Below are 56,174 nucleotides of genomic sequence, written 5' to 3'. Positions count from 1 at the left end.
CAGCAGGCCCCGGACTTCACGCTCCCGGACGCCTCCGGGAAGGACGTCTCGCTCCAGGACTACCGCGGCCGCCGCGTGGTCGTGTACTTCTACCCGAAGGCCGCCACCCCCGGCTGCACGACCGAGGCCTGCGACTTCCGCGACAGCCTCGACTCGCTCAACGCGGCGGGTGTCAGCGTTGTGGGCATCTCGCCCGACCCGGTGGAGGCGATCGCCTCGTTCGCCGACGACTTCAGCCTCACCTTCCCGCTCCTCGCGGACGACGGCGCCGCCGTCGCCAAGGCCTGGGGCGCGTGGGGCGAGCGGATCCGCAATGGAGAGGTGGTCGAGGGCATCCTGCGTTCGACGGCCGTCGTCGCCCCCGACGGTTCGATCGAGTCGATCGACTACAACGTGAACCCGGACGGCCATGTGGCCGCGCTGCGGGAGAATCTGGGCGTCTGAGCCCAGTCTCTGCTGAATCTGAGGCGCAGTCTCCAGAGAGGGCTCCGGACACTCGTGTCCGGGGCCCTCTCTGCTGCCTCGCGCCGCCTTCCCGCCCGGTTGTACTTTCCCAATCGGTCTCGCCGCCGCGTGTTTCGAGGGAACACGGGCTCTCGTCCCCGAGAAATGGGCTGGAGGGGGAAGCGAAGCCCGTCACACCTTGAGGTGTTGACAATCACACCCCGCTCCCTCAAACTATTTACACATGCTGAAATAACAGTTCCACGATACGGAACCCAAGAAACCGACGTTCCGTATAGCCGTCACCGTGGATGCCAGCATTGAGCAGTTGAGGACCCGACAAGCCATGTTGCTTGAACAGTTCAACGCCGCCCCCGCCCCTGAGGTTCGCGAGTTCTTGAAGCCCTGCCTCGACGTGCCCCGCTGGATCGAAGAGATCATCGCCGCGCGCCCTTTCGCAAGCCTGGACTCGCTCCTGGCAACTGCGCGAGGGGCGGCCGATCCCTTCACACCGGCCGAGCTCGAGGGCGCCCTCTCCCACCACCCGCGCATCGGCGAGAAAGCCACAGGCCGTTCGGCCGAGGCTTCGATGTCGCGCAGCGAACAGTCGGGGGTGGACCAGCAGGACCCGGACACGGTCGCCGCGCTGGCGGAGGGGAACCGGGCATACGAGGAGAAATTCGGAAGGGTCTTCCTGATCCGAGCCGCAGGCCGTTCGGCCGAAGAGATGCTCACGGCCCTCCGCCAGCGTCTGGGCCACACGCCCGAGCAGGAGGAGCCCGTCGTAGCGGAGCAGCTGCGCGAGATCGCGACGCTCCGTCTGGAGCAGAGACTGTCCCCAGAGGAGCATGAGCGCATGAGCGTCTCCCATGTCACCACCCACATTCTGGATACCGCAGCCGGCAAGCCGGCCGCAGGTGTCGCCGTCGAACTCTACGCCCGCGACGGCGAGGCATGGTCCCAGATTGGAACGGGCACCACCGATGCCGACGGGCGGGTGAAGGACCTCGGCCCGGAGCGTCTGCAGAGCGGTTCATACCGGCTGCAGTTCGCCACCGGAGCCTACTTCGCCGGCATCGGGCAGGAGACCTTCTTCCCGGAGGTTTCTCTGACCTTCACGGTCGACGAGAACGAGTCGCACTACCACGTGCCGCTCCTGCTGAGTCCTTTCGCCTTTTCTACTTACCGAGGGAGCTGACCCGTCATGACGGAGAACACCACTGAGAACAGCAAGATCGTCCTGGGCAAGAACCAGTACGGCAAGGCCGAGGTCCGGGTCGTCAAGATCACGCGGGACACCGGGCGGCATGAGATCGAGGACCTCAGCGTCACCTCCCAGCTCCGCGGAGACTTCACCGCGGCCCACCTCGACGGCGACAACGCCCACGTCGTCCCGACCGACACCCAGAAGAACACGGTGTACGGCTTCGCCCGCGAGGGCATCGGTTCGCCCGAAGAGTTCCTCATCCGGCTCGCGAACCACTTCACGTCGGAGTTCGCGTGGGTCACGGGCGGCCGCTGGGCGGCCGAACAGTACGCGTGGGAGCGCATCCTCGCCCACGGCGAGGGCCACGACCACTCGTTCGTGCGGAAGGGCCAGGAGGTCCGGAACGCCGTCGTGACGAAGGACGGCGACAACCTGTACGTCATCTCGGGCCTCAACGACCTCACGGTCCTCAAGTCGACCGAGTCCGGCTTCGTCGGCTACCCGAAGGACCGCTTCACGACCCTCCAGGAGACCACCGACAGGATCCTCGCGACCGACGTCTCCGCCCGCTGGCGCTACAACAACGATGCGATCGCCAACGGCGGCAGCCGCTCCATCGACTTCAACAAGACGTACGACGACGTGCGGGCCCTCCTGCTCGAGGGCTTCACCGAGGGCTACTCGTACGCACTCCAGCAGACGCTGTTCCAGATGGCCCAGAAGGTCCTGGACGCACACCCCGAGATCGACGAGGTCCGGTTCTCGACGCCCAACAAGCACCACTTCGTCGTCGACCTGACCCCGTTCGGCCTCGACAACCCGAATGAGGTCTTCTACGCGGCCGACCGCCCGTATGGCCTCATCGAGGCGAACTTCGAGCGTGAGACCATCTCCGACCCCGGAAACGCCTGGGACGGGATCGCGGGCTTCTGCTGACCCTGGGCCCGCGCCCTCCCGTCCACCCATCACCTAACGTCACCACCCCTCAGTTGCGCACTCGGAATCCATGCTGACAAGGAGGTCTGCTATGTCCCGAAAGACGGCGCCTGTCCCCACTGCTGTTCCCAGCACAGAGACGCCCAGCCCGGAGGACCAGAAGCTGCCGGTTTCCACGGCCTTCGCCTACGGAATCCAGCACGTGCTCACGATGTACGGCGGCATCATCGCTCCGCCGCTCATCATCGGTTCGGCGGCAGGGCTCAAGGGGCCCGATCTCGCCCTGCTGATCACGGCCTGCCTCTTCATCGGCGGCCTCGCGACCCTGCTGCAGACCCTCGGCATCAAGTGGTTCGGCTCACGCCTCCCGCTCGTGCAGGGCACCTCGTTCGCCTCGGTAGCCACTCTGCTCGCGATCGTGAGCGGGGGCGGCGGGCTGCCCGCCGTGTTCGGGGCAGTCATGGCTGCCTCGGTCATCGGCCTGCTCGTCGCACCGTTCTTCGCTCAGATCATCCACTTCTTCCCGCCAGTGGTGACGGGCGTCGTCATCACCACGATCGGCCTCTCCCTCGTCCCCGTCGCCGCGGGCTGGGCCATGGGCGGCACTCCGAACGCACCCGGCTACGGGAGCCCGGCGAACATCGGCCTCACGGTCCTGACCCTCGTCATCGTCATGCTCCTGAGCAAGCTCGGGAGCGGGGTCATCTCGAGGCTTTCGATTCTCCTGTCCATCGTCATCGGCACGGTCATCTCGGTGTTCCTCGGCATGGCGGACTTCTCGCAGGTACTCAACGGCCCGATCTTCGCGTTCCCGCAGCCCTTCCACTTCGGCCTCCCGACCTTCGAGCCGGCCGCCATCATCTCGATGGTCATCGTCGTCCTGGTGATCCTGACCGAGACGACGGCGGACATCCTCGCCGTCGCCGAGGTCACGGGCGCCAAAGTCGACTCGAAGCGCATCGCGAACGGGCTCCGTGCAGACATGCTGTCCTCGGCCGTGTCCCCGGTCTTCAACGGGTTCACCCAGAGCGCGTTCGCCCAGAACGTGGGCCTTGTGGCCGTCACGGGCATCAAGAGCCGCTTCGCGGTGGCGGCCGGCGGCGTCGTCCTCATGCTCCTCGGCCTGTTCCCGGTGCTGGGGCGCGTCGTCGCCGCCGTCCCGATGCCGGTGCTCGGCGGGGCCGGGATCGTCCTCTTCGGCACCGTCGCGGCCTCAGGCATCCGGACGCTCTCCAAGGTCGACTACAAGAACAACATGAACCTCATCATCGTGGCGACGTCGATCGCGTTCGGCCTCGTCCCGGTCGTGAGCCCGACGTTCTATGCCAAGTTCCCGACGTGGATCCAGGTCATCTTCGACTCGGGCATCAGCTCCGCGGCCCTCATGGCAGTCGTGCTGAACATCCTCTTCAACGTGATCAAGCGCGGCAACCCGAAGGACAACCCCTCGGTGTTCGCGGCAGCGCCGACCCGCATGGTCCCCATCGTGGTCCTCGACGCACTCGAAGAGGGCGACCGCTGCGAGAACGGCAAGATCCTCGACAAGGACGGAAACGAGGTTCAGGTCGAGACGTCGCACGGTATCCACTGACACTGAGTCTGCGCACTGAGCCAAATACTTAGGTGTGTCCCGCTCTCCACTGAGGGAGCGGGACACACCTATATAGTTATGATTTTCATTGCCTGAATTGCACTTCAATTTCTCCGATAATGCGACGGGAGCATTCCCGTCGTCCCGATGATGGCCTTCCGCATGGCGCGGGCATCCAGGAATCCGCTCATTCGGGCGACCGTCTCGAAAGTAGCGCTGTGCATATCGCGCAGGCCCAGCAGCCTGATCGCCTCCTGGGTCCGATAGGAACGGATCACATGGCCGAGGCCGCCGCGGGCCGAGAACGCTCGCTGGAGCGCCCTCACCGAGACGCCGACCCGGGCGGCGAGCTGTTTCGCCGACAGCTCCCGGCTTCGGAACTCGCTCGCGATGACCTTCAATGCCTCCACGGCCAACCGCTCGTCCCGGTCGCGAGAGGCGGCGGCCGTGATCGAGGCCTCGACGAGGACGGCAGTAGAAAGGGCGAGAAGGAGTTCGGCGACTCCCGCGTCCCTCCCGGGAGAGCGGAAGACCACCTCCGCGACTGCCCGAACCGCCGCCATGCTCGTCGATGCAGCACGGAGAAGGTATGGCGCATCCACGGAGAAGGCCGCGTCGGCCGGGCCCACCCCCTTCGTCAGGCTCACCACGAGCGCCCGCCCGGGCGCCTCCAGGCGGAGCTCGACCGGCGTCGCCTCGCGGAAGGCGACCATGCCCCCCGCTGGGACGCTGGACCCCTCGGCCTGGAACTGGGTGTCGAACGGAAGCACGAGGTGGACGCAGTCCTTCCTCGAGGGGAAGACTTTCGCTCCCCTGAAGCGGCATTCGGTCAGCGCCAGATAGGTCAGGACCATCTCCCCGGCGCGGACGGCCCTCAGCCGCAGGGCGAAGGATCCTGCTCCGGTAAGCGGTTCCACCAGGCCGCCGAGCTCGCCGAGGCCGGACTCCCCGAGGAAGTCATGCTGGTTCCCATCGACCCATCTCTTCATCACACGTCCCCCTGTGCGCCCTGCAATCCACAATTGCGCCAACGCCCTGCCGGCCCTCGTGAACCGTTGTGGGCGAGACTTTCCCACACGATAAACGGCACTTCTCACCACCTAGACGCATAGTGCTGGCCCCTTGGCGCGGAATTGCCGTCGGCGCCGTATTCCACGCCGTCCACCTCTACGGTTCAGAATGTCCGGCTTCCTTCGGAAGCCGCCATCCACCAATTCCTGTGAGGAAGAGCCAGCATGCCCGAGCCCACTGTCCCCACTCCCCCGAGCAGCGAGAACGCCGCACAAGACGGCGTTCCGCGCCGGGCCGTCACCCGTACGGCGGCCTGGTCCGTACCCCTCGCTCTCGCAGTGGTTTCGACACCGTTTGCGGCTGCTTCACCGACCGGCGGCGTCATCCTGTTCGACTACCCCGAATACATCGTCGGCCCCGGCATGACCTACGGCTCGATCGCGGGCAAGGTCGTGCCCAACGTGGGGACGTCGCTTCCCGCCACGGTGACGCTGACCTACCCGGCCGGGTGGGGCGGCCCCGCGACGGCGACCGTGAACCCGGTCACCGGGACCTTCACGGTCAACGGCGTCGCAGCCCCCTCTGCGGTGGGCAGTGGCCCGCTCGTGGCGAACTCGGCCCGATTCACCCCCGGTACGACCACCCTCGCCGTCGCGATGAACCCGGTGCCAGCCGCATCCGACGGGATCGTCTGGGGCGAGAACCTTGCGACGACGCTCTACCGCACCGGAGCCACGTTCCAGCCCTACGCGGTGGTCCCCGACAACCTCAACGGCACGGGGACTCTCGGAGCCAAGTCGATCATCGCGCTCGCGGGCGGCTACCGCGACCACAGCAGCTACGTCATCCTGAGCGACAACACCCTCTGGAGCCACGGCGCCGGGTCCAACGCCTGCGCCCCGGGCACGACCCCCACGACGGCGGGCATCTTCGGGTTCGCCGGCCCCTCAGCGCTCCTTCCCGGCGAAAGGTTCGTGGACACCGTCGCCTTCACGGGAGGCGGCTACGTCCTCACGACGCACGGGCGCATCTTCGCCTGGGGCTTCAACACTTCCACCGGCTCCTTGGGCAACGGCGCGTTCGGGCCGGACACCAACATGCCGAAGCTCGTCATCAACCCTGACCCCGACGTCTTCATCACGGCGATCTCCGCGGCGTACACGGGCGGCATCGCGCTCGACACGAAGGGACGGGTCTGGGCCTGGGGCATCAACGACCAGTCGGACCTGGGTGCGGGGCTCCGTGGCAACCAGTCCGTCATGAAGCCCGTCATCCTCCAGGACGGGACGCCGATCACGGGGGTGAGCCAGATCCGTGGGCGCTTCAAGGGCGGTCTCGCCCTGCGCGGCGGGACCGTCTACAGCTGGGGGTACGGCGCCGGCGGGATGAATGCGAACGGAAGCAGCACGAACCAGAACTACGCCGCGCCGGTGCTCACCGGGCCGGGCACGCCGCTCACGGGGGTGGCGCAGCTGCCGAAGTTCTACCACGAGGCGTATCACTGCGCCGCGCTCAGGAGCGACAACACGGTGTACACGTGGGGCTACGGTTCGTACTTCGTCCACTCGCCGTCAAGTGAGGCGAGCCGGCTGTACGCCGCGCCCTATGCAGGCACCCTGCCCGCCGGCACCATCACCGAGATGGCGCTCAGCTACTACGGCACGCACGTCCGTCTCGCCGACGGCTCGGTGTGGAACTGGGGCTATGGGGCCTTCGGCCAAGGAGCCAACGGCAGGACGGCGGTCTACCTCACCCGCCCCGTCCGGGCGCTCACAGCTCCGGGTGTTCCCGTTGTGGCTGCCGGCTTCTTCCCGAACAGCCACGGTGGAGTCTTCGCCCGGAGGTAGCCGATCCGAAGGCAGGCCGACCAGCTGAGCGGCAAGGTGGATGCCGGGCGGACTGTCACGGCGCCCACCCCGGGGATCGATTCTGGGGCGGGGCGACCCCGGCGACCTGGATGTCGGTACCCTAGATACATGCCCTCGCAGCGCCAGATCACCGTCCGCCGTGCCCCGAAGTTCGTCCCCTTCCTCGTGACGGGTGGGCTTCTGGGTGCCCTCGCGGCCGTCATCTTCGGTTCGGGGGGCGACCTGCCGGACGGCTACACGAACACGTCTGCGTTCGGGTATTTCCTGATCCTGTTCGTGGCCGCCGGAGTCCTGGCCGGTGGCCTGACGGTGCTCATCGTGGACCGGGTGAGCGTCAAGCGCGCTCGCCGTGCGACCGTGGAGGAACTGCCCGAATGGGACGAAGAGGACGGCGAGGAGTCCTGAAACGGGGCCTGCCCCGGGCCATGAGACAATTGGTCAGTGGTACGCGGTGACGGACTCCTCTCACTTGACCTAGACCCAGTCGACAAAGGCCCGAAGGACGCTTGTGGCGTCTTCGGTGTCTGGGCACCCGGCGAAGAGGTCGCAAAGCTCACTTACTACGGCCTCTACGCCCTGCAGCATCGCGGACAGGAATCCGCGGGGATCGCCGCGAGCGATGGGACGCGGATCAGCGTCTACAAGGACATGGGCCTCGTTTCGCAGGTCTTCGACGAGTCGACCCTCAACACTCTCACCGGGCACATCGCCGTCGGCCACTGCCGCTACTCGACGACCGGAGCGAGCCACTGGGCCAACGCCCAGCCGACCCTCGGGGCCACGGCCAACGGAACGGTTGCGCTCGCGCACAACGGCAACCTGACGAACACCGCCGAGCTGCGGGACATGATCGAAGAGCTCACGGGCGGCCAGCTCACGGGCGAGATGAAGCAGGGCAACACGTCGGACACGGCGCTCGTCACCGCTCTGCTCGCAGGCGAGAAGGGCCAGACGCTCGAGGAGACGGCGATGGCGCTCCTGCCCAAGATCCGCGGCGGGTTCTGCTTCGTGTTCATGAACGAGGGAACCCTCTACGCCGCGCGGGACACGTACGGCGTCCGCCCCCTCTGCCTCGGCCGGTTGGAGCGGGGCTGGGTCGTCGCGTCCGAGCAGTCGGCTCTGGCCACCGTCGGTGCGAGCTTCATCCGGGAGATCGAGCCCGGCGAGTTCATCGCGATCGACGAGAAGGGCGTCCGTTCCCAGCACTTCGGCAAGCCCACGCCTGCCGGGTGCGTGTTCGAGTACGTCTACCTAGCACGCCCCGACGCGAGCATCGCCGGCCGGTCTGTCTACGAATCGCGCGTGGAGATGGGCCGCCAGCTCGCGCGGGAGAACACGCACGAGGCCGACATCGTCATTCCGGTGCCCGAGTCGGGAACGCCCGCGGCGGTCGGCTACGCCGAGGAGTCGGGAATCCCCTTCGCGCACGGCTTCGTCAAGAATTCCTATGTGGGGCGCACGTTCATCCAGCCGTCCCAGACGCTGCGACAGCTCGGCATCCGGCTCAAGCTCAACGCCCTCGAGTCGGTCATCCGGGGCAAGCGCGTCGTGGTCGTCGACGACTCGATCGTGCGCGGCAACACGCAGCGGGCGATCGTCCGCATGCTGCGGGAGGCCGGCGCCAAAGAGGTCCACGTGAAGATCTCGTCCCCGCCGGTCAAATGGCCCTGCTTCTACGGCATCGACTTCGCCTCACGCGCCGAGCTCATTGCGAACGGTGCCACCGTGGAGGAGATCTCCCAGGCCATCGGGGCGGACTCCCTCGGCTACATCTCGGAGGACGGGATGATCAACGCAACCCAGCAGCCCCGCGAGCGGCTCTGCACGGCGTGCTTTACGGGGGTGTACCCGATCGAGCTCCCGAGCGCTGACAAGCTCGGCAAGAACCTCCTCGAGCGTGAAGTGACGTCCGAGGCGACAGAGGAAGGGGCCACCGACGACCCCGCCGACCGGCCGGGCGCAGCCGGCTGCGACCCCGGCCCCGACTCCGAACTCGAACCGCTCCTGACCCCCGCCGACCGCGACGAGGCCAACGTATGACGAACTCCGCCCCCCAGCCCACGGCTGCCCCCTCCGCTGCCGGAACCGGCATCACCTACGCCGCCGCCGGCGTCGACGTCGAAGCCGGGGACCGGGCTGTCGAACTGATGAAGGACGCCGTCAAGGCGACGCACAACGCCTCGGTTCTGGGCGGCGTCGGCGGCTTTGCCGGACTGTTCGACGTGAGCCGCCTCCTGGCCTACCGCCGGCCGCTGCTCGCGACCTCGACGGATGGCGTCGGCACGAAGGTTGCCATCGCGCAGGCCATGGACGTCCACGACACGATCGGCTTCGACCTCGTCGGCATGGTCGTGGACGACATCGTCGTGGTCGGCGCCGAGCCGCTCTACATGACCGACTACATTGCGTGCGGGAAGGTCGTCCCCGAGCGGATCGCGGACATCGTTCGCGGAATTGCCGCGGCCTGCGCTCAGGCGGGCACGGCACTGGTGGGCGGCGAGACGGCTGAGCACCCCGGCCTGCTCGGCCAGAACGAGTACGACGTCGCGGGCGCCGCAACGGGCGTCGTCGAAGCCGATGCCCTTCTCGGCCCTGAGCGGGTCAAGCCGGGCGACGTCGTCCTCGGCATGGCGTCCTCGGGCATCCACTCGAACGGATACTCGCTCGTGCGCCGGGTCATCAACCACGCCGGTTGGGCCCTGGACCGCCAGGTCTCCGAGCTCGGACGTACTCTCGGCGAGGAGCTTCTCGAGCCCACCCGCGTGTACGCGGGCGACTGCCTCGACCTCGTCCGGACCCTCAACGGCACCGCCGGCGGGGCCGACCTCCCGCTGCGCGGGTTCAGTCACGTCACCGGCGGAGGACTTGCCGCGAACCTCGCCCGCGTGCTGCCCAAGGGCCTGCTCGCGACCGTCGACCGGTCGACGTGGGAGCTCCCCGCCATCTTCAAGCTCGTTGCCGAACTCGGTGGGGTCCCGCAGGCCGATCTCGAGCGGACGCTCAACCTCGGGGTCGGGATGGTGGCGATCGTCGCCGCCGACGCCGCCGACACGGCGCTCGCCCGGCTCGCCGAGCGCGGAGTGGCGGCTTGGGCGATGGGCACCGTGGGGACGGACGACGCCGGGGCCTCCTCGTCTGCCGCCTCCGGCGATCCCGACTACGTGCAGGGCGCGAAGGGTGTTGACGGCGGGTCTGTCCGCCTCGTCAACACCTACGCCTGACCGTCCCGGCCTCTCCGGAGGGTAGTTGGTGTACCCGAAACGACGTCTGGCGCGCGTTGGTGTACCCGAAACGACGTCTGGCGCGCGTTGGTGTACCCGAAACGACGTCTGAGGTGAGTTGGGCTCAGAGGGCTGAGGCCAGGTCCTCGAGCGCCTCGCCGACGTCGGACCGCCAGCGCCAGTGAGCCCGGCTGTCCCCGCGGGTCGGCCCGGCGTTCACGATCCCCACGGGCTTGCCGTCGCGGACGGCGTCCAGCACGAACCGGAAGCCGCTCATGACGGCCAGCGAGGACCCGAGGACCAGGAGGCTCCGCGCCTGGGCGAGCATCGCCGTCGCCCGCTCCTTGCGCTCGATCGGGACGCTCTCGCCGAAGTAGACCACATCGGGCTTGAGCTCGACCGAGCCGCACACAAGGCATCCGACCATGCGGAACCTGTCCACCCAACCCTGCGGCAGCTCGACGTCGCCGTCGGGGTTCACCGTCCGGGGATCGAGGCGCACAGCCTCGGCGTATCCCGGGTTGGCCTGAGCCAGCCGCTCGTCGAGATTGGCGCGCCCCTCGACGTTGCCGCAGTTGAGGCACACGACCTTGTCGAGGTCGCCGTGAAGCGCCACGAGGTTGCGGGAGCCGGCGGCCGCGTGGAGACCGTCCACGTTCTGCGTGACGACTCCGAGCACGACGCCGCGCGCCTCCAGCTGCGCGAGCACCCGGTGGGCGGCGTTGGGCCTTGCCCGGTCGATGTGCCGCCAGCCCACGAAGCTCCGCGCCCAGTACCGGTGCCGCGCGGCCGGATCGTGGCGGAACTCCTGGTACGTCATGGGCCGATGCTTGCGCCAGGACCCCTGAGGCCCGCGGTAGTCAGGAATGCCGGACGCGGTGGAGACGCCAGCGCCGGTGAGAGCCATGACGGCCCCGTCCTGCAGCATGCTGAGCAGCCCAGCGCGAGCACAGGAAGGATCCTGCAGCTCGGCTGTCTCAACGACCTCTCGGGCTATCGAGCGCAGCGCTGCCGCGTGGGCGCGCATAACCGACGGGTCATTTCCGCTTCCGACGATCTCGCTCATGGGAGCGGATCAGCCGATCCGGCGGGAGTCCTCGTCGTCGTCAAACTGATCGGCGTATTTGTCCTCGTAGTCGGAGTAATCCGGCTCGAGGTCGGCGTCATGGTGCGCAGAGTGACCGCTCGACCCACTGAGCTCGCGCTCGAGGGCTGCATAGTCGGTGCTCGGACTGTAGTACTTGATGTCACGAGCCTGCTTGGTTGCCTTAGCCTTTTGACGGCCGCGCCCCATGGCGTGACCCCCTCTTTTGCCTCGTCCCGGAGGTAGTCGCGAAGGCAGGCTCGCGAGGCCCCGGAGTCATTGATCAATTTGTCGTAGGTCTAGACTACATGTAATTGCGGCCGCCTGCGCATTCGCGAGGTGTGCGGCCAAACGGCATGCGAGGGCCAGCCAGAGGCTGTGCCCCAGTCCTCGAGAGCACGGCAGAAGGGGCACTATCCGGCATGGAGAGCGCGCAGGGTCAGTACGGCAGCCCAGTGGGGGATCCGGGCAGGCCCATGACTCGCCGCCAGTACCGGATTCCCGAGCGTCCGCGGCGGGCGCCACGTGGTCCTCGGCTCCCGGCCACCGTATGGGGCAAGGTGCTCGGAGCGAGCGGCGCCGTCGTCGTCCTCCTCATCCTGTGGGCGATCATCGCTTCGCTAAGCGCGAAAACCGACACGACGGCGACGGCCCCCGCGGCGGAGGGGCTGACCCCTTCCGCGAGCTACAAGAGCGGCGACTGCTTCTCGAACTTCGACGCGAGCGCGCAGGCGAACCGGGTCGTGCCCTGCACGCAGGCCCACTCGGCCCAGCTCGTCGCGACGGCAATGTACGGGGCCGGTGGCTCCTACCCAGGCAAGGACGCGCTCGAGCAGCGTGCCTCTGACCTGTGCCGACAGACCCAGCTCACTCTCCCTCAGGACACGAGCACGCTCCGGCAGCGGAACGCCTTCCCGAGCCAGAGCAGCTGGTCTGCCGGGGACCGGCGCGTCGACTGCTTCGTGGAGAGCACCAAGGGCAACACGCTCACTGCCTCGCTCCTCCCCTAGGCCTCTTGGGAGGCGGGCGCCTTCCGGGTAACGCTCAGCCCGCTCGTGGCGCCCGTGAGGTCCTGAAGGTCCACCGAGACGTCCGCGACGTCGACCAGAACAGTGTCGCCGTCGGTGATCTCCCCCGAGAGGAGCTCCCTCGCAAGGCGGTCGCCGATCTCGCGCTGGACCAGCCGGCGCAGCGGCCGCGCGCCGTAGGCGGCGTCGTAGCCCGTCATCGCAAGCCATGCCCGGGCGCCGTCGGTGACATCGAGCGTGAGACGCCGCTCGTGCAGCCGGCGCTGGAGCGAATCGACCTGCAGCTGGACGATCCTCGCGAGCTCCTCGACCGAGAGCGGGTCGAAGATGATGACATCGTCGAGCCGGTTGAGGAACTCGGGCTTGAACGACGAGTGCACCACGCCCATGACCGCGTCGCGCTTCGTGGCCTCGCTCAGCTCGGGGTCGACGAGGAACTGGCTGCCGAGGTTCGAGGTCAGCACCAGTATCGTGTTGCGGAAGTCCACGGTCCGCCCCTGGCCGTCGGTGAGGCGGCCGTCGTCGAGCACCTGCAACAGGATGTCGAACACCTCGGGATGGGCCTTCTCCACCTCGTCGAGCAGGATCACCGAGTAGGGCCGGCGCCGCACTGCCTCGGTGAGCTGCCCGCCCTCCTCGTAGCCGACGTATCCGGGAGGCGCCCCGACGAGGCGGGCCACCGCGTGCTTCTCGGAGTACTCGCTCATGTCGATGCGCACCATGGCGCGCTCGTCGTCGAAGAGGAAGTCCGCGAGGGCCTTGGCGAGCTCGGTCTTGCCGACGCCGGTCGGCCCCAGGAACAGGAAGGAACCAGTGGGCCGGTTGGGGTCGCTGATCCCGGCGCGGGCGCGGCGGACCGCATCCGAGACCGCCTGGACGGCCTTCGTCTGGCCGATGAGGCGCTTGCCGAGCTCCTCTTCCATGTGGAGGAGCTTCTGGCTCTCGCCTCGGAGCATGCGTCCCGCGGGAATCCCGGTCCACGCCGAGATGACCTCGGCGATATCGTCGGCCGTGACCTCCTCGGCGACCATCTTCGACTTGCCGCTCAAATGCTCCTCGGCAGCCGAGGCCTCCTTGAGCTCACGCTCGAGGGTCGGGATCTCGCCGTACAGGATGCGGGACGCTTCCGCGAGGTCGCCCTCGCGCTGGGCCTTGTCGGCGAGCGAACGCAGCTCGTCGAGCTTCGCCTTGAGCTCGCCGACCCGGTTGAGCCCGGCCTTCTCAGCCTCCCAGCGGGCGTTGAGGGCGGCCAGCTCTTCCTTCTTGTTGGCCATGTCCTCACGGATAGCGGCGAGCCGCTCGATCGATCCCTCGTCGGTCTCGCCCTCGAGGGCGAGCTCCTCCATCGTGAGGCGGTCGACGGCGCGGCGCAGCTGGTCGATCTCCTCCGGCGCCGAGTCGATCTCCATGCGGAGCCGTGACGCCGCTTCGTCCACGAGGTCGATCGCCTTGTCCGGAAGCTGTCGGCCCGAGATGTACCGGTTCGAGAGCGATGCGGCGGCGACGAGCGCCGAGTCCGCAATGGCCACCTTGTGGTGGGCCTCGTAGCGCTCCTTGAGGCCACGGAGGATCGCGATCGTGTCCTCGACGCTCGGCTCGCCCACGAAGACCTGCTGGAAGCGCCGTTCGAGGGCAGCATCCTTCTCGATGTTCTCGCGGTACTCGTCGAGCGTCGTGGCACCGATGAGCCGCAGCTCGCCGCGGGCGAGCATGGGCTTGAGCATGTTGCCCGCGTCCATGGAGGAATCGCCGGTAGCGCCGGCACCGACGACCGTGTGGATCTCGTCGATGAACGTGACGATCTGCCCTTCTGAGCTGCGGATCTCCTCGAGGACGGCCTTGAGCCGCTCCTCGAATTCGCCGCGGTACTTCGCGCCCGCGACCATCGATCCGAGGTCGAGCGCGATGAGGGTCTTCCCGCGCAGGCTCTCGGGCACGTCGCCCGCCACGATCCGCTGGGCGAGGCCCTCGACGACGGCGGTCTTGCCGACGCCGGGTTCGCCGATCAGGACAGGGTTGTTCTTGGTGCGGCGGGAGAGGACCTGGATGACGCGGCGGATCTCCGAGTCGCGGCCGATGACGGGGTCGAGCTTGCCGGAACGCGCGATGGAGGTGAGGTCTGTGCCGTATTTCTCGAGGGCCTGGAACGTGTTCTCCGGGTCGGGGCTGTCGACCTTGCGGTCGCCGCGCACCCCGGGGAGTGCGGCCTTGAGCGACTCGAGGGTCGCCCCGGCGTCGCGGAGCGCCTTGCCGGCCGCCCCGCCGTCGGCCGCCAGCCCGAGCAGGAGGTGCTCCGTCGAGACGAAGCTGTCCCCCATCTGCTCGGACTCCTGCTGCGCGACGTGGATGACCTGCAGTCCCTGGCGGCTCAGCTGGGCCTGGGCGACGGTGCTCCCCGAGCTCGAGGGCATCGCCTTGATCGCCGTGCTCGCGGCGAGGCTCACGGCGTCGGGGTCCGCTCCGGTCGCCCGGAGGAGGGCGACGGCGACGCCGTCCCGCTGGTCCAGGAGCGCCTTGAGGAGGTGGGCAGGCTCGACCTGCGGATTTCCTGCCGTCGAGGCGTTCATCGCCGCAGCGGAGAGCGCCTCCTGGCTCTTGGTGGTGAATTTGACGTCCAATGCGAGCTCCTTCCCCCTGCTACCGGACTGAAAGCGCACTTCGTTACTGAAGGGCAAGTTCTTACTTAGGTCAACGCACCTAAGTTGAGTGTATTCCACTCAAGTATGGGGGGCAACTCAGGCGGCCTCCTTTTCGGGCCACAATGGAGCCCATGACGATCCTCATCGACACCCCGATGTGGCCCGCGCACGGGACTGTCTTCGCCCACCTCGTCTCGGACACATCCCTCGCCGAGCTGCACGCCTTCGCTGCGGCCGCCGAGGTCCCCGAACGGGCCTTCGACGAAGACCACTACGACGTCTCGGAGCGGCGGCACGCAGACCTGGTGCGAAGGGGGGCCGTTCCCGTCGACGGCCGCACGCTCACGCGGGCACTCATCGCATCGGGGCTCCGGATCCGGGCGCGCGAGCGGGCCAAGGCACTCACCACTCCGCTCGCGCAGCGGTGGGAGCGGCTCCTCCCCGGCCGCACGGCCCTCGGCAGCGAGCTCCTCGAGCGCTGGTCCGAGCCGCACCGGCGGTATCACACGCGGGCCCACCTCTTCGCCGTCCTCACGGCGCTCGAAACGCTGGCCGACGACGCCGCCGTACCGCGCGCCGTCGAGCTCGCCGCGTGGTTCCACGACGCAGTGCACACTGGCACAGCCGGGCGCGACGAGGAGGAATCCGCGCTGCTCGCGGAGGCGCGGCTGCGCGCCGCGGGCCTCCCGCCCGAGGACGTCGACGAGGTGGCGCGGCTCGTCCGTCTCACCGCGGACCACCGGCCCTCCGCGGACGACGACGCCGGCCAGCTCCTGTGCGACGCCGACCTTTCCGTGCTGGGCCGCGAGCCGGCAGGCTACCGCCGGTACACCGAGCAGGTGCGGGACGAGTACGCTCACGTTCCGGACGAGCTCTTCCGCGCAGGGCGGGCAGCCGTCCTCAGCCAGCTCCTCGACCTCGACCCGCTCTTCCACACGCCGCGCGGCCGCGAACTGTGGCTCGCGCGGGCCCACACGAACCTCCGGACCGAGCTGGAGCAGCTCCGGGCTGATCCGTCAGGCCTCGAGCGAGAGCCGCTCCCCACGGACTGATCCACGGGGACCGGTGAGCTACGCCCGCCGAGCCGCCCGCCCAGCGCCTTCTCCCCATGCCGCCACGGGGACCCGGATGGACGAGTCGCCGTCGGGCGCCATGTCGACGAGCGCAAAGGTGTCGAGGATCAGCCTCTCCCCGCGATGGACCCGCCGCTCGCCCTGAACGCTGATATGCGGCCGGAAGCCCGCGCCGGTGTGCTGGGGGCTGTGGATGCGTCCGCCCCCTGCCTCGACCGCTTCCGCCACCTCGGCGACGATCCGGTCGTGCAGCGCCTGCAGCCTGGGCTCCGGTTGCACAAGGGAAACCCGGACGCGGCCGCGGAAGCCGAAGTCGGCGTCGCCCGCGACGACGACCGGTATCGGGCCGTCGTCGACGGCGATCGCGCGACCCACGGCGTCGAGCGCGGGAACTCGGGGCGCGTCGAACCGCAGGAGCGTCACATGGAGTGGCCACTCGCGCTTGCTGAACGGGACGCCGACCCCCGCGGGTTCGATCCACGCGACGACGACGAAGGCGCCCAGCGGGTCGGCCTGAGCCGGCCCCCCGGGCGCCTCGTTCGCGTCCATGGACTAGTTCTGTGACGCCTCGGTCTTGACCGCCGAGATCTCGAACTCGAGCAGGATGCGGTCGGAGACGAGCACACCGCCCGAGTCGAGGGCCGCGTTCCAGTTGACCCCGAAGTCCTTGCGGTCGATCCGGCGGGAGCCCTCGAAGCCGGCGCGGAGGTTGCCCATCGGGTCGCGTTCGACCCCGATGAACTCGAGCGGGATCGCGATCTCCTTCGTGACGCCGCGGATGGTGAGATCGCCGCTCACGATGAAGCTGTTCTCCTCCACCTGGTCGATCCGCTTGCTCACGAACGTGATCTCTGGATAATGCGGGGCATCGAAGAAGTCGTTGGTGCGAAGGTGCTCGTCACGCTGGGCGTTGCGCGTATCGATGCTCGCGACCTTGATCGTCACGTTGACACTGGAGGCGGTCGGGTCCTCGGGGTCGACGTTGATGACACCTTCGACATCGTTGAAGGATCCACGGACCTTCGTGACCATCGCGTGGCGGGTTGAGAATCCAAGGCGCGTGTGGGCGGGGTCGAAGCGCCATTCCCCCGCGTACGAAGGATCGATTTCCGGCATGTGGCCTCCTTAGTTGTACCCAACTTATAGCCGCAGAGGCGCGCTGTCACAAAGTGTTCTGGAACACAGTTGTGGTAGTACCTGTGAGTTCCAGGAACTCCCTGGCGTTCAGTGGCTGTAGCTGGGCAGGAGGCTGTTCGAAGGCACGATCCGCTTGCCGAGGGGGAACAGCGAGACGGGGATGAGCTTGATGTTCGCGAGGGCGAGCGGGAGCCCGACGATCGTGGCGGCCATGGCGATCGCGGTGGCGACGTGGCCGATGGCGATCCAGATGCCCGCGACGAGGAGCCAGATGATGTTGCCGAGACCAGTCGCGACGCCCGTGTGCTCGTGGCGGTCCACCACCGTGCGGCCGAACGGCCACAGGGCGTAGGCGCCGATCCGGAACGAGGCGATGCCCCACGGGATCGTGACGATGAGGAGACAGCAGACGATGCCTGCCAGGAAGTAGCCGAGGGCGAGCACGAAGCCGCCGAAGACGAACCAGATGAGGTTGAGCAGGGTCTTCATGGGTCCAGTCTGCCCGCCCTCGCCGGGTTTGTCGTCACCCCCGGGGCGGGCTCAGCCCCGCCGAGTGTTCGAGGCAGGCGCCCCTGCGCGTCGGGGGCCGCGACGGCCCGGCGCCGAAGTCGGAGCACCCTGCCCCGCCCGGGCGGGTGCCTGAGGCGCCGCAGCACGCCCGGCCTTGCCCCTGGACGTCCCGGCGGCCGACTTCTGCGCCGAACCCTGGACGGCCGAGCCGGGGGTCCTGCCCTGCGTAGGAGCCTTTGCCTGCGCAGTCTTGCCCTGGGTCGGCGTCCTGCCCTGCGTTGTCGCGCCGCGCGCCCTCGTCCGCTCACCCGTGCCGCGGCTCTCTGCCGCAGCACCCGAGCCGGGGCGTCCGCGCCGGGAACGCTTGCGCTGCGCATTCGCGCCGGTCGACGTCCCACCGCCCTGCCGCGGCTGCTTGGCCGCGACGGCCGCCTCGCGCTCCGCCGGGTCGACGTACTCGGCGGGCTCGCCGACGAGCTCGGTCACGGCGGCCGACGACGACGTCACGGGCTGGAATTCCACCTTGACTCCCGCGTTGCGCAGGAGCTGGCGCACCTCGTGCTGCTGTTCGGGGAGGGCAACCGTCACGACGGCGCCTTCGGAGCCCGCGCGGGCGGTGCGTCCGGAGCGGTGCAGATACGACTTGTGCTCGGCCGGCGGGTCGACGTGCACCACGAGTTCGACGTCATCGACGTGCACGCCGCGGGCGGCGACGTCGGTCGCAACGAGCACGCGCACGGACCCTGACGAGAAGTCGGCGAGGTTGCGGTCGCGCGCATTCTGGGAGAGGTTGCCGTGGAGGTCGACGGCGGGGATCCCGGCCTGCGTGAGCTGCTTGGCAAGGCGCTTCGCGTGGTGCTTGGTGCGCATGAAGAGGACGCGACGGCCCTGGCCCGAGGCGAGCGCGTGGACGAGGTTCTTCTTGGCGCCCGCGTCGGCGGCGACGAAGACGTGGTGCTCCATCGTGGTCACGGCCGCACGTGCCTCGTCCACCGAGTGGGTGCGCGGGTTGTGGAGGTAGCGCTTCACGAGCGCATCGACGCCGTTGTCCAGCGTCGCAGAGAAGAGGAGCCGCTGGGCGTCCTTCGGAGTCGTGTCGAGCAGGCGCCGGACGACCGGGAGGAAGCCGAGGTCCGCCATGTGGTCGGCCTCGTCGAGCACCGTGATCCTGACGCGGCCGAGGTCGACGAGCCCCTGGCGCCCGAGGTCCTCGAGGCGGCCCGGGCACGCGATGACGATGTCCACGCCCGCGTTGAGCGCACGCTCCTGGCGCATCTGGGAGACGCCGCCGAAGATGACCGTCGTCGTCAGCCCGGCCGCGCGGGCCAGGGGCTCGACCGTCGCGTTGATCTGGGTCGCGAGTTCGCGGGTGGGGGCGAGCACGAGCCCGAGCGGGCGGCGCGGCGTGCGGGCGCTGGCGGCACCGGCCGCGTCGAGGCGGGCCACGAGCGGGATCGCGAAGGCAAGCGTCTTCCCGGAACCCGTGCGTCCGCGGCCGAGGACGTCACGGCCGGCGAGGGTGTCCGGCAGCGTGGCCGTCTGGATCGGGAACGGGGACTCGATGCCCTGGGCAGCGAGGGTGCGGTCGAGCACGGCGGGGACGCCGAGCGAGACAAAGGTGGCGGCAGGCATGGGTAAGGCAACTCCATCATCGGATCGTCCCATGGGCCACGTCGGCGTCACGGGTTCGCCGAGGAAAGGAGCCGGGCCTCTACTCCGCAGCGCAGCAGCGCGCGGGCGGGCCTGTCAACGCGTTCATCGACGCTTGTTGGGCTTGAATGAGAGCCATCGAAGCGCGCAACAACCCTCCTAGTCTATCAGGGCCGGCGTGGCAACCGGGCAGCCAGCCCTCGCCGCTAGGCTTGGGGCGATGAGCGAGCAGCACCCCGACCCCTCCGCGGAGGCGCGACCCTCCCCCGAGAACCCGATCACGCCCGGCAGCCAGGCCTCCTTCGGGACGTACCGTCGTCAGCCCGTGAGCTTCGTCCGCCGCGGGACGAGGCTGCAGGGGCGCCGGCAGCAGGCGTGGGACGAGCACGCGCCGTCGTTCGTGGTCGATGTGCCGCGGCACGTGGCGGACACCTCCGTGCACCCCGACTACGTGTTCGACGCCGAAGCCGAGTTCGGGCGGACGGCCCCCCTCGTCGTCGAGATCGGCTCGGGCCTCGGCGAGGCGATCGTCGCCGCTGCCGAGGCGAGCCCGGAACGCGACTTCCTGGCCGTCGAAGTCTACCGTCCGGGGCTCGCGAACACGCTTCTCCGGATCGGCCAGCGTGGTCTCACGAACGTCCGGGTGGCGCAGGCCAACGCGCCCGAAGTGCTCGGATGGATGCTGCCCGAGGGCTCGGTGAGCGAGCTCTGGGTCTTCTTCCCGGATCCCTGGCACAAGACGAAGCACCACAAGCGCCGCCTCGTGAAGGACACGTTCGCCGAGCTCGCCGCCCGTGTGCTCGCCCCGGGGGGCGTGTGGCGGCTCGCCACGGACTGGTCCGGCTACGCGCAGCAGATGCGCGACGTCGTCGCCTCCTCCCCCGACTTCCGCAACGCCCACGACGGCGAGCTGGCGGGCGCGGCGAGTCCGCTCACGGCGGCGTGGGCCTCCGGCGTCGACTGCGAGCCGACGGGCGAAAAGGACGACGCCGGCGGCTGGGCCCCGCGCTTCGAGGGCCGGGTGCTCACGAGCTTCGAGAACAAGGCGCTCAAGGCCGGCCGAGTGATCTTCGACCTCGAGGCGGTACGGGTCTAGCCCTGGGTGACTACGGGGTGTCCGCGTGCAGCGCGCCCACGAGGGCCGTCGCCAGCGGGCTCCACGCCCGGGTCGTCGGGCCGCTCAGCACGAGCCTCCGCCCGACGGTCGGCTCGAGGGGGAGCATGCGGAGCGTCGCCGGGAGGAGGCCTTCGCCGAGCCGGGGCATGATGGCCACCCCAACGCCCTCCTGCACCATCGTGATGAGCGTCGCGAGCTCCCGCACCCGCTGACGCGTCTCGAACGGGAGGCCCGCGATCGCGTGGATGCGGCGGACCTGGGCCTCGCAGCCGCCCATGCTCACGATCAGCCCGTCCTCGAGCAGCTCGCGGAGGGGCATGACCCTCTCCCCCGCGAGCGGGTGGTCACGGCGGACGACGGCGCAGTGCTCGTCTTCGCCGATGAGCACCGAACCAGCGGGGTCGGGATGCGGATCGACGAGGACGGCCGCGTCCACCATGCCGGTCTCGAGCCACTCGGACATCTCGTCGTCGTCGCCCTCGAAGATGCTGACTTCGACCTTCGGCAGCCGGGCGGCCCACACGCTCAGCAGCCCGGGCAGCAGCCCCTGGATCACCGTCGGGACGGCACCCACGCGCACCCTCCCCTCGGGCACGCCGGAGCGTGCGCGGACGCTGCCGTCGAGGGCCTCGAGCGCGGCGACGGCCGCCCTTGCATGCGGGAGGACCTCGGCGGCGAGCGCCGTCGGGGCGTTGCCCCGTTCACGGTCGAGGAGCGCTCCTCCGATGTCCTCCTCGAGGGCGCGGAGCGTGCGGGACACGGAGGACTGGCTGACGCCCAACGCCTGGGCTGCGCCGGTGAAGGAACCCGAGTCGACGACTGCAAGCAGAGTGCGAAGCTGCGGAACGGTCGGAGCCATGCATCAATGCTATAGCTCCTTGCTCTGAATGTATTTGATTCATGTTCCGCTCGGCGCGACATTATCGGTATGAAAACCCGCCGCCGCGTGAGCCTCGCGGCCGCCTACGTGGCCCTGGCCCTCATCTGGGGGTCGAGCTTCCTGCTCATCAAAGAGTCCCTCATCGGCCTCGCGCCGGGACAGGTCGCAGTCGGACGGATTGTCCTCGGGGCCATCACGCTGCGCACCATCATGGTCATCACGGACCGCCACTGGCCGCGCGAGCCCCGCTTCTGGGGACACATGACGGTCGTCGGGCTGCTGCTCTGCGTGGTCCCCTTCAGTCTCTTCGCGTGGGCGGGCGAGTCCCTCCCATCCGGCTTGTCCGCGATCCTCAACGCGGCGACGCCGCTCATGACCGCTGTCGCGACGGCCGCGGTCGTGCCGACCGAGCGGATGCGACCGCGGCAGGGCGCGGGCATCGCCATCGGCGGGCTCGGCGTCGTCCTCGTCGTAGGGCCCTGGAGCCTCGCCGGTGATCCAGCCCTCCTCGCCTCCGTACCCGCCGAGTTCGCGTGCCTCGGCGCAACAGCCTGCTACGGGCTCGGCTTCGCCTACCTGCGGCGCTTCGTCGTCGGCCGGTACACGTACGACAGCGTGACCGTCTCGACGGTGCAGCTCACGATGGCGGCGGCCGTCGCCGTGGCCGCCGCGCCGTTCCTCGCGGCGCCGTTCGCGTCCCAGCCCACGCCCGCTCCCCTTGCCCTCGCCGCGCTCGCGCTGCTCGGCGTCTTCGGCACGGGGATCGCGTACATCTGGAACACCGCCATCGTGACGCACTGGGGCGCCGTCACGGCCTCGACGGTCACGTACCTCACCCCGCTCGTCGGCGTCTCGCTCGGGGTCGCGGTGCTCGGCGAGGGCCTGAGCTGGAACCAGCCGCTCGGCTGCCTCGTCGTGATCGCCGGCGTGGTGCTCTCGCACCGGGCCGGACGCCAGCCGCCCGTCCGGGTAGTCGGGCGCCCCGCGGAGTCGCTCGCCCCGAACGAGTCCGCGGCGCTCTCAGCGCGCTGAACCGGGACGCCCTCATTCGGCGCCACCCTTCCGCAGCGCCTCCGCGAGCACTTGGACGAGGTGACGGCTGCCCAGGCCCGCGAGATCCCGGACCTGGGTGCGGCACGAGAACCCGTCTGCGAGGATCGTGCGGCCGGGCGAGGCCGCGGCCTTCGCGAGGATCCCGCCCCGCGCGATCGTCTCCGAGACCTCGTAATGGCCTTGCTCCATGCCGAAGTTCCCTGCGAGGCCGCAGCATCCCGCCGAGACCTCGACGTCGCAGCCCATCGCCTCGAGCAGGCGTCGGTCCGCGCCGTAGCCCATCACCGAGTAGTGATGGCAGTGGGGCTGGACGAGGAGCTCCTCGGCGGCGCGCGGCGGGGTCCAGTCGAGCGAGGTGAGGTACTCGGCGACGGTCCTGACGGCGCCCGCGAGCTCCTTGGCCCGCGGGTCGTCCGGCAGGAGTTCGAGAAGGTCTGAGCGGAGGACGGCGGTGCAGCTCGGCTCGAGGCCGACGACGGTCCGGCCGGCCCTGACGTGCGGGACGAGCACGTCGAGGGTGTTGCGGAGGCGGGACTTGGCGGCGTCGAGCTGGCCGGTCGAGATGTACGTGAGCCCGCAGCAGGCGCCGGATCCTGCGACTTCGACGTCGCAGCCCGCCGCCTCGAGCACCTCGAGGGCCGCCCGCGGGATCTCGGGATCGAGCGCGTCCGAGAACGTGTCGACCCAGAGCAGCGCCTTCGGGGCCCCCTCGACGGCCGGACGACGGCGGCGCGAGCGCCGGTCCCAGCGGAAAGGCGCCCTCGGAAGGCGCGGGAGCGACCGCCTGGGGTCCGCGCCCATGAGCCTGAGAATGGCCTTCCGCGCGGCCGGAACGCGTGCCACCCCGTTGGCGAGCGGCGCAAACGGGGCCGCGAGCCGCAGCCACTGCGGGAGGCGCCCGAGGGAGTAATGGCTCCGCGGACGGAGCCGTCCCCGATACGTCTCGTAGAGCGTCTGGGACTTGTACATCGCCATGTCGATCCCGGTGGGGCAGTCGGTCGAGCAGGCCTTGCAGCTCAGGCACAGGTCGAGCGCCGCGTGCACCTCGGGCGAACGCCAGCCGAGCTGCACGACACCGCCGTTGAGCATCTCCTGGAGTGTCCGGGCGCGGCCGCGCGTCGAGTCCTTCTCCTCCCGCGTCGCGATGTACGAGGGACACATGAAGCCGCCCCGGCCGCGAGGATCCGCGCGGCACTTGCCGACGCCGACGCAGCGGTGGACCGCCTTGGTGACGCTCCCGCCGTCGTGCGCGAAAGCGAAGCCTCCGGTGACGTGGAGCTCGGTCGCCCGCGGACGGCGCAGGTCGGCATCGAGCGGCGCGGGATGCACCACGACGCCGGGGTTCAGGAAGTCGTCGGGATCGAAAAGGGCCTTGAACTCGGCCATCGCGCCGAGGGCCTCCGCGCTGTACATGACGGGCAGCAGCTCCGAGCGGGCCCGTCCGTCGCCGTGCTCGCCGGAGAGCGAGCCCCCGTAGCGGGCGACGAGCGCCGCCGCCCGTTCGAGGAAGCGGCGCATGGCCGCGCCGTCGTGGTCGAGCGGGAAGTCGATGCGCATGTGCACGCAGCCGTCGCCCAGGTGGCCGTAGGCCATGGCGGTGAGGCCCTCGTCGTCCAGGATGGCGGCGAGATCACGGAGGTAGTCGCCGAGCTTCTCCGGCGGGACCGCGGAGTCCTCCCAACCGGGCCATGCCTGGTCGTCCTTCTCGTTCCGCCCGGCGAGCCCGGCTGCGTCCTCGCGGATGCGCCAGAGCCGGGCGCTCCGCTCCCCCGCCGGCAACACCTGCGTCTCGTCCGTGGCAGCGGCGTCGGCGAGCCTCCGCGCGGCCTGCTCCGCCTCCTCGGGCGTGTCCCCCGGGACCTCCGCGAGCAGGAGGCATCCGCCCTCAGGGAGGTCGGGCACGCTGGCCGGGCCCTTCGCCCGCCGGAGGGCGTCGAGCAGCCTCGTGTCGAGCCCCTCGAGCGCGAGGGGATGGAATGGGAGGAGGTTAGGGACGTCGTCGGCCGCGGCGGCGAGGTCGCAGTAGCCGAGGACGGCGAGCGCGGGCGCCTGAGCGCGGGGGACGAGCCGGAGGGTCGCGTCGAGGAGCACGCCGCACGTGCCTTCGACGCCCACGAGGGTGGCCGCGAGGTTGCGGCCCTTCTCCGGCAGGAGGTGCTCGAGCGAGTAGCCCGAGACCTGGCGGCTGAAGCGGCCGAACTCCTTCCGCAGGACGGGGAGGTGCCGGTCGACGAGCGCGGCGAGCCCCGGGACCGCGTCGAACCCGTCCGCGCCGGCCGACGCCGTGATGACCTCGCCCGAGCCGGTGAGCCATGTCAGGGACAGGACGTTGTCCGCCGTCCTGCCGTACGACATGGCGTGCGCCCCGCACGCGTTGTTTCCGATCATCCCGCCGAGCGTGCAGCGGCTGCCGCTCGCGGGGTCCGGGCCGAACCGCAGGCCGTGCGGTGCGCACGCAGCCTCCAGATCGGCGAGCACCACGCCAGGCTCTACCACGGCGGTCCTCGCCTCCGGGTCGACCGAGACGATGCGGTTGAGGTACCGGGAGAAGTCGATCACGAGCCCCGGCCCTACGGCGTTCCCGGCCATGGAAGTGCCCGCGCCCCGCACCGTCACAGGGACGCGCCGCTCGCGCGCAGCCGCGACCGCCACGAGCACGTCGTCCCGCGATCGCGGGAGCACGACGACGCTCGGCACCACCCGGTAGTTGGTGGCGTCAGAGGAGTAGAGGGCTCTGGCGAGGGAGGAATCGTCGACGTCGCCCTCGATCCGAGCGCGGAGTTCGTCGACGAGGGACTGCACGGCCCTCCGGCCGGGGCGCTTCTGTGCGAGATCCTGTCCGGGGCCCAGTGCAGTCGACGTCATGTTCCAGTGCTACCCCCCGTTGGCGGATCAGTCACGGGCTCGGCTGAAAATCGCGGCCCCGGCTGAATCGTGGCCGATGGCCGGTCGGTGGACGGCTCAGCCCGGTGGCGTGGCAGCGACCGAGACGCTCGCGAGGGTGTGCTGGGCATCGTCGCGGATCTGGATCGAACGGATCGAGGCCAGCTGGTACGACGTCGCTCCGGTCACGACCGCGCGTCCCGCGTAGCCTGTCGAGCTCCAGCTCGCAGCCCGCTCCTGCGCGCCGTCGTCAGCCACGACCCAGACGCTGAACACGCCGGCCGAGGGCATCTCGCGGCACACCAGGTCCAGCTCCGTGCCCCAGCCCTTGCGGACGAGCGTCAGGTCGACCTCCGCGCCGTCGGACGACGTGAGCGAATAGGAGGCGGCCGGCGAGGTGCTCGGGCTCTGGGCCGCCGTCGGGCCCGGGCGCTGTTCGCCTGCCCCCTCCACGACCGGGCCGAGCGCAACGCCGAGCGCGAGCGACGCCGCGGCGGCGCCGGCAAGCGCTCCGGTCCACCGCAGGCGGAGCGCACGACGGCGGGCGCGCACTCTCGCCAGAAGGGCCGGCGGCGCAGGGGTGTCCGCGAGCGCGGTCGGGACATCTGCGAGCACGGGGGCATCCCCGAGCATCACTGCGCGCGACGGGGGGACGGCGTCCAGCAGGGCAGGCAGCGTCTCGAGCCCTTCGACTTCGGCTCGGCAGTCGGGGCACGTGGAGAGGTGGGCCTCGACGGCGCGGGCTTCCTCTTGGTCGAGGGCACCGAGGAGGTAGGCGCCGAGCGCGAGGCGCGCCTCGTGATGATGGAGGGTCACCTTTCGACCCCCATTTCATCGAGCGCAGCGCGGAGGGCCTTGAGGGCGTAGAAGCAGCGCGACTTCACAGTCCCGGCCGGTACGCCCAGCTCGCGCGCCGCTTCCTGCACGCTGAGCCTGCGGTAGTGCACCGCGACAAGCGCGGCCCGATGCTCGCGGGTGAGCCGCATGAGTGCCTCCTCCATGACGACGCGGTCCAGGAGCTCGTCGATGCGTTCGGCGTCAACGGCAGTGTCGAAACCGTCGGCCCCCTGCGAAGGCACCGTCTTCGGCCGGCGGGATCGCTCGCGGTGCTGGTCGACGATGAGGTTGCGCACGGTCCGGTAGAGGTACGGCCGGAGCCCCGCCGTCGTCTCCGGTGCTTGCCGCCACACCCGCACGATCGCTTCCTGCACGATGTCCTCAGCCTGCTCCTCGCTGCCCACGGCCCCGCGGGCGAAGCGCCTGAGCGCCGCGCCGTGGTCGCGGTAGATCGCCGCGACCGCGTCCTCGTCCATAGGCATGGTGCTCCCGGCTCCCGGCTGACCTTTCCGCCCCTAAGACGACGCGCGCCCCGGAACGGTTCACTGTTCCCACAGCCTGCTGCCGCCAATTGTCCTCGCCCGAACCACCACGCGCTCGGCTTGAACCGAACGGGACCCGACGTCGTCTCCAGAGCGACGGCTGAGAGCCGCCTCAGAGTGAAAGGCACATCATGAACAAGCGAGCAGCCCTGTTCTTCGCGGCCGCGTCGGCGGTGTCCGCCCTCGCACTCGCCGGGTGCGGCGGGGGCGGAAGCAGCACGACGGCGTCGAGCACCGCCGCAGCGTCGTCCTCGTCGTCGTCCTCGTCGTCGTCCTCGTCCTCGTCGTCGGCTGCGTCCTCGCCCTCGGAGGAATCCGAGACGTTGAAGACGGCTGCCGTCGGCGGCCAGACGATCGTGGTCGACGGCGAGGGCAAGACCGTCTACTTCTACACGCTCGACCACTCTGGCACGACCACGAGCGCGTGCACGGGCGGCTGCGCGACCCTCTGGCCGGCCGTGATCAGCGCGAGCGCCCCGAAGCTCCAGGGAGTGACGGGCAAGATCGGCGCCATCACCACCTCCGACGGGAGGCAGCAGGTCACGATCAACGGGATGCCCATCTACTACTACGCGAAGGACACGGCTGCAGGCCAGGTCAACGGGCAGGGCGTAGCGGGCGTGTGGTACGTCGTGGGAGCCGACGGCTCATTGGTCCAGACACCGCTCACGGCCACCATGTCGAGCCCGACGAACTCCTCCGACAATTCCGGCACGTCGGGCTACTGAGACCCTCCCCGCTGCTTTGGGGGCCGGAGTAGATTGGGTTACCCCGAAGCGAGGAGGAGTCATGGCGGACTTCCGCAGCTACACGGAAGACGAAAAGCGCAGCTACGTCGCCCCGACGTGCGAGCTGTGCGGGCAACACCGGCACGTCGTCTGGAACCAGGAGGGCGAACGCTGGATCCCGCGCGATCGCGGGTGTTCCAACGAGGCGTGCCCGCAGTTCAGGGCTGCGTGACGCCGGTCAGCGCTGCTTGACGCCCTCTGCCTCGTGGGCGTCCTCCTTGTCGAGGCCCTCATCCTCGGCCTCGTCGGCGTCCGCCTCTTCAGGGTCGTCAAGGTCGGCGTCGTCGTCTTCGAAGTCGTCGTCGTAGGCGTCGTCGAACCCGTCCTCGAGCGCCTCGGCCTCGGCCCGGCGCTCCTCGAGGTTGGGGATGAGGCCCACGCGGCGGGCAATCTCGTCCTCGATGCCGTCGTCGTCGAGGGCGAGGAGGCCCTCCTGAGCGCGGAGCCACGCGCCGTTGAGCGCCACGAGATCCTCGGTCTCGAGGATCTCCTCGAATTCGTCGTCGAGCGCTTCGATGGCGGCGACCGCCTCAGAGACCTCGCCGTCGCCCACGAGGTACACCTCGGCGTCGTCATCGCTCAGGGAGTCGAAGGCCTCGGCTGCCGCGTCGAACAGCTCGAGGTGGCGGAGGGCGCCCATCTCGCGCAGGCCGTCGCGGATGAGCTCGTCGAGCCCTTCGCGGTCGCCCGCGCTCACGACGTACTGGGCGAACCCGCCCTCGAGCGCCTCGGTCAGGTAGAAGTCGACGTAGTAGCTGCGCAGCGCGTTGAGGCTGATCTCGTCCTCGCCGAGCAGCTCGGCGTACATGGCGTTGACGACGTCGATGTTGGCGTCCACGAGATCGGCGTCGGTGCCCTCAAGGGCCTCGGCGGGCAGGACGACGGGGTGCTGGTTCGCGGGCACTGGGGCCTCCTGGTTCGCGCGGTCGGACACGCTTCGACCGTACGACGGCCGCCCTCCCCGGCTCGCAAAGGCCAAGGTGAACGTTGGGAGAACTGTGGGCGCCCGGCCACCGGCGACGTGAGGGCGCCCGGCCTCAGAACTGGATGGGCCTCGGCGAGGCGCCGGCCGGCCGCGGGCGCCAGACGACGACGGCCTGCGACCGCTGCTCGGGCCGCTGCCCTCGCGTGAGGGTCACGACGTCGCCCGCCATGCCCGCGGCGAACACCCGGCGCGAGTCAGGACCCCGCCGCCGCGCGTCGGCGACTTCCTGCTCGAGTTCGGACACGCGAGCCCGGAGTGCGGCCACCTGGTTCTCGAGCTCGAGGATGCGACGGATGCCCTCGAGGGAGACACCGTCCTTCGAAAGGCGCTGGACCTCCCGGAGGAGTTCGACGTCGTGCTGCGAATAGCGCCGCTGCCGGCCCGACTGGCGCGAAGGCGAGACGAGGCCCATACGGTCGTATTGGCGGAGGGTCTGAGGGTGCATCTCGGCCAGCTCCGCCGCCACGGAGATCACGAAGATCGGAGCGTACGGATCGATGGCCATGGTCTACAGCCTTGCCTTTGCGGCCAAGCCGGTCCGCGGGTTCGACTCGGAGTTCTTGGCGGTCGCCGCCGCGAAGGCCCGCACGGCCTCCTCCGCCTCCTTGGAGAGGTTCTGCGGCACGACGACGTCGACCGTCACGAGGAGGTCCCCCGTGCCCTTGGACGTCTTGACGCCCTGGCCCTTGACCCGGAGCGTCCGCCCCGAGTTCGTGCCGGCGGGAATCTTCATCCGCACGGTGCGGCCGTCGAGCGTCGGGACCTCGATCTGGGCGCCGAGCGCGGCCTCGTCGAAGCTCACGGGCACGTGGATCCGGATGTTGTCGCCCTCGCGCGTGAAGAACTCGTGCGGGGTCACGTGGACCGTGACCATGAGGTCGCCGGGACCACCGGATCCGGGGCTTCCCTTGCCGCGAACGCGGACCTTCTGGCCGTCGCGGATCCCGGCAGGGATGCGGACCTCGATCACCTCGCCGTTCTGCTCGCGCAGGCCCACAGTCGTGCCGCGGATCGAGCCCGCGAACGAGATCGTGGTGGTCGCCTGCCGGTCGCCTCCGCGCTGGGGCGGTGCCTGGTAGCCGGCGCCTCCCGTGCTGAAGCCGCCGCCCCCTGTGCTGAAACCGCCGAACAGGTCGGCGAACTCCGGCGGGAGGTTGCCCGTGTTGAATCCCCGGGAGTGCCGGCCGGCTCCGCCGCCGAACAGGCCTCCGAAGAGGTCCTCGAAGCCAGCTGCTCCCTGCCCCGCCGCGCCTGGGCCGCCGGCCGTGAAGCGGGCACCGCCCATCGCGCGGATGGCGTCGTACTGCTGGCGCTCCTCGGGGTCGCTCAGGACCGAGTTCGCCTCGGTGATGTCCTTGAACTTCTTCTCTGCCTCGGGGTCTCCCGGGTTCTGGTCAGGATGGTACTTGCGTGCAAGCTTTCGGTAGGCCTTCTTGATGTCGGCTTCGGAGGCGTCCTTGGGCACGCCGAGAATGGAGTAGAAGTCCTTCTCCACCCAATCCTGACTAGCCACTGGGGCCTCCTTCTCGTTCCTTCATCATTCTTATCGTCTCGGGTACAGATAATCCCCAAATTCTTCGTTTCGGGTACGCGGACGGTGTAGTTCGCGTACCCGAAACGCCTCCGAAGGGGATTATCTGTACCCGAAACGGAGCTTGCAGGGCCTTACGGAACGGCGACGATGACCTGCGCCGCGCGGAGGACGCGCGACGGGGTCCGGTAGCCGGCCCGGAGGACCTGCTGCACGGTGTCGACCTCGATCCCCTCGCCCGGCTGCTGGATGAGGGCCTCGTGGATGTTCGGGTCGAACTCCACTCCCGTCGCGTCGATCCGCTCGAGGCCATGGCTCGTGAGGATCCCCTCGAGCTTGGCCGCGATGGACGCGAACGGACCTTCGGTGAGGTCGCCGTGCGCCCGCGCCGCATCGATGTCGTCCAGGACCGGCAGGATCGAGGAGAGGACGCCCATGACGGCGACCTCACCCGCAACAGCCCGGTCGCGGTCGACGCGCCTGCGGTAGTTGACGTACTCGGCCTGGAGCCGCTGCAGATCCGCACGGAGCTCGGCGGCCTCATTCTGGACCCCCTCCGCCTCAGTCAGAATCCGCTCGGCCTGGGCAAGGACGTCCTCCGAGTCGTGGGCATCGTCCACCGGTCGAATCTCCTCGTGCTCGGGCAGGTCTGCGTTGGTCGCGTCCGCCGGTCCGGCGGGACCAGCCTCGGCAGTGCCCTCGGGGGCCGTCTCGGGCTGATCCTGCGGGTGCCGGACCCCGCCCGTGACCGGGTCAACCTTGCGGTTGTCCCGGATCACAGGCTTCTGGGGTTCGCCCCGGACCTCGTGCTCTTCTTCATTGCCGTGGTGGGGGGCCATGGCTTACTTCTTCTCGTCCTCGTCGACGATCTCCGCGTCGACGATGTCCTCGTCGTGCCCCGCCGCGCCCGCGCTGGCCGAGCCCGCGCCGTCGGTGGGCTGCGCGCCGTCGGCACCGGCCGCGCCCTGCGACGCGTAGATCGCCTCGCCGAGCTTGGACTGCGACTGCTGGAGCTTCTCGAACGCGGCCTTCACCGCGTCGTCGTCGGTCCCCTCGAGGGCCTTCTTGAGGGCATCGACGTCGCCCTGGACCTGGTTGCGGACGTCCTCAGGCAGCTTGTCCTTGTTGTCGGCGATGAGCTTGTCGACCGAGTATGCGAGCTGCTCCGCGGTGTTGCGGGTGTCCGCAGCCTCGCGGCGCTTCTTGTCCTCGGCCGCGTGGGCCTCGGCGTCGGCGACCATGCGCTCGATGTCATCCTTGGACAGCGCGGTGCCGCCCGTGATGGTCATCGACTGCTCCTTGCCGGTGCCCTTGTCCTTCGCGGAGACGTGGACGATGCCGTTGGCGTCGATGTCGAAGGTGACCTCGATCTGCGGGATGCCGCGGGGGGCCGGCGCGATGCCGGTCAGCTCGAACGTGCCGAGCGGCTTGTTGTCGCGGGTGAACTCGCGCTCGCCCTGGAACACCTGGATCGACACGGACGGCTGGTTGTCGTCCGCCGTCGTGAACGTCTCCGAGCGCTTGGTCGGGATGGCCGTGTTGCGCTCGATCAGGTGCGTCATGATGCCGCCCTTGGTCTCGATGCCGAGGGAGAGCGGGGTGACGTCGATGAGCAGGACGTCCTTGCGCTCGCCCTTGAGGACGCCGGCCTGGAGGGCAGCGCCGACAGCGACGACCTCGTCAGGGTTCACGCCCTTGTTCGGCTCCTTGCCGCCCGTGAGCTCCTTCACGAGGTCCGAGACGGCAGGCATGCGGGTCGAACCGCCGACGAGCACCACGTGGTTGATGTCCGAGACCTTGATGCCAGCCTCGGCGATGACGTCGTGGAACGGCTTCTTGGTGCGCTCGAGGAGGTCCTTCGTGAGGTCCTGGAACTTGGCGCGGGAGAGCGACTCGTCGAGGTGGACGGGGCCGTCCGGGGTGACCGAGAGGTACTGGAGCGAGATGTTGGTGCTCGTCGAGGACGAGAGCTCCTTCTTGGCCTGCTCGGCTGCCTCGCGAAGACGCTGGAGCGCGATGCGGTCCTTGGAGAGGTCGATGCCCTTGAGCTTGAGCTGGCTGAGCAGGTACTCGACGACGCGCTGGTCCCAGTCGTCGCCGCCGAGGCGGTTGTCGCCGGCGGTCGCACGGACCTGGATGGTCGAGAAGCCGTCCTCGTCCTTGCCGACCTCGAGGAGGGAGACGTCGAAGGTGCCGCCGCCGAGGTCGAAGACGAGGATGAGCTCGTCTTCCTTGCCCTTGTCGAGGCCGTACGCGAGGGCCGCCGCGGTGGGCTCGTTGATGATGCGGAGCACGTTGAGGCCCGCGATCTCGCCGGCCTCCTTCGTGGCCTGGCGCTCGGCGTCGTTGAAGTAGGCCGGGACGGTGATGACCGCGTCGGTGACCTTCTCGCCCAGGTACGACTCGGCGTCGTTCTTGAGCTTCATGAGGATGCGCGCGGAGATCTCCTGCGGCGTGTACTTCTTGTCGTCGATGTTGATGGTCCAGTCGGTGCCCATGTGGCGCTTGACCGAAGAGATCGTGCGCTCGATGTTGTTCACCGCCTGGCGCTTGGCGATCTCGCCGACGAGGACCTCGCCGGTCTTGGAGAACGCGACGACGGACGGCGTGGTGCGGCCGCCTTCAGCGTTCGCGATGACCGTCGGCTCGCCGCCCTCGAGGACGGACACGACGGAGTTGGTGGTTCCCAGGTCGATACCGACTGCGCGGGACATAGTTCCTCCTGCTGATTGCTGATGCTCGAAAGAGGCCAACCTCACCGTGGCGCCGTCGCCGACGTCGCCCGGTCAAGTTGAGCGATCTGCACTCAACTCTACGCGGTCTCCGCCCGCTGTCAAATGGACTTGAGTCCGATGGACTCAGGTTCAGGCGCGGCGCCCGCTCACCTGCGTTCCCGCATGCCGCGGCAGGAGCAGGCTGTCGACGACACTCACGAGCATGAGGACGGCGACGGCGAGGAAGGCGACCCGGTAGGGCCCGGCGTGGTCGGTTCCCGCGGGAAGGAAGGCGATGCCCGCGCGGATGAGCAGGGCCGCGAGCGCCACCCCGAGCGCAGCGGCAAGCTGGACGAGGGTGTTCGCAATCGCGTTGGCGCTCGGCAGCTGCTCAGCCGAGACGTCGGCGTACTGCACGTTCATGTAGGCGGAGAAGCCGATCGAACGGAAAGCACCCGAGACGAGGAGCAGCAGCGCGATGAGCAGATCGGGGACGCTTGGGGCGAGGACGGCGCACCCGACGAAGGTAACGGCCGAGGCGGCGGCGGCAGTCACGAGCACGGGCTTGAATCCGAAGCGCCGGATGAGCGGCGTCGTCGCCGGCTTGATCCCGATGTTGCCCACGAAGACCGCGGCGACGAGCAGGCCCGCATGGACGGGGTCCCACCCGAAGCCGTCCTGGAAGAGCAGCGGGAGGAGGAACGGGATGGACTGGATGGTGAGCCGGTAGACGAAGCCGCCGGTCTGCGTAGCGCGGAAAGTGCGCACGTGCAGGACTGCGAAGTCGAAGAGCGGGCGGGGCGCACGGCGCATCCAGGCGACGGCGCCGACCAGCGCAGCGAGCCCCACCACGAGCGACGCCGCGGCCCACCCCGCGGGGCGCCCCTCGCTGAACAGCTCGAGGCCGACGACGACGGCGGCGACCCCGAGCGTCGTGAGCGCAAGGCCGGGCCAGTCGAGCCGCCGCCCCCGGTCGGCCCCTCCCGAGGGGACGAGCCGGAGCGCGGCCACGAACGCGGCCGCACCGAGAGGAAGGTTGACGAGGAAGATCCAGTGCCACGACAGGTACTGGGTGATCGCGCCGCCCACGAGCGGAGCCAGCACGGGTGCGAGCAGGCCCGGCCAGACGAGGTAGGCGGTCGCCTTGAGCAGCTGGTCCTTCGGCGTGCCCCGGAGCACGACGAGCGAACCGACCGGCACCATCATCGCGCCCCCGAAGCCCTGCAGGGCCCTGAACGCTGTGAGGGCGGCGAGGTTCGGGCTGATCGCGCACAGGAGGGAGGCAATCGTGAAGACCGCAATGGCCGTGCAGAACACACGGCGCGGGCCGAACCGCTCCGCGAGCCAGGAGCTGAAGGGAATGCCCATCGCAACGGCGATGAGGTAGGCCGTCATCGCCACGTTCACGTCAGCCGGAACGACGTGGAAGTCCGAGCCGATCGCCGGCAACGCCGTCGAGAGCGCTGTGCCGTCGAGGAACTCCATGAAGTACGTCGCCGCGACGAGCAGGGCGAGGCGAGGACTCCACGAAGAAGGCGCGGCAGCGGCAGCGGACGACGTCGATTCCGACGGCGTCGAGGGCTCGGGATGGGCGGATCGGCCCGTGGGCTGGGTCACCGATCCAGCCTACGCTCGCAGGCGGGGCGAGATTGGATCAGCAGCCGGGGGCGAGGCGGATCAGTAGTTGGGGAAGAGCGTCGCGGCCTGGGCGAACGCCGCGGCACCCGACGACGACGCGATCGCGACGAGGGCGACCACGAACAGGGCGGAGACGAGAGCCCATCCTGCCGTGAACCAGCCGAGCACGCGGAGGTCGGACTTGGTGACCGGGGAGACTCCTTCGCGGACGTCCTCGATCTGCTGCTGGAGCCGCGTGATCGGCGTCGGGCGCGCGGCCACGAGGACGTTCGACGCGTAGTCGACCGCGCCGTTGTCCAGGACCGCGACCATGCGGTGATTGCGCCGGTCGTGCGTCAGGCGGTTGATGTGCGAGCCGTGGCGGGCGAGCAGGATGTCCTCGCCGAGGCGCATCGGACGGCGGCCGAACGGGCCCTTGCGGCGGCGCGGGGTGTGGCTGTCCAGAAGGGACATGGCGTGGTGCTCCTCTCGGTCTGCAGAAAGGGCACCGTTGCCCGCCGCGTTTGCTTTTGCCTTTCAAGCGTAGGCAGGCAGTGTTCGGGTCTTTTCCCCGGAAGCGGTTTTCGTAGCCAAAATCACCCGCCTCTGTCGCGCCTGTCACCGGCGATGAGCGCATTTTGCGTAACGTTGTGCCATGGAAGGGCAGCAGACCACTCCCGAGGACGTCTACACCCACGGCCACCACGAGAGCGTGGTGCGCGCCCATGCGGCCCGCACGGCGGAGAACTCGGCCGCCTTCGTCCTCCCCCATCTCGTCCCAGGAGCCCGGGTGCTCGACGTCGGGTGCGGTCCCGGCAGCATCACGTGCGACTTCGCGGTGCTCGCCGCGCCGGGTGAGGTCGTCGGCGTCGACCGCTCCGAGGAGGTCATCGCCCAAGCGCGTGCGCTCGGCGAGGACCGCGGGATCGGCAACGTGAGGTTCGAGGCGGGCAATGTGTACGACCTCGACCTGGAGGATGAGACGTTCGACGTCGTCCACGCCCACCAGGTGCTCCAGCACCTCACGGATCCAGTCGCCGCCGTCCGCGAAATGCGTCGCGTGACCAAGCCCGGCGGCGTCGTCGCGGTCCGGGACGCAGACTTCCACGGAATGAGCTGGTACCCCGAGATCCCCGAGCTCTCCGAATGGATGGAGCTGTATCAGCGGATTGCCCGGCGCAACGGCGCCGAGCCCGACGCGGGGCGGCGGCTCGTGAGCTGGATGCAGGAAGCCGGCTTCACCGACGTCGCCCCCTCGAGCAGCAACTGGCTCTATGCGACGCCGCAGCTCCGCACGTGGCAGGCGCGCGTGTGGAGCGAGCGGGTGCTGCACTCGGCCTTCGCCGAGCAGGCCCTCGACTACGGCTTCGCCGACCGCGTGGACCTCGAGCGGATCGCCGCGGGCTGGCACCGCTGGGGTTCCTCGACGGACGGCTGGTTCCTGATCCCCAACGGGGAGGTCATCGGCCGGGCGTAGCGCCCTGAGAACAGCCCTAATCTTGAAACGTGCCTTTCTCGATCTGGGCTGCCCTCCTCGGTGCCTGCCTCCTCATCAGCTTCACGCCCGGCGCTGGCGCCATCAACACGATGAGCAACTCGCTGAATGCGGGCTTCCGCCGCGCCTTCTGGGGCATTCTCGGCCAGCAGGCCGCCCTCGTGGTGCACCTCGCGATCGTCGCGGCAGGCATCGGGGTGCTCGTCGCGAGCTCGCCCATCGCGTTCAACGTGATCCGCTACCTCGGAGCGGCCTACCTCGTCTATCTGGGCATACGGCAGATTCTCCGCCGGCCGGACGCGTCCGCCGCGGCCAGCGCGCCGCTCGTCAACGAGTCCGCACTGTCGATGGCCCAGCGCGGACTCTGGGTCAACCTGCTCAACCCCAAGGCGATTGTCTTCTTCCTCGCGTTCATCCCAGGCTTCGTGAAGCCCGAGCTCCCGCTGTGGAGCCAGTACCTCGTGATCGGAGCGACGATCGTTGGGGTCGACATCGTGGTGATGTGGTTCTTCTTCGCCCTCGCCGCCAAGAGCTTCCAGCGCTTCACCCGCAACGAGGGCGGGCAGAGGGTGCTCGACCGGATCTTCGGGTTGCTCTTCGTGGGCGTCGGCATCCTGCTCGCGGCCATCTAGCCTCCCGATTCCGGGCGGGCGCGCGGCTCACCCTATGCTTGATCCATGAACTCGACGGCGAGCCCCTACCGGATCATCACGGTCTGCACCGGGAACATCTGCCGCTCCCCCATGGCCGAGTTCATGCTCGCCGACGCGCTGCGTATGGCAGGCCTCGCGGATCGTGCTGTCGTGGACTCTGCGGGCACCACCAACTACGAGGCCGGCCGGCCGATCGATCCTCGTGCTGCACGCGTCCTCGACGCCCATGGGCTGCGTCCGGGCAAGCACGTGGCCCGGCAGTTCCAGCCCGAGTGGTACGGCGAGCGCGACCTCATCCTCGCGCTCGACATCGACCACTACGGCCACCTCCGCGAATTCGCGCCCGAGGGCATGGCCGAGAAGGTGCGCATGCTGCGCTCCTTCGACCCCGCCGTCGCCCACCTCGATCCGATGGACCAGGGCATCGAGGACCCGTGGTTCGGCGACCAGAGCGATTTCGAGTCCACTTGGCAGCTCGTCAACGCCGCCGTCCCGGGCATCGTCGAGCATGTGCGGCACGAGCTCACGCGCCGACCCCCTCTGCTCGCCGGGGCGTGACCCAGCAGCGCATTGCCCGCCCGAGCGTGATCGCCGTCGACGGCCGCTCGGGCGCGGGAAAGACGTCCCTCGCCGTCGAGCTCGCGGCGGCCCTGCGCGAGCACCGCACGGTCGCACTGGTCCACCTCGAAGACCTGTATCCGGGGTGGGATGGGCTCGCGCGCGGGATCGAGCGCTGTGCTGCCGACGTCCTCGCCCCGCTCCGGCGCGGTGAGCCCGCCCGCTGGCGCGCCTGGGACTGGCTCGCCGGGGCCGAAGGCGAAGAGCGGGTGACAGAGCCTGCCGAGATCGTGGTGCTCGAGGGCGTCGGGGCTGGTGCGAAGCAGCTCCGAGGCGTCGGGGACGCGGTCGTCTGGGTCGAGGCCCCCGCCGGCGAGCGGCGCCGTCGCGCGCTCGAGCGCGACGGCGAGACGTACGCGCCGCACTGGGAGCGCTGGGCCGCGCAGGAGGACGCGTGGCTCGCGGCCGACGACGTCGCTGCCGCCGCCGCGGTCACGGTCGCCTCCTCCGCAGGGACTCCCCGCCCCGAGCAGACGACCCGCCGCGTGCTCGACGCGCTGGCAGAGGTCCCGGCCCTCCGCGAGGCGCTCGCCCCGGAACGTGCCGAGCGTGACTCCGCGGCCGTCGTCGTCAGGCGGATCACCGCCGCTCCCGAGCCGAGCGCGCTCTTCGACGCCATGTACGGCGAGGCGGCGCACGCCGTCTGGCTGGACTCGTCCGACCGGCCCAGTTCCCCCGGTGCTTCGGCCCCCGGCGCGGGGGCCCGGAACCGCTTCAGCATCATGGCCGACGACGGCGGCCTCCTCGGGCGCCGGCTGGCCCACAGCGACGGCGTCACGAGCGTGACGTTCGGCCCCCAGACACCCACGCCCGCGACCGCACGCTTCGACCAGCCGTTCTTCCGCTGGCTGGACGGCTCGTGGGCCCACGGCGGGGAGCCTGCACCCCCGGGCCTCGAGTGCGGGTTCGCGCTCGGCTGGCTCGGCTACCTCGGCTACGAGCTCAAGCGCGAATGCGGCGGCAATGACGTGAGCGCCGCCTCCGCGGACGGCCTCGGCATGCCCGACGCCCAGCTCGTCCACGCGGCCCGCGCCGTCGTCCTGGACCACGAGCGCGAGGAGGCGTGGCTGCTCGCCCTCGCGGCGCCCGACGCCGACGCATGGCTCGACGAAGCCGCGCGCCTCGTGCGCGGCGCCGCCTCCGGGGCTCGCGAGAAGCCCCTTCGGCTCCCCGCCGCGCCCGCCTTCTCGGCACGGGACGACGGCGCCGCGTACCGGGACAGGGTCCGTGCCGCGAAGGCCGAGATCACCGAGGGGACAACCTACGAGGTCTGCCTCACGACCGCCCTCCGGGCGACCGTGGCGGCCGCGGAGCTCGACGCGTGGGCCGTGTACCAGGCCTTGCGGCGGCGGAGCCCCGCGCCGTTCGCCGCCTTCGCCCGCTTCGGTACCGCCGCCATCGCGAGCAGCTCCCCCGAGCGCTTCCTGAGCATCGCGGACGACGGCGGGCTGCGCGCCGAGCCGATCAAGGGCACCCGGCGCCGAGCGCCCGGAGTGCTTCCTGACGAGGACGCCCTCGTCCGCGCCGAACTCGCGGGCAATGCCAAGGACCGCGCCGAGAACCTCATGATCGTGGACCTGCTCCGCAACGACCTGAGCCACTTCGCCGTCCCCGGATCGGTCACGGTGGCCCGGCTCTTCGCCGTCGAAACCTACGCCACGGTCCACCAGCTCGTCAGCACGGTCGAGGCGAAGCTCCGCCCCGGCGCCTCCCGGGCCGAGGCCGTCGCGGCCGCCTTCCCGCCCGGGTCCATGACCGGGGCGCCGAAGATCAGCACCATGGACATCCTTGACCGGCTCGAAGGGGCGCCGCGCGGCGTCTACTCGGGTGCGATCGGCTACTTCTCGCGCACGGGCGCGGCGGACCTCAGCGTCGTGATCCGCACCCTCATCGTCGCGGCGAACGAGGACGGCACCGCGAGGCTCTCGCTCGGGGTGGGCGGCGCCGTCGTCGCCGACTCCGACCCAGACGCCGAGCACGACGAGATCCGCGCCAAATCGTTCGCGGTCCTCAGCACCCTCGGCGCGACGTTCCCCGAGTGATCACTGCACCGTTGCGGTGAGGCGCGCGACGTTGTCCACGTAGCGGCTGAGGAGCGAGCGCTGCCGCCACGTGTGGAGGTCGACGGGCAGGCTGATCTTGCGGTACATGTCCTCGACCCGGCGCATCTGCGCGACGATGCTCGCCCCGGGCAGCATGAGCGAGACCTCCATGTTGAGGGAGAACGAGCGCATGTCCATGTTGGACGAGCCGAGGACGGCGACGTCGTCGTCGACGGTGAAGTGCTTGGCGTGGAGGACGTACGGCTTCGGGTAGCGGTAGATCTTCACCCCGGCGGCAAGCAGCACCTCGTAGTAGGACTGCTGGGCGTGATGGACGAGGAACTGGTCGCCCTGCTCGGACACGAACAGCTCGACGTCGACCCCGCGCTGCGCCGCCGTCGTCACCGCGTAGAGGAGCGAATCGTCGGGCACGAAATACGGGCTGCAGATGGACAGCCGGTGCTGCGCCGAGTAGATGAGCGTGTTGAAGAGGCGGAGGTTGTTCTCGTTCGCGAAGGCGGGGCCGCTCGGGACGACCTGCGCCGCCATCTCCCCGACGGGCTCGGGCGGCTCCATCTGCTCGCCCAGGAGCTGGCCGGTCTCGCTCAGCCAGTCCGTCGCGAAGACGACATTGAGGGTCGTCACAGCCGGTCCGTCGAGCCGCGCCATGAGCTCGACCCACTTGCGGCCTACCCGGCGGTGCCGCGGGTTCCGGTACGAGCGCTCGATGAGGTTGAGCGATCCGGTGAAAGCGACCTCGCCGTCGATCACGAGGATCTTGCGGTGGTTGCGCAGATCCGGACGCCGCCAGTGGCCCAGGAGCGGAAGGAGCGGGAGCATCCGCTGCCACTGGATCTTGGAGGCGCCCAACCGCCGCAGCAGGCCACGGTAGCCGTGGATCCGTGCCGTTCCGATGTGGTCGAACAGCAGCCGGACCTCGACCCCTCGCTCCGCCGCCTCCTCGAGCGCAGTGAAGAGCTCGTCCGTCACCTCGTCCGAGCTCATGATGTAGAACTCTGCGTTGACGAACCGCTGGGCGCCCCGCACGGCTTCCGCCATCTCGGCGAGCGCGTCCTCGTAGCCGGGGATGAGCCGGACGGTGTTCCCGTTGACCATGGGCAGCGAACCGAGGTGCCGGTTGAGCGCGGCCGCCGAATGAAGCCACTCGGCCCCCGGGAAGCGAGTGTCGACGTCGTCGGACCTCGCAAGCGTTGCGCGCACCCGGTTGTCGACCTCCTGCTGCTGCTCACGGCGCTTCCGGGACACCCGGAAGTTGCCGAACATGAGGAACAGCAGGAGCCCGACCGTGGGGATGACGAAGATGGCGAGCAGCCACGCCATGGCGGTCGTCGGGCGCCGGTTGCCGGGGATGATGCCGAGGACGGCGACCCGGATCACGAGGTCGATGACCGCAACGAAAAACGTTGCCCAGTCCGGCAGGACGCCGATGAGAGGCAGCTGGAAGAGCATGGGCACAGCCTAAGCTGTCCCCATGACTCAGACCGTGCTCGTCTTCCTCGACCCCACCCACCCCGACGGTCGTGTCGAGGACGCCGGAAGGCCCACGCTCTCTGCGACCGATCTTGGGGTGACCCGCGGCGACGGCATCTTCGAGACGCTCCTCGTGCTCGACGGCCACGTCCGCAAGCTCCCTGCGCACCTCTCGCGGCTCGGCTCGAGCGCGCGCATGCTCGAGCTCGCGATCCCCGGGCACGAGGCCTGGGAGCGCGCGATCGCTACCGCGCTGGCGGAGTACCAGCGGACGGTGGGGGTGCTCGACGAGGTCGTCGTGCGGCTCGTGGCCACGCGCGGCGTGGAGGGCGAGCATGTGCCGACGTGCTGGGTTGCGGCCTTCGCCCCAGCGCAGTCCGCGAGGCGGCAGCGCGAGGAGGGCGTCGACGCCATCCTCCTCGACCGCGGCTACGATTCCGACCTTGCCGAAAGGGCGCCCTGGCTCCTGCTCGGCGCGAAGACGCTCAGCTACGCCGTCAACATGGCCGCGCTCCGCTACGCGCACGCCCAGGGCGCCGACGACGTCATCTTCACCTCCTCCGACGGCCGGGTGCTCGAGGGCCCCACCTCGACGGTTCTGGTCGCCCACGCGGAAACGGACGACGGCGGCCGCATCACCGCCAAGAGGCTCGTCACCCCCCAGCTCGATTCCGGGATCCTCCCGGGCACCTCGCAGGGGGCGCTCTTCGCCGCCGCGAAGGAGGCGGGGTGGGAGCTCGGCTACGGCCCGCTCGAGCCTGAGGACCTGTTCGACGCCGACGCCCTCTGGCTCATCTCCTCGGTGCGGCTCCTCACGCCGGTGAACCACCTCGACGGCAAGGCCATCGGCGAGCCTGCGCTCGTCAAGGCCCTGACCGAGGAACTCGCGGGGCTCTTCGACGCCATCGCGTAGTCGGTCCGCTCTCTCCGACGGGCCCCCGCCCGGGCCCGCCCCCTGCCTCTGGAACTTAGTTGGAAGTCCGAGTATCTTCGAACCTAGATCCCGAAGAGACGTGGATCACAATCCGGACCGGATGCAAAGGAGCGTTCCGTCATGGTGCAAGAGTCCTCCAACACGGTCTACGACCTTTCCCACTACGTCGGTGGGCAGCGAGTCGAGGGCACCTCAGGACGCTTCGGGGACATCTTCGACCCGTGCAGAGGCAGGGTGCAGGGCAGGGTCCCCCTGGCCAGTGCGGACGAGGTCCGGGGCGCCATCGCGAGCGCCGAGAAGGGCCAGGCCGAATGGGCCGCGCTCAATCCGCAGCGGCGAGGCAGGATCCTCCTCAGGTTCGTCGACCTCGTCAACGCCAACCTCGACGAGCTCGCCGAGCTGCTCTCACGCGAGCACGGCAAGACCCTCGCCGATGCCCGGAGCGACGTCCAACGCGGCATCGAGGTCGTCGAGTTCTCGGCCGGCGCGCCGCACCTCCTCAAGGGAGAGTTCTCCGACAGCGTGGGCCAAGGCCTCGACGTCCACTCGCTCCGCCAGCCCCTCGGCGTCGTCGCCGGCATCGCGCCGTTCAACTTCCCCGCGATGATTCCGCTGTGGCAGTGCGGCCCGGCGCTCGCCGCAGGCAACGCCTTCATCCTCAAGCCCTCGGAACGGGACCCTTCGGTGCCCCTGCGGCTCGCGGAGCTCTTCACCGAGGCCGGGCTGCCCGACGGCGTCTTCAACGTGGTGAACGGCGACAAAGAGGCCGTGGACACGCTCCTCGAGGACCCGCGCGTCAAAGCCATCGGCTTCGTGGGCTCCACGCCGATCGCCCAGTACATCTACGCGACCGCCGCCGCGCACGGCAAGCGGGCCCAGTGCTTCGGCGGCGCCAAGAACCACATGGTGATCATGCCGGACGCGGACCTCGACATGGCCGCGGACGCCCTCATCGGTGCCGCGTATGGCTCCGCCGGCGAGCGCTGCATGGCGATCTCTGTCGCGGTGCCCGTCGGAGAGGAGACGGGCGACCGTCTCATCGCGGCACTCGAAAGCCGCATCCAAGGCCTGACCGTGGGCCCGAGCCTCGACAAGGGCTCCGACTTCGGGCCTGTCGTGACGCCCGCGGCCAAGGAGCGGATCGAGGACTACATCGCGGCGGGCGTCGAGGAGGGCGCAACCCTCGTGGCCGACGGCCGCGGCGCGGCGGTGGACGGCTTCGAAGACGGCTTCTGGGTCGGCGCAACCCTCTTCGACCGGGTCACGCCGGAAATGAGCATCTACCGCGACGAGATCTTCGGGCCCGTGCTGAGCGTCGTCCGCGCCGAGGACTACGAGGACGCCCTCCGGCTCTGCAGCGAGAACCCGTACGGCAACGGCGTCGCCATCTTCACGCGCGACGGCGACTCCGCCCGGGACTTCGCGAGCCGCGTCGAAGTGGGGATGGTCGGGGTCAACGTTCCGATCCCTGTGCCGATCGCCTACTACACGTTCGGCGGCTGGAAGGCCTCCGGCTTCGGGGACCTCAACCAGCACGGGCCCGACGCCTTCCGCTTCTACACGAAGACCAAGACCGTGACGAGCCGCTGGCCCTCCGGGATCCGCCAGGGCGCCCACTTCGTGATGCCGGAAGGAAGCTGACATGAGCGAGAACGGAGTCGCGAGCGGGCGGATCGCCTTCCTCGGCCTCGGCCACATGGGCGCCCCGATGGCGGCCAACCTCGTCAAGGCCGGGAAGAAGGTGATCGGCTTCGACCCGTTCCCTGCGGCCGCCGAAGCTGCCCGCGCCCTGGGGGTCGAGGTCGCGGGGTCCGCGGCCGAAGCGGCGGAGGGCGCCGCCGTCGTCCTCACGATGCTGCAGACCGGCCAACAGGTCCTGGACGTCTACCGCGGCGGTGAGGGAAACCCCGGCCTGCTGGCGAACGCAACTCCGGGGACGCTGTTCCTCGACTGCTCGACGATCAACGTCGCCGAGGCCCGTGAGGCCGCGGAGACCGCGGTCCGCGCGGGGCACCGGTTCGTCGACGCGCCCGTCTCGGGCGGCGTCGTCGGGGCCGAGGCCGCGACTCTCACGTTCATGGTCGGAGGCGAGGACCAGGACTTCGCCGAGGTCGAGCCGCTTCTGGGCTTCATGGGCAAGCGGATTGTGCCTTGCGGCGGGCACGGCCTCGGCCAGGCGGCGAAGGTCTGCAACAACATGATCCTGGGCGTCTCCATGATCGCGGTGTCCGAGGCGTTCGTGCTTGGAGAGAAGCTCGGCCTCACCCATGAGGCGCTGTTCGACGTCGCCGCCCATGCCTCGGGACAGTGCTGGGCCCTCACGACGAACTGCCCGGTCCCCGGTCCTGTGCCCACGAGCCCTGCGAACCGGGACTACCAGCCGGGCTTCGCCGGCACGCTCATGGCCAAGGACCTCCGGCTCGCACTGCAGGCCATCGAACAGACTGGGGTCGCCGCGCAGATGGGCCCGCTCGCCTCGAGGATCTACGACGAATTTGCTGCGGGCGACGGCGCGCGGCGGGACTTCTCGGGCATCATCACCGATATCCGGGACCGCTCGTCACAGGACTAGCGAACCCTCCTCCACGACGTTTCGGGTACACCAACCCCCCACCCCCAACCAACTCGGGTACACCAACCCCCCACCCCCAACCAACTCGGGTACACCAACCCCCCACCCCCAACCAACTCGGGTACACCAACCCCCACCTCGACAGAGTCAGCACAAAATGATGATTCTGGTGGGCGCCCCGTAGCCCTACCCGAACAACCCCAGACCGGCATAGCCGTACCCGAAACGACGCAGGGAGGGATTAGCTGTACCCGAAACGGATTGGGGGCGCGGGCGCGTCAGGTGGGGTCGGCGAAGTCTCCCGCCCGCCGCCGGAAGCCGCGCAGGACCCGGATGAGCTGCTCGACGTCGTCGTCCGTGAAGCCCGACTGCGCGAAGACCTCCGAGTTGAGTGCCGCCGTCGCCTTCTGGACGAGGGAGCGGCCTTCGGTGGTGAGCCGGACGAGCGTGGTGCGCCCATCCGTCGGGTGCCGCGAGCGCTGGACGAGCCGGGCACCCTGGAGGCGGTCGACGGCGTTGGTCACCGAAGTCGGGTGCACCTGCAGGAGGGCGCTGGCCCGGCTCATCGGAAGCTCGCCTCCGCGCGCGAAGCTCAGGAGCGCGAGCAGCTCGTAGCGGGCGAACGTGAGGCCGAACGGCTTCAGCACCTCTTCGATGCGGCCGAGCAGGATCTGCTGGGTCCGCATGATGGCCGTGATCGCGGCCATGGGCGCGGCGACCTCGCCCCATCCGCGGCGCTCCCAATTGCGCTGTGCGTCGGCGATGGGATCGCGCGGGAGCGGGGCGCCCACCGTCACTCCTTCAGGCTGGGGAAGTCGGCCTCGGAGTACTCGACACCGGTGGCACCCGAGCCGTCGGAGTGCCGCGCCTCCTCGCTGTGGCGGAGCTCGACACGGCGGATCTTCCCCGAGATGGTCTTGGGCAGCTCGCGGAACTCGATCCGGCGGATCCGCTTGAACGGCGCGAGGTGTTCGCGGCAGTACCGCAGGATCTCCTCCGCGAGCTCCGGCGCGGCCGCATACCCCGGTGCGAGCACCACGAAGGCCTTCGGCACCGAGAGCCGGACGGGGTCCGGCGACGGCACGACGGCGGCCTCCGCCACGGCGGGATGCTCGATGAGCACGCTCTCGAGCTCGAACGGCGAGAGGCGGTAGTCCGAGGACTTGAAGACGTCGTCGCCGCGACCCACGTAGGTGATGACGCCGTCGGCGTCCCTCCGTGCCATATCGCCCGTGTGGTAGTAGCCGCCGCGGAACGCCTCCGCGGTCCGCTCGGGGTCGCCGTGGTACCCGGCCATAAGCCCCACGGGCCGAGGATCGAGGCGGAGGCAGATCTCGCCGTCGTCGCCCTCCTCGCCTGTCGCGGGGTCGACGAGGACGACGTCGTAGCCGGGCAGCGGGCGTCCCATTGCGCCGGCGGTGACGGGCTGGCCAGGCGTGTTGGCGACCTGGACGGTGGTCTCGGTCTGGCCGAAGCCGTCGCGGATCGTGAGGCCCCACGCCCGCTCGACCTGCTCGATGACCTCGGCGTTGAGCGGCTCCCCTGCAGAGACGGCCTTCCGGGGTGGGGTGGCGAGCCGCGCGAGGTCGGACTGGATCAGCATGCGCCACACGGTCGGCGGCGCGCAGAAGCTCGTGACCCCGTGCCGGCCCATGCTGTCGAGGAGAGCCTCCGCGTCGAAGCGCTCGTAGTTGTAGATGAAGACCGTGGCCTCGGCGATCCACGGCGCGAACACGTTCGACCACGCGTGCTTCGCCCAGCCCGGCGAGGCGACGTTGAGATGCACGTCGCCGGGCTCGAGCCCGATCCAGTACATCGTCGAGAGGTGGCCGACGGGGTACGAGGTGTGCGTGTGCTCGACGAGCTTCGGCTTCGACGTGGTACCGGACGTGAAGTACAGCAGGAGGGTCTCGTCCCCGCCCGTCGGACCGTCCGGAACGAAGTCCGGGCTCCCCTGCGCCGCCCCGCTGTAGTCGAGGACGCGGGGCCCCCCGCCGTCCACCGCCGCAGGGCCAACCCGGATGAGCGTGCAGTCGCCCTCGATGTCGTCGAACTTGCCGACGTGGGCGGAGCCGACGGCGGCCCACCGGGCGGCCCCGCGCTCGACCCGGTCGCGAAGGTCCCGCGGCCCCATGAGGGTCGTGGTCGGGATCATGACGACGCCAAGCCGGATGCACGCGAGAATGAGCTCCCACAGCTCGACCTGATTGCCGAGCATGATGATCATGTGGTCGCCGCGCCGCACGCCCTGCTCGCGAAGCCAGGAGGCGACTCGACGCGAGCTTTCCGAGAGCTCGGCGAAGGTCCTCCGTGTTGACGTGCCGTCCTGCTCGACGATCACGAGGGCTGGCGCAGTGCCGCGCTCGGGATCGACGGCGAGGTGGTCGAACCAGTCGGACGCGAAGTTGAATTGAGAAAGCCGTGGCCATCGGAACTCGTCGTGGGCCCGCGCGTAGTCTTCGCGCAGGGCCAGGAGCCGGTCTCGCGCCGTCCGGAAGTCGTCGGTGACTGTCATGCTGCGCCTCTCGCCCCGCTCGGGCTCGTCGTCGGGCCCGGCCTAGTGATGCACGTCACCTTGAAATATACTAGGACGTCCAACGGTTCGGAAGACTGCTCCCTGCCTCACGAGGGCCGGAGCCGATCACGGAGAGGGCCACCCATGCTCGAGACTCCATCACCGCTTGAAGCCGCCACTCGCCCGCCCGCCCCGCCGTTCCCGGACGCCGACGTCCTCCACGTCGTCGACCTCCTCCCTCCGGAGGACCGGCGCCGCTATCACGCCGCGCGCGACTATCTCCAGAACGTCATCAGGCCAGCGAGCATCGAGTACTGGAACAACGAGGAGTTCCCCCACGAGTTTCTTCCCGGGCTCGCGGACGCTGGCCTCGCGCGGCTCCAGACGGACGGCACGTCCGCGCTCTTCAAGGGCCTCATGTACACGGAAGTGGCCCGGGCGGATGTCTCGCTCTCGGCGCTCGTCGGCATCCACAACGAGCTGATCCTCGGCATGATCGCCTCCCTCGGGTCCGAAGAGCAGAAGCGGCGCTGGATCGGCCCCCTCGAGAGCTTCACGGCGCTCGGCGCCTTCGCGCTCACCGAGCCGGAGCACGGCTCGGACATCGCGGGCGGACTCGCGACAACGGCACGGCACGACGGCGGGGAGTGGGTCCTCAACGGGGCCAAGCGCTGGATCGGCAGTGGGACGATCGCCGATTTCGCGCTCGTGTGGGCGCGCGACGTGGAGGACCACGAGATCAAGGGGTTCATCGTCGAGACCGAGCGCACGGGCTTCAGTGCCCGGAAGATTGCGCACAAGATCGGCCTGCGGCTCATCCAGAACGCCGACATCACGCTCGACGAGGTGCGCGTGCCCGAGGCGAACCGGCTGCCCGGGGCCACCCGGTTCGCGCGGACGAACGAGCTCCTCCGCGACTCGCGTGCCTGGGTGGGCTGGCAGGCGGCGGGCATCCAGCTCGCGGCGTTCGACGTCGCGCGCGCGTATGCTCTCGACCGGCTGCAGTTCGGCCGCGAGCTGGCCTCGTTCCAGCTCGTGCAGCAGCAGCTCTCCGAGATCCTGGGGAACGCCCAGGCCTCGCTTTCGCTCATGCTCGAGATCGCGCGGCTCCAGCAGGCGGGACGCCTCGAGATGGTGCAGGCGGCGATGGCGAAGGGGACGACGACGCGCCTCGCCCGGGCCTCGGTGGCCCTCGGACGGTCGTTGCTCGGCGGGAACGGGATCTCGAGCGACTTCGAGATGGCAAAGCTGTTCGGGGACGCCGAGGTGCTCTACACGTACGAGGGCAGCTACGAGATCAATTCGCTCATCGTGGGGCGGGCTGTGACCGGGAAGTCCGCCTTCGTGTGAGACTCGCCCGGCTGCGTCCCTCTCAGCCGAGGGCGGACTGAGCTGGCGCCCTCCGGCGTCGTATGCCTACGGTTCCCCTATGGACCCGAGCGAAGCGACCGAGACCCAGCCGAGCCAGCACGATCCGTCGAGCCAGCCCAATCCGTCGGGCCAGCCCGTCGCCCCGGCCGAGCCGGCCGACACGGACACCCCCGTCTACGGCGACGACCCCGGACTGGCCGAGGGCTACAACCAGGACGAGGGCTACGGCCACAACCAGGAGTCGATGCTCCTGCACAGCCCCCACCCGAACGGGGAGGCAAAGGAGCCGCCGCATCGCGAGCGGCGCCGGCGCGGCAGCGGGATCGGACTCGGCACGGCGGGGGCCGCCGGCATCCCGTCGGAGAGCGGCGGCCACACGCAGACGGGTTTCGGGGACGAGGACCGCGACTAGTCCGCCCTGTGGGGGGGACGGGGCGGGATCCAGGGGCCCGGTTGGCTTAACCCGCCGTAACCCGCGAATTCCGTCGGCGTGATGGGCCAGACTGGCCCCATGCACAACACGGACTCCATTCAGACGACGCACGCCGGTTCCCTGCCCCGCTCGCCCGAGCTTCTCGCGGCGAACGCGGCGATGACGGAGAACCCGGAGGACCCGGCGGCGTTCGAGGAGCTGCTCGCGGGCTCGGTGAAGGACGTCGTCGCTCGCCAGCGCGAGGCGGGCATCACGTTCCCGAACGACGGCGAGTACGGCCACACGATGTCGAACTCGGTGGACTACGGCGCGTGGTGGAACTATTCGTTCTCGCGGCTGGGCGGCCTCACTCCCGGGGGCGTCGACCGCTGGCAGAGCACGGACAAGGTCCGCTCGGAGCCGGGCAGGATCCGCCTCACGAGCATGCGGGACCGTCGCGACCGTGTGCGGTTCGACGAGGCGTACAACGATCCGAACTCCTTCATCCTCACGGGCCGCAAGCCGGTCCCACAGCCTTCCGTGACCGGGCCGATCACGTACACGGGGCACGAGGCGGTCCAGCGCGACATCGCGCACCTCAAGGCGGCGCTTGCCGCGAACGGCTTCGAGACCGGCTTCCTCCCGGCCCTCTCCCCGGGCTCGGCGTCCCGGATCGCGAATGAGTACTACAAGAGCGACGAGGAGCTCGTGTACGCGTGCGCCGACGCGATGCGCGAGGAGTACAGGGCCATCGTCGAAGCCGGACTCACCGTGCAGATCGACGATCCCTCGATCGCCGAGAACTGGGACATGATCAACCCGGAGCCGACCGTCGAGGACTACCTCGCGTTCACCCAGCTCCGCGTCGAGGCCCTCAACTACGCGATCCGCGACCTGCCGCAGGAGCAGATCCGCTTCCACCTGTGCTGGGGATCGTGGCACGGCCCGCACACCACGGATCTCCCGTTCGCGGACCTCGCACAGACGATGCTCTCGATCAATGCCGGCTCGTACTCGTTCGAGGCCGCGAACGCGCGCCACGAGCACGAGTGGAAGGTCTGGCGCGACCTCACGCTCCCCGAGGAGAAGGCCGTGGTGCCGGGCGTCGTCTCGCACGCGACGAACGTCGTCGAGCACCCCGAGCTCGTCGCGGACCGCATCGAGCGCTTCGCCCAGATCCTGGGCCGCGAGCGCGTGATCGCCTCGACGGACTGCGGCCTCGGCGGCCGCGTCCACCCGCAGATCGCGTGGGCGAAGCTCGAGTCGCTCTCCGAGGGCGCGCGGATCGCCACCGAGCGGCTCTGGGGCTGAGCGAGGACGACGGCGTGACCCAGCCAGCGAGCAATTCCGTCACCCTCCGCTTCCTGGCCGCGCCGACCGACGTCGGGCACTCCGGCTCGGTCGACGCCGGCACCGTCCTCGAATGGGTCGACAAGGCCGCGTACGCGGCAGCGGTCGGCTGGTCGAAGACCTACGCGGTGACGGCGTACGTCGGGAACATCCACTTCGCCGACCCGGTGAACGTGGGCGACATGGTCGAGGTCACGGCCACGATCGTCTACACGGGTCGGACGTCGATGCACATCAGCACCGTCGTCTCCTCGGGCGATCCGAGGGGCGGCACGCCCACGATGCGCAGCCAGTGCCTCGTCATCTTCGTCGCGGTCGGCGCGGACGGGAAGCCCGTCGAAGTGCCGAAGTTCGTGCCGGGAACCGACGCGGAGCGCGAGGCCGAGGCGCACGCGATTGCGCGGATCCGGGTCCGCGACGAGATCGCCGAGTCGATGGGCCGTCAGGTCTACACGGACGAGGGCACGGCCGAGCGCGTCGTCCTCCGCTTCCTCGCCGCGCCGACCGACGTCAACTGGGGAGGGAAGGTCCACGGCGGAACGGTCATGAAGTGGATCGACGAAGCGGCGTACGTCTGCTCGGCGAGGTATTCGGGCCAGGACACCGTGGCTGTCTTCTCCGGCGGCGTCCGCTTCTACCGGCCCCTGCTGATCGGCGACGTCGTCGAGGTCGAGGCACGCCTCGTGTACACGGGAAACAAGGGGATGCACATCGCGGTCCACGTGCGCTCGGGCAGTCCGAAGGGCGGCGGACTGCACCTCACGACCTACTGCCTCACGGTCATGGTGGCGCGCGACGATAGCGGGACAGCCCGTCCCGTCACGCCGTGGGCGCCGGTCTCGGACGAGGACCGGAGACTGTGGTCGCACGCCCGCGAGCTCCTCGAGATCCGCGGACGCGCCCCGGGCAACCGCCTGCCGAACCACCTGCTGGAGGCGCGGAGCTAGCGGAGCCTCACTGCGGCTCCCATCGGAACCAGCGGATGCCGATCCAGGCGAAGACCACGATGTACCCGATCGACGCGATGATGCCCTCCGTCTGGTCGGTGCCCCAGGCTGAGGCGTTCAGGACCGCAGAGAACAGGTTGATGAGGGCCCCGACGGGCGTCCACGAGGCGAAGCTCTTGAAGTCGTCGCCAAGGATGCCTGTCGAGCCGAGGATGCCGGTGAGGATCAGCAGGATGAACAGGACCCTCCCGACCGCGTTGACTGCCGTCGCGTTCTTGACGAGGCCCACGATCGCCTGGCCGATGCTCAGGAAGACGACGGCGCCGAGCAGCGAGACGGCGAACATGAGGAGGTAGACGCCGAACGAGAAGCTCGTGTTGTGCATGATGCTGCCGACGATCATGACGATGACGGACACGATCAGGTTTGCCGCGAGCTGCACTGCGAGCCGGCTCGCCATGATGGCCCAGGTCGGCGTGGGGGTGACCCGAAGCCGCTGGAAGACGCCTGCCTCCCGGTCGCGCGCCACGGTGATCGAGTAGCCGATGAGCGCCGAGGACAGCAGGCCGTAGGTGAGCGCCATGCCGATGAGGAAGCCCGGGTTTCCGAGCCGGCCGCCGCGGTTGGTCACGATGAGGATCAGGATCGGCACGGCGAGATTGAGGACGAAGGCCTGCCTGCTGCGCATCAGCACGGTGGCGTCTGCACGCAGGAGGGATCGCAGGGTCAGCCCGATCTGCGGCGCAGCGGGCACGGTTGTCTCAGTCACGGATGGCACTTCCTGTCAGCCCGATGAAGACATCTTCCAACGTCACGTCGCCCCGGGCGACGGCGCGCACTCGCGGATCGTCCCGGTGCATGGCAACGAGGTCCCTCGGGGCGCCCAAGGCCTGGAGCCGACCGTGGTCGATGATGGCCACCCGGTCGCACACCGATTGGGCCTCCTCCATGGAATGGGTCGTGAGGAGGATGCTCCCGCCGCCCTGCCGGGACCGCTCGATACGGTCCCACAGCTGGCGTCGGGACTGCGGGTCGAGTCCCGCTGTCGGCTCGTCGAGGAGCAGGATCGGCGGGTTGTGGATCGAGGCGACCATGAGCGAGAAGCGCTGCTGCTGGCCGCCCGAGAGCTTCTTGAACGGCTTCGAGAGCTCCTGCTCGAGGCCCACGTCCGCGAGCCGTTCCCGGAGCTGCCTCTGCGGGAGGCTGAGCCCATAGAGCCCGGCATAGAGCCGCGCGATCTGCTCGATCGTGAGCTCAGACTGAAAGCTCGAGGCCTGGAGCTGGACGCCGAGCTTCGCCTTGACCGCGAGCGGCGCGCGCACTGTCTCCTCGCCGTCGACCGTCGCGTGGCCGCCGTCGGGCTTGCGGAGGCCCTCGATGACGCTCAGCGTCGTCGTCTTGCCCGCCCCGTTCGGGCCGAGGAGCCCGAAGATCTCGCCGCGCCGGATGGAGAAGCTCAGCCCGTCCACGGCCGTCTGCGAACCGTAGCGGACCACGAGTTCCTGCACCTCAAGAATAGTGGGCTGCTCTGCCTCACTCACCTGGGCTACCTCCGCGCCGTGTGTGGATTGCCTCCACGATGAGCATAGGCTGGTCGCCCGCGCCGGGCGGCATTCCCGGAGAACTAGCTTGGCGCGCGCCGGTTGCGCGGTGTTGCCAATCGTTACTGCCTCCCCGTGGCTGGCCCCGCCCTCGCATGCTACGTTCGACGCAGAGTAACGAGCGCCAGCGCGCGACGGCGGGGGGGTTCCCCCGCGCGGTCGCACTGCCCTGACTTGCTGGCCGGCAACCCTCCATCCGGCGGGGTGCCTCAGGTGACGACTCGGCAATTCGACCATCGATACGCAAGCCAGAAGGAGCCCGTCCATGTCCGACACTGCCACCGAGACGGGAGAGGCGGCCGCCACGCCGCTCAACGATCCCGCCGCACCTGCGAACGCCTCTGAGGCGCGCCTCGCCTATCGTCTCCTCACAGGGCCGGACACCCGCGAGTTCTGCGCCCGCATCTCCCAGGCGCTTGCCGAAGGCTACGTCCTCCATGGGAGCCCCACCGCAACGTTCAACGGCACCGACGTGATCGTCGCGCAGGCCGTGATCCTTCCACACGCCGTCGCGCGGGCGGACGCAGCGGTGGCCTCCGCCGTCGACGAGCTCGCCGAGGGCGTCGACCGGAACGGCGAGTACGACGGCGAGGGCCACGCGTGAGCCTCTACGCCGGCGACATCACGCCGGAGCAGGCCTGGGACAAGCTGAAGTCGGGCGCCGCCGTCCTCGTCGACGTCCGCACCGAGGAGGAGTGGGCCCACATCGGCATCCCCGACACACGACAGACGGACAACGATCCGCTCTTCATCCCCTGGGTGTTCTCGGGCGGGATCCCCAACCCGGACTTCGTCATGGAGCTTGAGCTCCAGGGCCCCGAGGACCGAGACACCGAGCTGCTGTTCCTGTGCCGCTCCGGCCAGCGCTCGGCGGCGGCCGCGGCCGCCGCGACGAACCTCGGCTTCAGGGCGTACAACGTGCTCGAGGGGTTCGAGGGCGTGCCCGGGCCCGACGGGCAGCGGAACGTGAACGGATGGAAGAACCGGGGCCTCCCCACGAACGTAGGACAAGAGTAGTCAGTGACCTTCAACATCGACGCCGCCAGCTGGAGCGAAGACACCCAGGCTGTACGCGGCGGGCTTGACCGCAGCAACTTTCAGGAGACGTCGGAGGCGTTGTTCCTCAACTCCGGCTTCGTGTACGAATCGGCGGAGGCGGCCGAACGCGCGTTCACGGGCGAGGACGAGCGCTTCGTCTACTCCCGTTACGGCAACCCGACGGTGGCCACCTTCCAGGAGCGGCTGCGGCTGCTCGAGGGAACCGAGGCCTGCTTCGCGACGGCCTCCGGCATGTCCGCCGTTTTCACGGCGCTCGGAGCCCTGCTCGGGGCCGGCGACCGCGTGGTCGCGGCGCGCAGCCTCTTCGGCTCATGCTTCGTGATCCTGAACGAGATCCTCCCCCGCTGGGGAGTCGAGACCGTCTTCGTCGACGGCCCGGACATCGAGCAGTGGCGGGAGGCCCTCTCAGTTCCCACGACGGCCGTCTTCTTCGAGTCGCCGTCCAACCCCATGCAGGAGCTCGTCGACATCCAGGCGGTCGCGGACCTCGCGCACTCCGCCGGGGCGACCGTCGTCGTCGACAACGTCTTCGCGACCCCGCTCCTGCAGCGCAGCCTCGACTTCGGCGCCGATGTCGTCGTGTACTCGGGCACCAAGCACATCGACGGCCAGGGGCGCGTGCTCGGCGGCGCGATCCTGGGGACCAAGGACTTCGTCGACGGCCCGGTCAAGCAGCTCATGCGGCACACCGGGCCGGCCCTGAGCCCGTTCAACGCGTGGGTGCTCACGAAGGGGCTCGAGACGATGGGCCTTCGGGTGCGGCATTCGTCCGCGAACGCCCTCGCGATTGCGGAATGGCTCGAGGCGCAGCCGGAGGTGAGCTGGGTCAAGTACCCGCACCTCAGGTCGCACCCGCAGTACGAGCTTGCGCGGAAGCAGATGAGCGCCGGCGGCACCGTCCTGACGTTCGAGCTCAACGCGGGCGACGGCGAGGGCAAGGGCGCCGCTTTCCGGTTCCTGAACGGCCTGCGCATCATCGACATCTCGAACAACCTCGGCGACTCCAAGTCGCTCGTGACCCATCCCGCGACGACGACCCACCGGGCCATGGGCCCCGAGGGCCGGGCGGCGATCGGTCTGGGCGACGGCGTCCTCCGGCTCAGCGTCGGCCTCGAGGACGTGGGCGATCTCATCGGGGATCTCGAGCGGGCCCTGCACGGCTGAGAATGGGACAGCTGAGGATGCTCAGCTGAGGACGGGGCAGGTGGCGGCGTGGCGGTGCGGTTGAGGCGTTTCGAGCTCGTGCTCAGTTCGTCGCTGGCCGCCGACGAGGCGTGGTCCCGGATCCTCGACCTGCGCGCCCATGACCGGCTCGTTCCGTTCACCCACATCACTCGGGGCATGGTCCCCGCGGCCGAGCTGCGCCCCGGCCACGAGTTCGTCGCGTGCACGATGGTCGGCCGTGTCGGCTTCCGGGGGCGCCGCCTGGGGTTCGACGATGTCATGACCTTCGAGGACGTCGAGCGTCCCGACGGGGAGCGGCCAGGACGGGCGCGGATCGTGAAGTCGGGCAAGCTCGTGCGCGGCCGGATCGAGGTCACCGTGAGCCCGGGGCGCGCGGGCGGCGCGGGTCGCGCGGAGCGGACGACGGCGGGCTCGACCGTGCGGTGGGTACAGGACTTCGGGCTGGCCCGCTTCCCGGCCGTCGTGGGACTCGCGGCGTTCGCCATCGCTCGGATCGGCTACCCCGCGACGCTCAGGCGCCTGCTGCGAGGCTAAGCACCGCCCGCTAAGCACCGCCCCGGGGGCTAGGCGCTCAGCGTTCCCGGCGCGCGCCGGACGACCTGCAGGGTGGCACGGCCACCGTCGTCCCATGTGCCCTCTCGGGACACCGTCTGCTCGATCGCCAGGCGAACCGCCGCGCCCAGATCCCGGCCCTGGACCGGTGTGCCTTGAGCCTGAGTGCCTTGGGCCGGTGTGCCTTGGGCCTGAGTGCCTTGGGCCGCCCTGCGCTGGGCTGTGGCGCCCGTACCACGGGCGAGCAGCTCGGCGAGGGCCTGTTCCGCGCGGCGGAGCTCGCCGGCCTCCCTGAGCAGCGCGGCCACGTGGCCGACGAGGGCATCGACCGCGTCGGCAGCAGGGACCGGGAGCGACGTGACGGGGTGGACGAGGTCGCCGTCGAGGCCGGACCGGCTCGCGCGCCAGGCGGCGAGCCGCAGGAGGGCGACGGGCGTGGCCAAGGGGGCAACGCCGTCGGACGCCTCCCGAGCCGCCGTCTCCACGAGGGCGCGCACGAGGATCGCGACGAGCGCGGAGTCCGAGGCGAGGAGCGGCACGTCGGCGACCCGCACCTCCACCGTGGGGTGGAGGCGCGAGAGCCGAGCGTCGAAGTAGGCCATTCCCTCGTCGAGGATCGCGCCGGTCGCGACCATTGCGTCGATGCGCTGCCGGTACGCGCCGGCGTCGCCGTAGAGCTCCTGCGGCCCTGAGGAGGGCCACCGGTTCCACGCCTGGGTCCGGTAGCTCGCATAGCCGGTGTCGTCGCCGAACCAGTAGGGCGAGTTGCCCGTGAGTGCGATCAGGAGGGGCAGCCACTCGCGGACCCGGTCGAGGATGGCGACGCCCTCGTCCGGCGACTGGACCGCGACGTGCACGTGGAGGCCACACGTGAGCTGCTCGCGCGCGATCAGCCCGAACTCGCGGTCCATGCGGGCGAACCGCTCGTTCGGGGTGAGGGAGCTCGCGACCTCGAGGGGCGAGGTCGCGAGCGCGGCGATCCGGCCTCCACACGCCCGCGCGGCCCGGTCGGCGACCGTGCGCCCGTTGTA

The 56,174-nt window shown here is 69.7% G+C and carries 54 protein-coding genes and 1 riboswitch (2 of these 55 only partly in view); of the genes, 29 read left to right on the top strand and 25 right to left on the bottom strand.

The features are described from left to right. From bcp to E6A21_RS12180, 4 genes are all read left to right on the top strand, one after another. Positions 1-444 carry the 3' portion of a thioredoxin-dependent thiol peroxidase gene (gene bcp / locus E6A21_RS12200; protein WP_138444431.1) on the top strand. Its footprint begins 30 nt before the window's first position, so only the last 444 of its 474 coding nucleotides appear in the window; its start codon lies off the left edge, out of view; it ends in the stop codon at positions 442-444. A 307-nt stretch (positions 445-751) separates the two neighbouring features. After that, complete coding sequence (gene uraD / locus E6A21_RS18425) at positions 752-1,642, top strand: 2-oxo-4-hydroxy-4-carboxy-5-ureidoimidazoline decarboxylase (protein ID WP_425471550.1); 891 nt, start codon at positions 752-754, stop codon at positions 1,640-1,642. Between the two features lie 6 nt (positions 1,643-1,648). Beyond that, complete coding sequence (pucL, locus tag E6A21_RS12185; protein ID WP_138444430.1) at positions 1,649-2,587, top strand: factor-independent urate hydroxylase; 939 nt, start codon at positions 1,649-1,651, stop codon at positions 2,585-2,587. 91 nt (positions 2,588-2,678) lie between these two features. Continuing rightward, positions 2,679-4,178 (top strand): nucleobase:cation symporter-2 family protein, encoded by a 1,500-nt coding sequence (locus E6A21_RS12180; RefSeq protein ID WP_138444429.1) that lies wholly within the window; start codon positions 2,679-2,681, stop codon positions 4,176-4,178. Positions 4,179-4,282: 104 nt separating this feature from the next. Here the strand turns inward: E6A21_RS12180 and E6A21_RS12175 are convergent, their stop codons facing one another. Continuing rightward, positions 4,283-5,167 carry an AraC family transcriptional regulator gene (locus E6A21_RS12175; protein WP_171041379.1) on the bottom strand — a complete coding sequence of 295 codons (885 nt, stop codon included), beginning with the start codon at positions 5,165-5,167 and terminating at the stop codon, positions 4,283-4,285. A 246-nt stretch (positions 5,168-5,413) separates the two neighbouring features. On the opposite strand from E6A21_RS12175, the gene E6A21_RS12170 reads away from it, so the two are divergent. The 4 genes from E6A21_RS12170 to purM all read left to right on the top strand — a co-directional run bounded on the left by E6A21_RS12170 (position 5,414) and on the right by purM (position 10,278). Next, positions 5,414-7,036, top strand: coding sequence for an RCC1 domain-containing protein (locus E6A21_RS12170; protein ID WP_138444427.1), 1,623 nt, complete (start codon positions 5,414-5,416; stop codon positions 7,034-7,036). Between the two features lie 129 nt (positions 7,037-7,165). Further along, a complete protein-coding gene (locus E6A21_RS12165; RefSeq protein WP_138444426.1) occupies positions 7,166-7,462 on the top strand; it encodes a hypothetical protein in 297 nt (98 codons plus the stop codon). 36 nt (positions 7,463-7,498) lie between these two features. Next, a complete protein-coding gene (purF, locus tag E6A21_RS12160; protein ID WP_138444425.1) occupies positions 7,499-9,097 on the top strand; it encodes an amidophosphoribosyltransferase in 1,599 nt (532 codons plus the stop codon). Further along, the gene (gene purM / locus E6A21_RS12155) at positions 9,094-10,278 is read left to right on the top strand and encodes a phosphoribosylformylglycinamidine cyclo-ligase (protein ID WP_138444424.1); all 1,185 of its coding nucleotides are present in this window, start codon (positions 9,094-9,096) and stop codon (positions 10,276-10,278) included. The genes purF and purM overlap by 4 nt, the downstream gene beginning before the upstream one ends. A 124-nt stretch (positions 10,279-10,402) precedes the next feature. On the opposite strand, the gene E6A21_RS12150 is transcribed toward purM, so the two are convergent. After that, positions 10,403-11,344, bottom strand: coding sequence for an NAD-dependent protein deacetylase (locus E6A21_RS12150; RefSeq protein ID WP_138444423.1), 942 nt, complete (start codon positions 11,342-11,344; stop codon positions 10,403-10,405). 9 nt (positions 11,345-11,353) lie between these two features. Beyond that, positions 11,354-11,572, bottom strand: a complete 219-nt coding sequence (locus tag E6A21_RS12145; RefSeq protein WP_138444422.1) for a DUF3073 domain-containing protein — start codon at positions 11,570-11,572, stop codon at positions 11,354-11,356. Between the two features lie 266 nt (positions 11,573-11,838). Between E6A21_RS12145 and E6A21_RS12140 the strand changes: the two genes are divergently transcribed. After that, entirely contained in the window at positions 11,839-12,372 is a 534-nt protein-coding gene (locus E6A21_RS12140; protein WP_212745932.1) for a septum formation family protein, read from the top strand. On the opposite strand, the gene clpB is transcribed toward E6A21_RS12140, so the two are convergent. Then, positions 12,369-15,008 carry an ATP-dependent chaperone ClpB gene (gene clpB / locus E6A21_RS12135; RefSeq protein ID WP_138444420.1) on the bottom strand — a complete coding sequence of 880 codons (2,640 nt, stop codon included), beginning with the start codon at positions 15,006-15,008 and terminating at the stop codon, positions 12,369-12,371. The two genes, E6A21_RS12140 and clpB, sit on opposite strands and share 4 nt — an antisense overlap. 152 nt (positions 15,009-15,160) lie before the next feature. Here clpB and E6A21_RS12130 point away from each other — a divergent pair, with 152 nt between their 5' ends. Beyond that, entirely contained in the window at positions 15,161-16,081 is a 921-nt protein-coding gene (locus E6A21_RS12130; protein WP_138444419.1) for a DUF4031 domain-containing protein, read from the top strand. An 18-nt stretch (positions 16,082-16,099) separates the two neighbouring features. Here E6A21_RS12130 and E6A21_RS12125 read toward each other — a convergent pair whose 3' ends face one another. The 4 genes from E6A21_RS12125 to E6A21_RS12110 all read right to left on the bottom strand — a co-directional run bounded on the left by E6A21_RS12125 (position 16,100) and on the right by E6A21_RS12110 (position 19,381). Continuing rightward, positions 16,100-16,651 carry a 2'-5' RNA ligase family protein gene (locus tag E6A21_RS12125; protein ID WP_138444418.1) on the bottom strand — a complete coding sequence of 184 codons (552 nt, stop codon included), beginning with the start codon at positions 16,649-16,651 and terminating at the stop codon, positions 16,100-16,102. Positions 16,652-16,654: 3 nt separating this feature from the next. Further along, positions 16,655-17,218 carry a YceI family protein gene (locus E6A21_RS12120; RefSeq protein WP_138444417.1) on the bottom strand — a complete coding sequence of 188 codons (564 nt, stop codon included), beginning with the start codon at positions 17,216-17,218 and terminating at the stop codon, positions 16,655-16,657. Positions 17,219-17,326: 108 nt separating this feature from the next. Further along, complete coding sequence (locus E6A21_RS12115; RefSeq protein ID WP_138444416.1) at positions 17,327-17,728, bottom strand: YccF domain-containing protein; 402 nt, start codon at positions 17,726-17,728, stop codon at positions 17,327-17,329. Positions 17,729-17,779: 51 nt separating this feature from the next. Further along, positions 17,780-19,381, bottom strand: a complete 1,602-nt coding sequence (locus tag E6A21_RS12110; protein WP_171041377.1) for a DEAD/DEAH box helicase — start codon at positions 19,379-19,381, stop codon at positions 17,780-17,782. 238 nt (positions 19,382-19,619) lie between these two features. Between E6A21_RS12110 and trmB the strand changes: the two genes are divergently transcribed. Continuing rightward, a complete protein-coding gene (gene trmB / locus E6A21_RS12105; protein ID WP_138444414.1) occupies positions 19,620-20,495 on the top strand; it encodes a tRNA (guanosine(46)-N7)-methyltransferase TrmB in 876 nt (291 codons plus the stop codon). A 10-nt stretch (positions 20,496-20,505) separates the two neighbouring features. Here trmB and E6A21_RS12100 read toward each other — a convergent pair whose 3' ends face one another. Continuing rightward, a complete protein-coding gene (locus E6A21_RS12100; protein ID WP_138444413.1) occupies positions 20,506-21,375 on the bottom strand; it encodes a LysR family transcriptional regulator in 870 nt (289 codons plus the stop codon). A gap of 69 nt (positions 21,376-21,444) precedes the next feature. On the opposite strand from E6A21_RS12100, the gene E6A21_RS12095 reads away from it, so the two are divergent. Then, positions 21,445-22,428, top strand: coding sequence for a DMT family transporter (locus tag E6A21_RS12095; RefSeq protein WP_138444412.1), 984 nt, complete (start codon positions 21,445-21,447; stop codon positions 22,426-22,428). A gap of 12 nt (positions 22,429-22,440) precedes the next feature. Here the strand turns inward: E6A21_RS12095 and E6A21_RS12090 are convergent, their stop codons facing one another. From E6A21_RS12090 to E6A21_RS12080, 3 genes are all read right to left on the bottom strand, one after another. Beyond that, a complete protein-coding gene (locus E6A21_RS12090) occupies positions 22,441-25,314 on the bottom strand; it encodes an FAD-binding and (Fe-S)-binding domain-containing protein (protein WP_138444411.1) in 2,874 nt (957 codons plus the stop codon). Between the two features lie 96 nt (positions 25,315-25,410). Continuing rightward, the gene (locus E6A21_RS12085) at positions 25,411-26,148 is read right to left on the bottom strand and encodes an anti-sigma factor family protein (protein ID WP_138444410.1); all 738 of its coding nucleotides are present in this window, start codon (positions 26,146-26,148) and stop codon (positions 25,411-25,413) included. Beyond that, positions 26,145-26,651, bottom strand: coding sequence for a sigma-70 family RNA polymerase sigma factor (locus E6A21_RS12080; RefSeq protein WP_138444409.1), 507 nt, complete (start codon positions 26,649-26,651; stop codon positions 26,145-26,147). Before E6A21_RS12080 ends, E6A21_RS12085 begins: the two co-directional genes overlap by 4 nt. A 191-nt stretch (positions 26,652-26,842) precedes the next feature. Between E6A21_RS12080 and E6A21_RS12075 the strand changes: the two genes are divergently transcribed. Together E6A21_RS12075 and E6A21_RS17915 are read left to right on the top strand one after the other, a co-directional pair. Further along, positions 26,843-27,439, top strand: coding sequence for a COG4315 family predicted lipoprotein (locus E6A21_RS12075; RefSeq protein WP_138444408.1), 597 nt, complete (start codon positions 26,843-26,845; stop codon positions 27,437-27,439). Between the two features lie 61 nt (positions 27,440-27,500). Beyond that, a complete protein-coding gene (locus tag E6A21_RS17915; RefSeq protein ID WP_171041376.1) occupies positions 27,501-27,671 on the top strand; it encodes a hypothetical protein in 171 nt (56 codons plus the stop codon). A gap of 6 nt (positions 27,672-27,677) precedes the next feature. Here E6A21_RS17915 and E6A21_RS12070 read toward each other — a convergent pair whose 3' ends face one another. The 7 genes from E6A21_RS12070 to E6A21_RS12040 form a co-directional block, all read right to left on the bottom strand. After that, the gene (locus E6A21_RS12070) at positions 27,678-28,433 is read right to left on the bottom strand and encodes a DMP19 family protein (protein WP_138444407.1); all 756 of its coding nucleotides are present in this window, start codon (positions 28,431-28,433) and stop codon (positions 27,678-27,680) included. Between the two features lie 103 nt (positions 28,434-28,536). Beyond that, entirely contained in the window at positions 28,537-28,989 is a 453-nt protein-coding gene (locus tag E6A21_RS12065; RefSeq protein WP_138444406.1) for a heat shock protein transcriptional repressor HspR, read from the bottom strand. 3 nt (positions 28,990-28,992) lie between these two features. Next, complete coding sequence (locus E6A21_RS12060) at positions 28,993-29,997, bottom strand: DnaJ C-terminal domain-containing protein (protein WP_138444405.1); 1,005 nt, start codon at positions 29,995-29,997, stop codon at positions 28,993-28,995. A gap of 152 nt (positions 29,998-30,149) precedes the next feature. After that, complete coding sequence (locus E6A21_RS12055; protein ID WP_138444404.1) at positions 30,150-30,854, bottom strand: nucleotide exchange factor GrpE; 705 nt, start codon at positions 30,852-30,854, stop codon at positions 30,150-30,152. A 3-nt stretch (positions 30,855-30,857) separates the two neighbouring features. Further along, a complete protein-coding gene (dnaK, locus tag E6A21_RS12050; protein ID WP_138444403.1) occupies positions 30,858-32,729 on the bottom strand; it encodes a molecular chaperone DnaK in 1,872 nt (623 codons plus the stop codon). Between the two features lie 150 nt (positions 32,730-32,879). Further along, positions 32,880-34,238, bottom strand: coding sequence for an MFS transporter (locus E6A21_RS12045; protein WP_246036465.1), 1,359 nt, complete (start codon positions 34,236-34,238; stop codon positions 32,880-32,882). Between the two features lie 168 nt (positions 34,239-34,406). Continuing rightward, entirely contained in the window at positions 34,407-34,820 is a 414-nt protein-coding gene (locus tag E6A21_RS12040; RefSeq protein WP_138444402.1) for a hypothetical protein, read from the bottom strand. Between the two features lie 181 nt (positions 34,821-35,001). On the opposite strand from E6A21_RS12040, the gene E6A21_RS12035 reads away from it, so the two are divergent. From E6A21_RS12035 to pabB, 4 genes are read left to right on the top strand one after another with little or no spacing between them, the layout of a single operon-like run. After that, entirely contained in the window at positions 35,002-35,823 is an 822-nt protein-coding gene (locus tag E6A21_RS12035; RefSeq protein WP_138444401.1) for a methyltransferase domain-containing protein, read from the top strand. Between the two features lie 29 nt (positions 35,824-35,852). Beyond that, on the top strand, positions 35,853-36,473 hold the full coding sequence (locus E6A21_RS12030) for a LysE family transporter (RefSeq protein ID WP_138444400.1): 621 nt from the start codon (positions 35,853-35,855) through the stop codon (positions 36,471-36,473). A gap of 45 nt (positions 36,474-36,518) precedes the next feature. After that, positions 36,519-37,052 carry a low molecular weight protein-tyrosine-phosphatase gene (locus E6A21_RS12025; protein ID WP_138444399.1) on the top strand — a complete coding sequence of 178 codons (534 nt, stop codon included), beginning with the start codon at positions 36,519-36,521 and terminating at the stop codon, positions 37,050-37,052. Beyond that, the gene (gene pabB / locus E6A21_RS12020; RefSeq protein WP_246036439.1) at positions 37,049-39,154 is read left to right on the top strand and encodes an aminodeoxychorismate synthase component I; all 2,106 of its coding nucleotides are present in this window, start codon (positions 37,049-37,051) and stop codon (positions 39,152-39,154) included. Before E6A21_RS12025 ends, pabB begins: the two co-directional genes overlap by 4 nt. On the opposite strand, the gene cls is transcribed toward pabB, so the two are convergent. Continuing rightward, on the bottom strand, positions 39,155-40,624 hold the full coding sequence (gene cls, locus E6A21_RS12015; RefSeq protein WP_138444398.1) for a cardiolipin synthase: 1,470 nt from the start codon (positions 40,622-40,624) through the stop codon (positions 39,155-39,157). Positions 40,625-40,646: 22 nt separating this feature from the next. Here cls and E6A21_RS12010 point away from each other — a divergent pair, with 22 nt between their 5' ends. The 3 genes from E6A21_RS12010 (at position 40,647) to mmsB (ending at position 44,151) form a co-directional block, all read left to right on the top strand. Further along, positions 40,647-41,558 (top strand): aminodeoxychorismate lyase, encoded by a 912-nt coding sequence (locus E6A21_RS12010; protein ID WP_138444397.1) that lies wholly within the window; start codon positions 40,647-40,649, stop codon positions 41,556-41,558. 141 nt (positions 41,559-41,699) lie between these two features. Further along, positions 41,700-43,220, top strand: coding sequence for a CoA-acylating methylmalonate-semialdehyde dehydrogenase (locus E6A21_RS12005; RefSeq protein ID WP_138444396.1), 1,521 nt, complete (start codon positions 41,700-41,702; stop codon positions 43,218-43,220). Position 43,221: 1 nt separating this feature from the next. Further along, the gene (gene mmsB, locus E6A21_RS12000; protein ID WP_138444395.1) at positions 43,222-44,151 is read left to right on the top strand and encodes a 3-hydroxyisobutyrate dehydrogenase; all 930 of its coding nucleotides are present in this window, start codon (positions 43,222-43,224) and stop codon (positions 44,149-44,151) included. A 278-nt stretch (positions 44,152-44,429) separates the two neighbouring features. Here the strand turns inward: mmsB and E6A21_RS11995 are convergent, their stop codons facing one another. Together E6A21_RS11995 and E6A21_RS11990 are read right to left on the bottom strand one after the other, a co-directional pair. Then, positions 44,430-44,942 carry a MarR family winged helix-turn-helix transcriptional regulator gene (locus E6A21_RS11995; protein WP_138444394.1) on the bottom strand — a complete coding sequence of 171 codons (513 nt, stop codon included), beginning with the start codon at positions 44,940-44,942 and terminating at the stop codon, positions 44,430-44,432. A 2-nt stretch (positions 44,943-44,944) separates the two neighbouring features. Then, entirely contained in the window at positions 44,945-46,666 is a 1,722-nt protein-coding gene (locus E6A21_RS11990) for an AMP-binding protein (protein ID WP_138444393.1), read from the bottom strand. A 144-nt stretch (positions 46,667-46,810) separates the two neighbouring features. Here E6A21_RS11990 and E6A21_RS11985 point away from each other — a divergent pair, with 144 nt between their 5' ends. The 4 genes from E6A21_RS11985 (at position 46,811) to E6A21_RS11970 (ending at position 50,746) form a co-directional block, all read left to right on the top strand. Next, positions 46,811-48,016, top strand: coding sequence for an acyl-CoA dehydrogenase family protein (locus tag E6A21_RS11985; RefSeq protein WP_246036437.1), 1,206 nt, complete (start codon positions 46,811-46,813; stop codon positions 48,014-48,016). A gap of 79 nt (positions 48,017-48,095) precedes the next feature. Beyond that, positions 48,096-48,449, top strand: coding sequence for a hypothetical protein (locus E6A21_RS11980; RefSeq protein WP_138444392.1), 354 nt, complete (start codon positions 48,096-48,098; stop codon positions 48,447-48,449). Positions 48,450-48,548: 99 nt separating this feature from the next. Further along, positions 48,549-49,760 carry a cobalamin-independent methionine synthase II family protein gene (locus tag E6A21_RS11975; protein WP_138444391.1) on the top strand — a complete coding sequence of 404 codons (1,212 nt, stop codon included), beginning with the start codon at positions 48,549-48,551 and terminating at the stop codon, positions 49,758-49,760. A gap of 14 nt (positions 49,761-49,774) precedes the next feature. Next, positions 49,775-50,746 carry an acyl-CoA thioesterase gene (locus E6A21_RS11970; protein WP_138444390.1) on the top strand — a complete coding sequence of 324 codons (972 nt, stop codon included), beginning with the start codon at positions 49,775-49,777 and terminating at the stop codon, positions 50,744-50,746. A gap of 7 nt (positions 50,747-50,753) precedes the next feature. On the opposite strand, the gene E6A21_RS11965 is transcribed toward E6A21_RS11970, so the two are convergent. Together E6A21_RS11965 and E6A21_RS11960 are read right to left on the bottom strand one after the other, a co-directional pair. Continuing rightward, positions 50,754-51,515: an ABC transporter permease gene (locus tag E6A21_RS11965; RefSeq protein WP_138444389.1), complete on the bottom strand. Its 762-nt coding sequence runs from the start codon at positions 51,513-51,515 to the stop codon at positions 50,754-50,756. Beyond that, the gene (locus E6A21_RS11960) at positions 51,508-52,287 is read right to left on the bottom strand and encodes an ABC transporter ATP-binding protein (protein ID WP_212745931.1); all 780 of its coding nucleotides are present in this window, start codon (positions 52,285-52,287) and stop codon (positions 51,508-51,510) included. Before E6A21_RS11960 ends, E6A21_RS11965 begins: the two co-directional genes overlap by 8 nt. A gap of 173 nt (positions 52,288-52,460) precedes the next feature. Continuing rightward, positions 52,461-52,603, top strand: a riboswitch (SAM riboswitch). Positions 52,604-52,612: 9 nt separating this feature from the next. Between E6A21_RS11960 and E6A21_RS11955 the strand changes: the two genes are divergently transcribed. Genes E6A21_RS11955 through E6A21_RS11940 form a run of 4 tightly spaced genes read left to right on the top strand, consistent with a single transcriptional unit; the run spans position 52,613 to position 55,125 of the window. Then, positions 52,613-52,951 (top strand): DUF1737 domain-containing protein, encoded by a 339-nt coding sequence (locus tag E6A21_RS11955; RefSeq protein ID WP_138444388.1) that lies wholly within the window; start codon positions 52,613-52,615, stop codon positions 52,949-52,951. Further along, complete coding sequence (locus tag E6A21_RS11950; RefSeq protein ID WP_138444387.1) at positions 52,948-53,364, top strand: rhodanese-like domain-containing protein; 417 nt, start codon at positions 52,948-52,950, stop codon at positions 53,362-53,364. Before E6A21_RS11955 ends, E6A21_RS11950 begins: the two co-directional genes overlap by 4 nt. A gap of 3 nt (positions 53,365-53,367) precedes the next feature. Beyond that, positions 53,368-54,570 carry an O-succinylhomoserine sulfhydrylase gene (locus tag E6A21_RS11945; RefSeq protein WP_138444386.1) on the top strand — a complete coding sequence of 401 codons (1,203 nt, stop codon included), beginning with the start codon at positions 53,368-53,370 and terminating at the stop codon, positions 54,568-54,570. Between the two features lie 48 nt (positions 54,571-54,618). Further along, positions 54,619-55,125, top strand: a complete 507-nt coding sequence (locus tag E6A21_RS11940) for a hypothetical protein (RefSeq protein WP_138444385.1) — start codon at positions 54,619-54,621, stop codon at positions 55,123-55,125. 29 nt (positions 55,126-55,154) lie between these two features. On the opposite strand, the gene E6A21_RS11935 is transcribed toward E6A21_RS11940, so the two are convergent. Beyond that, on the bottom strand, positions 55,155-56,174 hold the 3' portion of the coding sequence (locus tag E6A21_RS11935; protein WP_138444384.1) for a glutamate--cysteine ligase. The gene runs 189 nt beyond the window's last position; only the last 1,020 of its 1,209 coding nucleotides appear in the window; its start codon lies off the right edge, out of view — the gene reads right to left on this strand; it ends in the stop codon at positions 55,155-55,157.

The sequence above is a fragment of the Sinomonas susongensis genome (assembly GCF_005877005.1).
GTDB classification, from domain to species: domain Bacteria; phylum Actinomycetota; class Actinomycetes; order Actinomycetales; family Micrococcaceae; genus Sinomonas; species Sinomonas susongensis.
This window is presented reverse-complemented; position numbering and strand designations above follow the sequence as displayed.

Excerpts from the sequence above, each read along its gene's own strand:
- pucL (WP_138444430.1), top strand. The coding sequence starts at position 1,649 with ATGACGGAGAACACCACTGAGAACAGCAAGATCGTCCTGGGCAAGAAC.
- E6A21_RS12180 (WP_138444429.1), top strand. The coding sequence starts at position 2,679 with ATGTCCCGAAAGACGGCGCCTGTCCCCACTGCTGTTCCCAGCACAGAG.
- E6A21_RS12175 (WP_171041379.1), bottom strand. The coding sequence starts at position 5,167 with ATGAAGAGATGGGTCGATGGGAACCAGCATGACTTCCTCGGGGAGTCC.
- E6A21_RS12170 (WP_138444427.1), top strand. The coding sequence starts at position 5,414 with ATGCCCGAGCCCACTGTCCCCACTCCCCCGAGCAGCGAGAACGCCGCA.
- E6A21_RS12165 (WP_138444426.1), top strand. The coding sequence starts at position 7,166 with ATGCCCTCGCAGCGCCAGATCACCGTCCGCCGTGCCCCGAAGTTCGTC.
- purM (WP_138444424.1), top strand. The coding sequence starts at position 9,094 with ATGACGAACTCCGCCCCCCAGCCCACGGCTGCCCCCTCCGCTGCCGGA.
- E6A21_RS12150 (WP_138444423.1), bottom strand. The coding sequence starts at position 11,344 with ATGAGCGAGATCGTCGGAAGCGGAAATGACCCGTCGGTTATGCGCGCC.
- E6A21_RS12145 (WP_138444422.1), bottom strand. The coding sequence starts at position 11,572 with ATGGGGCGCGGCCGTCAAAAGGCTAAGGCAACCAAGCAGGCTCGTGAC.
- E6A21_RS12140 (WP_212745932.1), top strand. The coding sequence starts at position 11,839 with ATGACTCGCCGCCAGTACCGGATTCCCGAGCGTCCGCGGCGGGCGCCA.
- E6A21_RS12130 (WP_138444419.1), top strand. The coding sequence starts at position 15,161 with ATGACGATCCTCATCGACACCCCGATGTGGCCCGCGCACGGGACTGTC.
- E6A21_RS12125 (WP_138444418.1), bottom strand. The coding sequence starts at position 16,651 with ATGGACGCGAACGAGGCGCCCGGGGGGCCGGCTCAGGCCGACCCGCTG.
- E6A21_RS12120 (WP_138444417.1), bottom strand. The coding sequence starts at position 17,218 with ATGCCGGAAATCGATCCTTCGTACGCGGGGGAATGGCGCTTCGACCCC.
- E6A21_RS12115 (WP_138444416.1), bottom strand. The coding sequence starts at position 17,728 with ATGAAGACCCTGCTCAACCTCATCTGGTTCGTCTTCGGCGGCTTCGTG.
- E6A21_RS12110 (WP_171041377.1), bottom strand. The coding sequence starts at position 19,381 with ATGCCTGCCGCCACCTTTGTCTCGCTCGGCGTCCCCGCCGTGCTCGAC.
- trmB (WP_138444414.1), top strand. The coding sequence starts at position 19,620 with ATGAGCGAGCAGCACCCCGACCCCTCCGCGGAGGCGCGACCCTCCCCC.
- E6A21_RS12100 (WP_138444413.1), bottom strand. The coding sequence starts at position 21,375 with ATGGCTCCGACCGTTCCGCAGCTTCGCACTCTGCTTGCAGTCGTCGAC.
- E6A21_RS12095 (WP_138444412.1), top strand. The coding sequence starts at position 21,445 with ATGAAAACCCGCCGCCGCGTGAGCCTCGCGGCCGCCTACGTGGCCCTG.
- E6A21_RS12090 (WP_138444411.1), bottom strand. The coding sequence starts at position 25,314 with ATGACGTCGACTGCACTGGGCCCCGGACAGGATCTCGCACAGAAGCGC.
- E6A21_RS12080 (WP_138444409.1), bottom strand. The coding sequence starts at position 26,651 with ATGCCTATGGACGAGGACGCGGTCGCGGCGATCTACCGCGACCACGGC.
- E6A21_RS12075 (WP_138444408.1), top strand. The coding sequence starts at position 26,843 with ATGAACAAGCGAGCAGCCCTGTTCTTCGCGGCCGCGTCGGCGGTGTCC.
- E6A21_RS17915 (WP_171041376.1), top strand. The coding sequence starts at position 27,501 with ATGGCGGACTTCCGCAGCTACACGGAAGACGAAAAGCGCAGCTACGTC.
- E6A21_RS12065 (WP_138444406.1), bottom strand. The coding sequence starts at position 28,989 with ATGGCCATCGATCCGTACGCTCCGATCTTCGTGATCTCCGTGGCGGCG.
- E6A21_RS12055 (WP_138444404.1), bottom strand. The coding sequence starts at position 30,854 with ATGGCCCCCCACCACGGCAATGAAGAAGAGCACGAGGTCCGGGGCGAA.
- dnaK (WP_138444403.1), bottom strand. The coding sequence starts at position 32,729 with ATGTCCCGCGCAGTCGGTATCGACCTGGGAACCACCAACTCCGTCGTG.
- E6A21_RS12040 (WP_138444402.1), bottom strand. The coding sequence starts at position 34,820 with ATGTCCCTTCTGGACAGCCACACCCCGCGCCGCCGCAAGGGCCCGTTC.
- E6A21_RS12035 (WP_138444401.1), top strand. The coding sequence starts at position 35,002 with ATGGAAGGGCAGCAGACCACTCCCGAGGACGTCTACACCCACGGCCAC.
- E6A21_RS12025 (WP_138444399.1), top strand. The coding sequence starts at position 36,519 with ATGAACTCGACGGCGAGCCCCTACCGGATCATCACGGTCTGCACCGGG.
- cls (WP_138444398.1), bottom strand. The coding sequence starts at position 40,624 with ATGCTCTTCCAGCTGCCTCTCATCGGCGTCCTGCCGGACTGGGCAACG.
- E6A21_RS12010 (WP_138444397.1), top strand. The coding sequence starts at position 40,647 with ATGACTCAGACCGTGCTCGTCTTCCTCGACCCCACCCACCCCGACGGT.
- E6A21_RS12005 (WP_138444396.1), top strand. The coding sequence starts at position 41,700 with ATGGTGCAAGAGTCCTCCAACACGGTCTACGACCTTTCCCACTACGTC.
- mmsB (WP_138444395.1), top strand. The coding sequence starts at position 43,222 with ATGAGCGAGAACGGAGTCGCGAGCGGGCGGATCGCCTTCCTCGGCCTC.
- E6A21_RS11990 (WP_138444393.1), bottom strand. The coding sequence starts at position 46,666 with ATGACAGTCACCGACGACTTCCGGACGGCGCGAGACCGGCTCCTGGCC.
- E6A21_RS11985 (WP_246036437.1), top strand. The coding sequence starts at position 46,811 with ATGCTCGAGACTCCATCACCGCTTGAAGCCGCCACTCGCCCGCCCGCC.
- E6A21_RS11980 (WP_138444392.1), top strand. The coding sequence starts at position 48,096 with ATGGACCCGAGCGAAGCGACCGAGACCCAGCCGAGCCAGCACGATCCG.
- E6A21_RS11975 (WP_138444391.1), top strand. The coding sequence starts at position 48,549 with ATGCACAACACGGACTCCATTCAGACGACGCACGCCGGTTCCCTGCCC.
- E6A21_RS11955 (WP_138444388.1), top strand. The coding sequence starts at position 52,613 with ATGTCCGACACTGCCACCGAGACGGGAGAGGCGGCCGCCACGCCGCTC.